This window comes from Agromyces sp. CF514 (assembly GCF_900113185.1).
In the GTDB taxonomy this organism is placed as follows: Bacteria; Actinomycetota; Actinomycetes; order Actinomycetales; family Microbacteriaceae; genus Agromyces.
The window spans coordinates 1,715,430-1,772,402 of sequence record NZ_FOZD01000001.1 but is presented as its reverse complement, the minus strand read 5'-3'; the positions used below and the strand labels follow the sequence as shown (position 1 = coordinate 1,772,402).

Below are 56,973 nucleotides of genomic sequence, written 5' to 3'. Positions count from 1 at the left end.
GGCGTTCGCGCCGATGCCGACCTGCTGCACGTAACGCGGGTCGCCTCCCGTCTCCGAGAGCGGATACGTCGTCAGCGGCGTCACGGGGTGTGTGACCCCGCTCGTCCCGGATGCGAACGGCAAGGCCCCTCCGGGCGCCGTCGCGTTCAGCGTCCACGCATCGGCCGTGGCCGGCCCGTTCACGACCTGCTTGGTCAGCGTGAGCCGGGACGGACAGGTCGCGGTGTTCGTGATCTCGTACGAATTGAGCCCAGCGACGAGGGTCGCGGTGTACGGCAACGGCAGGTCGACGGTGCCGCCGTTGACGCTCGTCACTCGGCTCGACGTGATCGTGCACAGCGACCAGGACTCGATGCTCGTCGATTCGGAGACGGCGAGCGTGTCGCCGGCCGTGAGGCCGGTGCGCTGGGTCCCCCAGTCCTGCGCAGTCCCGCCCATCGCGAGCAGGGCCTGGAGTGCGGGCGGCTGGGTGCCGTTGTCGAACACGACCCCGTCGATGATCCACCGCTTCGCGGCGATCGCCGCGGCGGGCGGCTGCTGGGCGACGTTGTACACGGTGCAGCTGATCGGCACGTCGGCGGCGACCGGGACCGAGAACGACGTCGCCCCGGTGTTCGTGACGGCGACCGCCGCACCGGTGTCCACGCGCGTGCAGACGGCGTTGTTCCCGCCGATCTGGTTCAGCGTGTACCCCGCCTGCTGGGTCTCGCCGAGCGTCACGGTCCCGCTCGTGACGCCCCCGGCGAGGGTGAGGCCGAAGTTCAGCGCGCCCGTGGCCGTGTCGGTCTGCCCGCTGCCCGGAGAGACGGAGACCCCGGTCGAGCCGGTCGCGGTGAACGTCCAGCCGCCGGTCGGCACGCCGCCGGCGGTGCTCCCCGCAGCGGTCCCCGGCGGCTGCACCTGCTTGACCACGGTGATCGTCCCGAGGCAGTTGCCGAGCGCCAGCGCCCGGAGCGCGGCCCCGGCTGCGCTGTAGTCGGCGGTCTGGAAGTAGTCGGAGTTGAGGGTCGTGCCCGAGATGGAGCGCAGGTTGAGTCCTGCCGATGCCGAGCCGATGCCGGCTCCGACGCCCATGGCGATCAGCCGGCTGCCCTCGGCCTTCACGGCGTTCGCCGAGAAGATGCCGTTCTCGACCTCGCGGAAGCGGGTCTGCACCGGCGAGGTGTTCGTTCCGTAGACGGTCGGGTTCCCGTCGGTGATGACGACGACGACGTCGTAGTGCTGCGTGGCGTCGGCGACCGCGGCGAACGCCCGATCCCAGTTGGTGTACTGCTGGGTGCCGGTCGGGATCACCCAGCCGTTGATCCAACCCTTGACCGTGCTCGCTCCGGCGGTCGTCGACACCGCGGTCAGGCCGGGTCGGTTGACGTTCGTCCCACCGGCCGCGGGCGACGTCGTCGCGAAGGTGAACAGCGAGACGGTCGACGGGGTTCCGGTGAGGGCGTCGACCAGGGTGTTCGCCGCGCCCTTCAGGTTCGGCAGCTCGCTGCCGACCGATCCGGAGAGGTCAGCGACGATGGCGACGCTGAGACCGCACTGGGCGCTCAGGGTCGGGTTGATGCGGCTGTTCTGCCACACGCCGCCCGAGACGTTGGCGGCGGTGCCCGTGCCGACCATGAAGCTGCTGCTCGAGGCGTACGTCTGCCCGGCCTGCAGCTGGGTGCCGGTCTGGAACTGGTAGGTCTGCGACGTGGTCCCGCCCTGGGCGTTCTCTGCGCCGAGCGTGAGGTTCGCGTAGTAGCCCGGAACGGGTGGGGAGATCTGGCGCACCCAGAACCGCCGGTTCAGGTTCGCCCCACCGGTCTGCGTGTCGGCGATGACGAAGGAGCAGTCGCCGTCGGCGTCCGACACGCAGGTCGTCGGGTTGCCCGTTCCGGCCGACTGGGTCGTGGCGGTCGCGCTGTCGAACAGCGCGAGGGTCGCGCCGGCCAGGTTCGTCACGCCGCTCACGCCCGTGCGATCACTGCCGACCTTGACGGTGATGACCGAGGTGCTCGCCGTGGGGCCGGGTACGACCAGCGGCACGACGGCGGCATCGAGCGGCGCTGCATCGGCCGTGGCGTCGGTCAGCGCCTTCGCCTGCGGTGCGTCGGAGTCACGGGCTGCGCCGTCGCCGTCTCCGGCGTCACCGGCAGCGGCATCGGGCTCGTCCGTCGGCTCTGCTGTCGGTTCTTCCGTCGGGTCGGTCGCGGGATCCGACGAGGCGGCGGTCACGGTCAGTGCCGTCGCACACGCGTCGTCCGGTTCGCAGGCGGCCGCACCCTCGACGGTCGCCGCCGTCGCGAGCGTGGCGCCGTCCTCCGCGTCGTCGTCGACCGTGACCGCGAACGACGTCGTCAGCGCAGCGCCCGCCGGCACCGGCGCGGTCGCCGTCCAGGTGATGGTCTTCGCGGTCGCGTCGAACACGAGCCCTGCAGCGGCCAGCTCCTCGGTCGTGCTCGAGACGGTCGCGTCGTCGAGCAGCCCCGACAGGTCGTCGACCACGATCGGAACGGTGCTCGCGTCGGTCGTGGTCGAGAGGGACAGCGTGTGGGTGAGGGGATCACCGGGCGACGCGCTCGTCGCCCCGGCCGGGTCGACGGCGGCCGTCACGGTCCACTCCGCGCCTGCGGACGCCCCGCCGGCCGCCGTCGCGTCGTCGTCGGCGGATGCGCCGGTCGCGATCAGGGTCGTCGAGAGCAGTGCGAAGATGCCGCCGACGGCAGCCCCTGCTCGCCACCCCCACCGCTCCCGCCGTCGAACGGACGCCGACCGCCGACCATGCACCCTCTGCGACATCACGGCACCTCCACCCCGACCGGGTCGCGAGGATCGGGCCGTCAGGCGTGACACGGCAGTGGATCGACGCAGACCTGAGAGAATCTCTCGAATCGCGGTCATTCTGTCGGATCGGCGCCGAAACCGGTAGGGCAAGCCCGGGGGTACCGCGCCGCATCACCACCCCACTTCGGGGCGGACGGCGTGGGCGGATGCCGCGGGCGGCCGCCCGCGGCATCCGCCCCGCTCGCTCCCGGTCGCCGACCTCAGCGGCGCAGCACCTTGCGGGCCAGCGCATTGCCGAGGAACTGGGCGACCTGCACGAAGACGACGATGAGGATGACCGCGGCCCATGTGATGGCCGGTTCGAACTGCCGGTAGCCGTACGTCAGCGCGAAGGCGCCGAGGCCGCCGCCGCCGATGGCGCCGGCGACCGCGGTCATGTCGACCAGCGCGACGAGCACGAAGGTGTAGCCGAGGATCAGCGGCCCGAGCGCCTCCGGCAGCACGACCGTGCGGAGGATCCGGTACGGACCCGCCCCCATCGCGCGTGCGGCCTCGATCACGCCGGGCGAGACCGTGAGCAGGTTCTGCTCGACGATGCGCGAGATCGCGAACGACGATGCGATCGAGAGCGCGAAGACGAACGCGTCGTTGCCGATGCCCACGCCGATCACGGACCGCGCGAACGGCTGCACGGCCGCGATGAAGATGATGAACGGGATCGGCCGGAAGAAGTTGATCACGACGTTCAGGATGTTGAACACCGGACGGTTCGAGAGCAGGCTGCCCGGCCGCGTCGAGTAGAGCACGATGCCGAGCAGCAGGCCGAAGAACCCGCCGATGAGCAGCGTGAGCGCCACCATGTAGAGCGTCTCGCCCGCGGCGACCCAGAACTCGCTGCCGAGTTCGAACAGGCGATCCATCACGCCACCTCCGTGACCTCGGCGCGAGCGCCGATCGTGGCGAGCACGCGGTCGACCGCGTCATCCGCCCCCCTGATGGCCAGCGTCAGGTGCCCGAACGCCCGCCCCTGGATGTCGTTGATGCCGCCGTAGACCAGCTCGAACTCGAGGCCGGCGTGAGCCAGGTCGAGGAACACCGAGGCCTGCGACGCGTCGCCGTCGCGGAAGGAGATCGTCACGATGCGGCCCTCGTGCCGCTCGCGGAGCACCGCGAGCTCTGCCGGAGAGGGGATGCCCTTGACGACGGTCGAGACGAACCGCGCCGACGAGGGATTCTTCGGCGCCGAGAACACGTCGAACACGTTGCCGCTCTCGATGACGCGCCCGCCGTCCATCACCGCGACCTTCGTGGCGATCGACTGGATGACGTCCATCTCGTGGGTGATGACGACGATCGTGATGCCGAACTCGCGGTTCACGCGCTTCAGGAGCGCGAGCACCTCCTGCGTCGTCTCGGGGTCGAGGGCGCTCGTCGCCTCGTCGGCGAGCAGCAGGCGCGGCGACGTGGCCAGGGCGCGCGCGATGCCGACGCGCTGCTTCTGCCCGCCCGAGAGCTGCTCGGGGTAGCTCCTCGCCTTGTCGGTGAGGCCAACGAACTCGAGCAGTTCGTCGACGCGCGCGCGGATCTCGGCCTTGCTCCAACCGGCCACCGTCAGCGGATAGGCGACGTTCTTCCACACGGTCTTCGACGAGAACAGGTTGAACTGCTGGAAGATCATGCCGATGCCGAGACGGATGCCGCGGAGCTCGCGCTCGGGCATCCGGGTGAGTTCGCGGCCGTCGAACGTGATGCTGCCCGAGGTCGTGGGCTCGAGCGCGTTGATGAGGCGCACGAGCGTGGACTTGCCGGCGCCCGAGTAGCCGATGATGCCGTAGACGTCGCCGGGTTCGATGTCGAGCGTGACGGCATCGACGGCGACGACCGGTGCGCCCCCGCGGTCGGCGGGTGGATACGACTTCGTGACGTCGGTGAGGCTCACGAGGGCCATGGGTGGTGCTCCTTCCAGCACGCACGAAACGGGCGACGGGACCGGACGAGGTCTCCGCCGCCCGCTCGCGCGGACGATCCGCTGTCGCGGACGTCGATGATCAGCCCTTCGCGGCCTTCGTGTCGGCCTCGACCTTGGCGAGCGAGTCCTGCAGGTCTGCGACCGGGGTCACGAGCGGCACCGCGGTGTTGCCCGAGGCCTCGAGCAGGCCGGCCTGCACGTCGGCGTCGGTCTGGAAGATCTCGACGAGCTTGAGGTAGGTCTCGTTGTCGGCGTCTTCGGCGCGCGTGGCGAAGATGTTCACGTAGGGCAGGGCGTTGGGGTCGCTCGGGTCGTCCTGCGCGAGGGCGTCGTCGAACGAGAGACCGGCGTCGGCGACGTAGTCGTTGTTGATGATCGCGGCGGCGACGTCGGGCAGCGAGGTCGGCGTGAGCGAAGCCTCGAGCGCGGTGACCTTGACCTTGGACTTCGCCTCGTCGATGTCGGCGAGGTCGGAGAAGATCGAGCCGCCGCTCTTCAGCTCGACGAGCCCGGCCGACTGCAGCACGAGCAGGGCACGTGCCTGGTTCGATGCGTCGTCGGGAACGGCGACGGTCTCGCCCTCCTTGATGTCGGCGACGTCGTCGTACTTCGTCGAGTAGAGCCCGAGCGGGTAGATCGCGGTCGAGCCGATGGGCGTCAGGTCTTCGCCGGCCGACACGTTGTAGTCGGCGAGGTACACGATGTGCTGGAACTGGTTGAGGTCGAGCTCGCCCTCGGTCGTGGCGGGGTTCGGCTGCGCGTAGTCGGAGAAGTCGACGAGTTCGATGTCGATGCCCGCCTTCTCGGCGACCTTCTCGAAGGCGGTCCACTGCGGGTCGGCCTTGCCCACGACGCCGATCTTGACGACGTCGGATGCCTCGTCGGCGGCGCCTGCGGAGGCGCAGGACGCGAGGCCGAGCACGAGGGGGACGGCTGCGAGGGCGGCGATGAGCTTGGTGCGGCGAAGTGCCATGAGGGTTCCTTTCACGTCGGCGCGCACGTTCTGATGCTGATGGCTGTGGAGCAGGCATGGCTCCGCCACGGTCGGTCACAGTGGGGGCTTCGATGCCGCGAACGCGGGCGCACTCCTACGCTAGGCGAAGATTCTTTGCGCGAATGCCTGCGCGGACGTATTGCGTCACAGAACCTGCGAAGCTATGCCTCGAGAATCTCAGAAACTTCGAGCCAGCGCGTTTCGAGGTCGACGACGGATGCCTCGAGCGCACGCAGTTCGTCCGTCCACGTCACGCTCGACTGCGCAAGCATCCCTAGTCAGCTCTCGCGGAGCGGAGCATCAGCGCGACGCCGACCCAAAGAGGCAGGGAGAGTCGCGAACGAACGGCTTCATCTTCGATCAGTTCGTCCACGCGTTCGACGTCGGGTTCGCCTACGGGATCGACAACCCTGACTGAGCGCTTCCGCACGGAGAAGGGCCGATCGTCCGCAGGGATTTCACGACGGGTCGCAGTGTCGGAGTCGATCCCGAGATGGACGAGAGTGAACGCCTCGGGCTTTGCCGCCTTCTGGACCCACCGACCGATTCCGAGGAATTCGTAGCCGACGATGTCCGTTTCGAGGATTCCCGCTTCTTCGCGCAGCTCCCTCATCGCGCCCGTGGCGAGAACCTCAGCGAGTCCGAGTACTCGAGAACCGCCGAAGTCTTGCGGCTCAAGCGAACCGGAACCGCTCGGAGCGAGAAGGCCCCCGCTCGACTCGTTCTTCGTCGACTGCTCGACGAGCAGGACCTTGCCATCGGTGGTCAAGGCGATCGCCGATGTGCCGACGGAATTCAACAGCCAGCTCGACTCGAAGCTCCGAAGCCTCGCCCGCCGGTCGACGAAGAGTCGACGTCCGAACTCGCTACGTCGTCGACCTGCGACCACAACGTCGTGCATCGCGAAGATGTCGCTCGAGAGATGGTCCCGGTAGGTCGCCGGTGTCAGCCGGACCACTCCCCCACCTGTCGGACCGAGATCGACATCGTTCGAGAGACCGAGCACCGCGCCATTGTAGAAATCGATGCGCGCCGCTCGGCGCTTCTCGAAGACTCTGCCGAAGTCGCTCAACTCCGGTGCGAGCTCGTACGGCTCGTCCATGAGCTCGGCAGTGACGAGACCGTGACGGACGGCGTTGCTGCCATCACGGTCGAAGACGAATGAACCGCACGGCATTCGCCAGAATTCGTAACGGGAATCGGTCGAATAGCTGGCCTGGACGTCTCGGAACTGATCGGACGGACGGCCTGGAAAGTCGATCTCCCCCCGCGCGCGGAGATAGCCGCGGAACTCGATGACGAGCATGACGACGGCGAGCAAGGCGAGGAGCAGATTCACGACGAACGGCAGAGCCACCCAGACGCTCACGACGCCGACGAGAACGACCGCGAGGCTCAGGAGGATCCATCGATGGTCGGAGAGGAAGAAGACCGATCTCGCTCCGACGGCTCTGACCCTTCTGGACCACACCGACCCGCGCCGATCGCTCATTCGAGCGTCTCAGAAACTTCGAGCCAGCGCGTTTCGAGGTCGACGACGGATGCTTCGAGCGCACGCAGTTCGTCGCCCAGCGCGCCGAGCCCGACGTAGTCGCTCTGGTCGTGGCGGGCGAGCTTCTCATGGGCGGTCGCGATCTCGGACTGGAGCTTCTCGAGCTTGCGGTCGATCGAGGAGAGCTCCTTCTCGGCCGTGCGGCGCTCGGCGCCCGCGAGGGCGGGCGTCGCGGGTGCCGGCGCGGAAGCCGCGGCCGCGGGCGCGGCTTCGGCACCGGGTGCGGCGCCCGTCGGTGCGGCATCCGCACGACGCGAGTCGGCCGCATCGCTGCGGCGCGCGGCATCCGTCGCCCTGCGCAGCTCGAGGTACTGGTCGACGCCGCGTGGCAGGTCGCGCAGGTGCCCGTCGAGGATCGCGAACTGGCGGTCGGTCACGCGCTCGATGAGGTAGCGGTCGTGCGAGACGACGAGGAGCGTGCCCGGCCAGGTGTCGAGGAGGTCCTCGATGGCCGCGAGCATGTCGGTGTCGAGGTCGTTCGTCGGCTCGTCGAGGATGAGCACGTTCGGCTCCTGCAGCAGGATCAGCAGCAGCTGCAGCCGCCGCTTCTGCCCGCCCGACAGGTTCTTCACGGGCGTCGACAGCTGCGCGTTCGTGAAGCCGAGGCGTTCGAGCAGCTGCCCGGGCGAGAGCTCCTTGCCGCCGACCTCGTAGCTCGTCTTCTGCTCGGCGACGACCGCCGAGACGCGCTGGTCGGCCCACTCCGTGAGCTCGGCGAGCTCTTGGCTGAGGGTCGCGATGCGCACGGTCGTGCCGCGCTTGACCTTGCCGGAGGTGGGCTTCACCGCACCCGTCACGAGCCCGAGCAGCGTCGACTTGCCCGCGCCGTTCACGCCCAGGATGCCGGTGCGCTCGCCGGGCGCGATGCGCCACTCGACGTCGCGCAGCACGGTCTTGACACCCGACGGTTCGCCCGCCGCATCCGTCGCCGGATACTCGACCGAGACGTCGATGAGGTCGACGACGTCCTTGCCGAGCCGCGTGACCGCGAGCCGGTTCAGCTCGATCGGGTTGCGCACGGGGGGCTCGTTCTCGATCAGCTCGTTCGCCGCGTCGATGCGGAACTTCGGCTTCGACGTGCGCGCAGGAGCGCCGCGACGCAGCCAAGCGAGCTCCTTCCGCATGAGGTTCTGGCGCTTGGCCTCGGAGGCGGCCGCCATGCGGTCGCGCTCGACGCGCTGCAGGATGTACGCCGCATAGCCGCCCTCGAACGGCTCGACGATGCCGTCGTGCACCTCCCACGTGTCGGTGCACACCTCGTCGAGGAACCACCGGTCGTGCGTCACGACCACGAGCGCGCCCTGGGTCGAGGCCCAACGCTGCTTCAGGTGCCCCGCGAGCCAGGCGATGCCCTCGACGTCGAGGTGGTTGGTGGGCTCGTCGAGGAACACGACGTCCCAGTCGCCCACGAGCAGGGCCGCGAGCCCCACGCGACGGCGCTGGCCGCCCGAGAGGCTCGAGATCTGCGCCTGCCACGGCACGTCGGCGAGCAGGCCGCCGATCACGTCGCGCACCTTCGCGTCGCCCGCCCACACGTGCTCGTCGATACCCCCGACGACGGCCTCGGCGACCGTCTGGCCCGGGTCGACGACGTCGGCCTGGTCGAGCATGCCGATGCGGATGCCGCGGCGCATCGTCACGCGTCCGCCGTCGGGTTCGAGGCGGCCCGCCAGGAGCTTCAGCAGTGTGGACTTGCCGTCGCCGTTGCGGCCGACGACGCCGATGCGGTCGCCCTCGTCGATGCCGAGGGTGACCTCGTCGAAGACGGTGCGCGTCGGGAATTCGAGGTGCAGGCGCTCGGCGCCGAGGAGATGTGCCATGTCCCGTCGAGCCTAGCCGCCGCGCCTGAACGCGCGGCACGCGCGCTCGGTCGGGAGGCGCGGGCCCCGTCAGCTCGAGAGCACGCGGGCGCCGTGCACGGCGCCGTGCACGTGGATCGCCGTGAGCCGCGCGGCCGAGAGCGCGACCTGCAGCTCGAGCGCCGTGTCGGCGTCGGCCGCGAGGAAGGCGACGGTCGGCCCGGAGCCCGAGACGAGGCCGGCGAGCGCGCCGTGGCCCTCGCCGAGGTCGAGGATGCCGCCGAGGCCGGGCGCGAGCCGCAGCGCGGCCTCTTGGAGGTCGTTGTGCATCGACTGCGCGAGCAGCACGGGGTCGCCCGCGCGGAGCGCCTGCAGCACCTCGGCGTCGACGACGGGCGAACGCGGCACGTTTCGGCCGTCCTCGTCGCGGATGCGGTCGAGCTCGGCGTAGACGCCGGGCGTCGAGAGGCCGAACTCGGCGACCGCGAGCACCCAGTGGAAGGATCCGGTGGCCAGGGCAGGGCTCAACCGGTCGCCGCGACCCGTGCCGATCGCCGTGCCGCCCGTGAGCGAGAACGGCACGTCGGCGCCGAGCTGCGCCGCGAGGGCGAGCAGTTCGTCTTTGGGCAGGGCCGTGCCCCAGAGCGCGTCGCAGGCCACGAGGGTCGCCGCGGCATCCGCGGACCCGCCGCCCATGCCGCCCGCGATGGGGACGTGCTTCTCGATCTCGAGCCGCACGCCGCCCGAGACGCCCGTCGCCCGTGCGAGCAGCTTCGCCGCGCGGATCGCGAGGTTCGACCCGTCGGTGACGAGGCCCGAGGTGTCGATGCTGCCGCCGAACGCCACGCTGAACTCGTCGTCGGGCCAGGCCCGCACGTCTTCGTAGAGCGAGACCGCCTGGTAGGCCGTCGCGACGTCGTGGTAGCCGTCGGGCTGCACGTCGCCCACGCGCATGAAGACGTTGATCTTGCCGGGCGCTCGCACGTGCACCGCTTCTTCGGTCCAGGCGATGGTCACGGGATCAGGCCCCCTCGAAGGCCCGGGCGATGCGGAGGAAGTCGCCGATCACGAGCTGCTCGCCGCGGGCCTCTGGCGCGACGCCCGCGCGTTCGAGCACCTCGCTCGCCGCGGCGGCAGACCCGCCGAGCGCGCCGGAGAGGGACTGGCGCAGCATCTTGCGGCGCTGCTGGAACGCGGCATCGATGAGCGCGAAGGTCGCACGGCGTTCGGCGATCGTGCCCGGCTGGGTGCCGCGCTCGAAGCCGACGAGCACGGAGTCCACGTTCGGCACGGGCCAGAACACCATGCGCGAGACCTGGCCGGCCGTGCGCCACTCGCCGTACCACGCAGCCTTCAGGCTCGGAGCGCCGTAGACCTTCGAGCCGGGTTCGGCGGCGAGGCGGTGCCCCACCTCGGCCTGCACCATGACGATGCCCGACTGCAACGAGTCGAAGTGCTCGAGCAGGTGCAGCAGCACCGGCACGGAGACGTTGTAGGGCAGGTTCGCGACGAGCCGCACGGGCTCGCCCGGGAGCTCGGTGACGCGCAGCGCGTCTTCGGTGACGACCGTGAGGCTCGTGCCGGGCTGCATGACGCCCGCCGTGTGCGGCAACTGCGCTGCGAGGCGCTTGTCGATCTCGACGGCGATGACGTCGGCGCCGGCCTCGAGCAGGCCGAGCGTGAGGGATCCGAGTCCGGGCCCGATCTCGAGCACGGTCTCGCCGGGCTGCACGCCGGCGACCTGCACGATGCGCCGCACGGTGTTGCCGTCGTGCACGAAGTTCTGGCCGAGCTTCTTCGTCGGCGTCACGTCGAGCAGTTCGGCGAGGTCGCGGATCTCGGCCGGCCCCAGCAGGCGCGCGATCGCCGGCGCACCCTCGGCCTCATGGCGATGCGCGTTCACGCGTCGCACCTCACGCCGGACGCCCCACGGCCGATCGGTCGTTCACTCCCCCACACGGGCTTCATCCTCCCACGAGCCGTACACGCGGCGCGTGTTCGACGCGAGATCGGAGCAGAGCTCGTCGAGGTCGGCGCCGAGCACGTCGGCCATGAAGCGCACGGTGTGCGGCACGAGGTACGGCGCGTTCGGGCGCCCGCGCAGCGGTGCGGGGGTGAGGTACGGGGCATCCGTCTCGACGAGGATGCGATCGCGGGGGGCGACCCGCAGGGCGTCGCGCAGGTTCTCGGCGTTCTTGAACGTCACGTTGCCCGCGAACGAGAGGTACCAGCCCTCGGATGCCGCGAGCCGCGCCAGCTCACCGCCGCCCGAGAAGCAGTGGAACACCGTGCGCTCGGGCGCGCCCACCCGTCGCAGGGTCGCCACGACGTCGTCGTGCGCGTCGCGGTCGTGGATCTGCATGGCGACGTCGTGCCGCTTGGCGATGTCGATGTGCGCCTCGAACGCGCGGAACTGGGCCGGCCGGCCGTCGTCGCCCGTGCGGAAGAAGTCGAGCCCCGTCTCGCCGACCGCCCGCACGCGGGGCTGCGCGGCGAGCTCGTCGATCACGGCGAGCGCGTCGTCGAGCGTGCCCGCGGCCTCGAGCTCGGGGGCCTCGTTGGGATGCAGGGCGACCGCGGCGAGCAGGCGCGGCTCGCGCGCGGCGGCCTCGGCCGACCACCGGCTCGTCGCGACATCCGTGCCCACCTGGACCGCACCGATCACGCCGACGGATGCAGCGCGCTCGAGGTGCTCGTGCACGCTCAGCGGCAGCGCGCCGTCGGCGATCTCGAGGTGCGTGTGGTTGTCGTAGACGCCGACCGCGAGGCCCTCGGGCGGCGGCGGGTACTCGACCGGCCGCCCGCCGTCGTCGCGCGTGCGCAGGTGCTCGGCGGTCACGGCGTGCACCCGGTGGTCGCCCGCACGGCCGCCGTGTCGCCCGAGCGGATCACTCGGCCGTCTCGACGCGGGGGAACAGCGCCTCGAGCGGCGCGACCCGGGTGCCGGGCGTCCACTCGTTCGCGCGGTCGATGCGCTGGCCCTGCACGGTGCCCTCGGCGCCGAGCGCGGTCCAGAGCTTCTCGGCGGCCTTGGGCAGCACGGGCGAGAGCAGCACGGCGAGCGTGCCGAGGCCGTGATAGGCCGTGGCGAGGACGGTCTCGAGGCGCTCGCGGTTCGCGGGATCCTTCGCCAGCGCCCACGGCTCTTCGGAGGTGATGTAGCCGTTCAGCGCGTCGACGAGCTCCCACGACGCGGCGATCGAGTCGTGGATCGCGATGCGGTCGATGGCCGCCCACGCCGACTCGGTCGCCCGCTGCTCGATCGCGACGATCTCGCGGTCGGCATCGGTCGTGGCCGACTCGACCGCGGTCGGCACGGCGCCGTCGAAGTACCGCGTGATCATGGCGACCACGCGCGAGGCGAGGTTGCCGAAGCCGTTCGCGAGCTCGGCCTGGTAGCGCGCCGCCAGGTCCTCCCACGAGAACGAGCCGTCCTGGCCGAACGAGATGGCGCGCAGGAAGTAGTAGCGGAACGCGTCGGAGCCGAAGACATCGGTGATCTGCGACGGCGCGATGCCGGTGAGCTTGGACTTCGACATCTTCTCGCCGCCGACGAGCAGCCAGCCGTGGCCGAACACGCCGCGCGGCACCTCGAGGCCGGCGGCCATCAGCATGGCGGGCCAGATGACGGCGTGGAAGCGGAGGATGTCCTTGCCGACGATGTGCTGCGCGGGCCAGCGGCTCGCGAACGCCTCGTCGTCCTGGCCGTAGCCGGCGGCCGTGATGTAGTTCAGCAGCGCGTCGAACCACACGTAGACGACGTGCGACTCGTCCCACGGGACCTTCACGCCCCAGTCGAAGGTCGAGCGCGAGATCGAGAGGTCGTCGAGGCCCTGCCTGACGAACGAGACGACCTCGTTGCGCGCGGATTCGGGCTGCACGAAGTCGGGCTGCTCGTCGTAGAGCGCGAGCAGGCGGTCGGCGAACGCGGACATGCGGAAGAAGTAGTTCTTCTCGTGCAGCAGCTCGACCGGCTTGGAGTGGATCTCGCACACGAGCTGGCCCTCGTACTCGCCGGTTCCCGGCACGAGCTGCGACTCGGTCTTGTACTCCTCGCAGCCGACGCAGTAGTAGCCCTCGTACTCGCCCGTGTAGATGTGCCCCTCGTCGAAGAGGTGCTGGAGGAACTTCTGGACGTTCTCCTCGTGGCGCGCGTCGGTCGTGCGGATGAAGTCGTCGTTGGCGATGTCGACGGTCTCGAGCAGCGGCTTCCAGGCCTCGGCGACAAGCTTGTCGGCCCACTCCTTCGGGGTCACGCCGTTCGCGGTCGCGGTGCGGAGGATCTTCTGGCCGTGCTCGTCGGTGCCCGTCAGCGACCAGGTGCGCTCGCCGGCCTGTCGGTGCCAGCGCGCGAGCACGTCGGCAGCGACCTCGGTGTACGCGTGCCCGATGTGGGGCACGTCGTTGACGTAGAAGATGGGCGTGGTGACATAGAACGAGGAGGCGTCGGCCATGACGTCAATCCTACGGGCGAGCGGATGCCCCGATCGCCGCGTTACTCGCCACCGGCATCGGCCGTCGCGCGGGCGTTCGCCTCGCGACGACGACGCCGTACGCTGCCGTCTCCGATCGCCGCCGGAACGGCCTCCTCGACGTCGACGTGGGCGTGCTCGGTGGGCACGCCGAGCGTGACGTCCTGCTGCTTCAGCTCGGGCTCCCTGACCTTCTGGTTGGGGTAGTCGACCACGCGCATGCCGAGCACGATCTTGCCCGGCGCCTCGCGCTTCTCGAGCGCGCGGTAGGCGTCGCCGACGCGGTCGAGCGGGAAGATGTCGGCGATCGGCAGGCGGATGCGGCGGGCGGAGACGAGCGCGGCGACCCTGCTCAGCGCGATCACGTCGCCCGCGCCGGCACGCACGGCGTCCTCGCGCTCGACGGCGTCCCAGTCGGTGAGGGTGAACACCCGCGACGGCACCACGCCGAGGGCGCGCGCCTCCGCGGCCTCGCCGCCGAGGAAGTCGAGGAACACGCTCACGGGGTGCGGGGCGAGTTCGCGCACCCGCTCGGCGAGGTCGGGTCCGTACGAGACCGGGATCACGCCGAACTGACGCAGGAAGTCGAATCGCGCGTCGGGCGCGGTGCCGATGACCGCTGCGCCGCGCAGCCGTGCCAACTGCGCCGCGAGGCATCCGACGCCGCCCGCCGCGGCCGTCACGACGACCGTGTCGTTGGGCTGGAGCCCGAGCCCCTCGATGATCGTCCATGCCGTGGTGCCCGCGGTGTAGAGCGAACCGGCGACCTCCCACGAGAGCGCGGGCGGGCGCGCGATGAGGTTGTCCTGCGGCACGACCACGTGCGTGGCCTGCGCGCCGCGGTCGACGAATCCGAGCACCTCGTCGCCGCGCGCGAACCGAGTGGCGCCCGGACCGGTCGCGATCACCTGGCCCGCGAGGTCGCGGCCCTGGCCCGACGGCGGTTCGACCCGCCATCGCTCGGGATGCTCGCCGCGGCGGATCGCGCTGTCGACGGGGTTGAGCCCGGCCGAGTACACCTCGACGAGCACCTCGCCCTCACCCGGCTCGGGAACCGGCATCTCGGCGATCTCGAGCACCTCGGGGCCGCCGAACGCTGCGAACCTGACTTCGTGGGCCATGTCGCACCTCCTTGTGCTGTACTCCCATTGTCCGCCAGAACCCCCCGAAATGGGGACGGAATCTCAGGTATTGCCAGCCGGGGCACAGGCGCCGCGCGACGTCAGCGCGATCGGGCCGCCAGGGCCGCCTCGTAGAGGTCGCGCTTGCCGAGACCGGTCTCGGCCGCCACGAGCGAGGCCGCGTCCTTCAGCCGGGTTCCGGATGCCGCGAGCTCGAGCACGCGGTCGAGGGCCGTCGTGGCATCCGCCGCCTGCGCCTCGGCTCCGGCGACGACGATGCAGATCTCGCCGCGCACGCCCGCTTCGGCCCACTCGGCCAGCTCGGCCAGCCCGCCGCGCCGCACCTCCTCGTGCAGCTTCGTGAGTTCGCGGCACACCGCCGCCTGCCGATCGGGGCCGAACGCGTCGGCGAGCGCGGTGAGACTCGCCGCCAGGCGCGACGGGCCCTCGAAGAACACCAGCGTGCGCCGGTCGCCCGCGAGCTCGGAGAGCCGCCGCGAGCGATCGCCGGCCTTGCGCGGCAGGAAGCCCTCGAACGAGAACCGGTCGGTCGGCAGGCCCGCCACGGCGAGCGCGGTGATCACCGCGCTCGGCCCGGGGATCGCCGTCACGTCGACGCCGGCGGCGACCGCGGCCTGCACGAGCGGGAACCCCGGATCCGAGACGGTCGGCATGCCCGCGTCGCTCAGCACGAGCAGGTCCGTGTCGCGCGCCAGCTCGACGAGCTCGGCCGCCTTCTGCCGCTCGTTGTGCTCGTGCAGGGCGATGAGCCGCGGCCGGTTCGCGATGCCGAGGCCCGCGAGCAGGCGCTGCGTGACGCGCGTGTCCTCGGAGGCGACGACCTGCGCCTCCTCGAGCGCCTCGCGCAGGCGCACCGACGCGTCGCCGAGGTTTCCGATGGGCGTCGCCGCGAGGATGATCATGTCCACCAGTCTCCCGCACGCGGCCGTGTGGAGTGTCGGCTCCCCGACGCGCCGCCCGGGTTACTCTGGGGCGCATGACTTCAGGAACGGATGCCGTGGGCTCCCCCGACACCCGGCCTGTCGCCGCCGAGCAGCCCGCCGCGGCATCCGTCGACCTCGCTGACGAGCGCGCCCGCGAGGCGGCCGGCGCAGACCTCGGGACCGATGCAGGCGCAGGGGCCGTGCTCGCACCCGAACCGGAGCCCGCGGCCGACGCGGAGCGCGCGGCCGAAGCGGAACCCGTGGCCGATGCGGAGCCCGAGTCCCGCGGCACGCGGCTCGACGACTGGTGGGCGCGCATGCTGGCGACCCCGCGCCGACGCGCTCTCTGGTACTGGGGCGGCCCGGCCCTCGTGGTGCTGCTCGCGGCGGTGCTGCGATTCTGGAACCTCGGGCACCCGCAGGCGATCGTCTTCGACGAGACCTACTACGTGAAGGACGCGTGGAGCCTCTGGAACAACGGCTACGAGTCGACCTGGCCGGACGGCGCCGACGAGGGGTTCGCGAACGGCGACACCGACACGTTCTCCGATGACGGCGTGTACGTCGTGCACCCGCCGCTCGGCAAGTGGATGATCGCGCTCGGCATGGGACTCGGCGGCGCCGAGAGCGCGTTCTGGTGGCGCGCGACGACCGCGCTCGCGGGCACGGCGGCGGTCTTCATCCTCATGATGGTCGCGCGCCGGTTGTGGCCGTCGACGATCCTCGCGGTCTTCGCGGGCCTGCTCTTCGCGATCGACGGCAACGCGATCGTGATGTCGCGCGTGGCGCTGCTCGACAACTGGGTCATGCTGTTCGCCCTGCTCGGCTTCTGGTTCGTGCTGCTCGACCGAGGCTGGGCGCGCGACCGCCTGCATCGGGGCCTCGACGCGGCCAGGGCCTCGGGCTACGAACCGCATTACGGTCCGGCGCTCTGGTCGCGGCCGTGGGTGATCGCCGCGGGCGCCGCGTTCGGCGCCACGACCGCGGTCAAGTGGTCAGGGCTGTGGTTCCTCGCCGCGTTCGGCCTCTACCTCGTGCTCGTCGACCTGCTCGCGCGGCGCCGCGCAGGCGTGCCGTTCTGGGCCACGGGCGCGCTGTTGAAGCAGGGCCCGGTCACGTTCCTGCTCTACGTACCGGTCGCGTTCGTCGTCTACCTCGCGTCGTGGACCGGCTGGCTCACCACCGACGGCGGCTACGACCGGCACTGGGCCGACGACCCCGCCAACCGGGCGACCGGCGTGTTCTCGTGGGTGCCGCTCGCGCTGCAGAGCCTCTGGAAGTACCACGATTCGGCCTATCAGTACCACATCGGCGTGCACGCGGAGCATCCGTGGCAGTCCAACCCGCTCACCTGGCTGTTCATGATCCGGCCCACGAACATGTACTTCGCGTCGACCGACGACGGGTCGGGCGGATGCGGCGGCGACACGTGCTGGTCGTCGATCATCGGCCTCGGCAACCCGCTCATCTGGTGGGCCGCCGCGGCAGCATGCCTCTACCTCGTCTACCGGCTGGCCCGCTACCGCGAATGGCAGGTCGGACTCATCCTGCTCGGGCTCGCGGCCGGGTACCTGCCGTGGCTCATGTACCTCGACCGCACGGTGTTCCAGTTCTACTCGATCGCGTTCGAGCCGTACCTCATCCTCGGGCTGACCGCGGTCGCCGGGCTCATCCTCGGCGATCGCGACGACGTCTGGTGGCGCCGCGAGCGCGGCATCGCCACCGTCGGCGTCTACCTCGTGCTCGCGGTGCTCGTCTCCGCGTTCTTCTACCCGCTCTGGTCGGCGATGCCGATCACGCCCGACTTCCGGCAACTGCACTTCTGGCTGCCGTCCTGGGGCTGAGCCTTCACGGGTCGGCGCGAGCCGCGGACGTCGGGCGCCGTTCTGCGAGGCATCCGCTAGATTTCGCGTAACACCTTCTGAAGTCGACGACGGAGGGGTCATGCGCTTCAGGGCGACGGCGGCCGCGGCAGCGGTCGCGCTCACGTTGAGCGGTTGCGCGACCGCCCTGCCGAGCGCGCCCCCGGATTCCTCAGAGCGCCCGGCACCGCAGAGCGGCATCAGGTCGGGCCTGGTCGCCATCGGCGACGGGCGCGAGATGTTCCTCGCCTGTCGCGGGTCCGGGTCGCCGACGGTCGTCTTCGTCTCGGGTACGGGCGGCGGCGCCGACGAATGGAGCACCCTGCCGAGCACGGGCGCAGGCTCGCCCTCCGGTTCACCGGCGTCGGAACCCGCCGTCGAGCCGGTCTTCGCCGCCGTCGCCGAATCCACCAGGGTCTGCGCGTACGATCGCCCGGGCGTGACCCTTGACGACGGCTCTCCGACGTCCAGCACGCCGGTGCCCCAGCCGACGACCGCCCGGCAGGGGGTCGAGGACCTCGACGCGCTGCTCACGGCTGCCGACGAGACCGGCCCCTACGTCTTGGTGGGCGCCTCGTGGGGAGGACTCATCGTTCAACTGTTCGCGCGCACGCATCCGGAGTCGACCGAGGGCCTCGTGCTGGTGGACTCCGCGTCGACCCACCTCGAGCAGAGCCTCACCGCCGAGCAATGGCGGGCGTGGATGGGCGCCATCGAGGGCGCCCGCTCGGGCGATGCCGAGAGCCCCGCCTACGTGCCCACGCTGACGGAGTTCGACAGCGCCGACGCACCGCCCGCCGTGCCGACCGTCGTGCTGTCGTCAGATCGGCCGTGGGATCTGCAGGTGACGCCGGGCGAATCGACCTGGCCTGCCTGGCTGGCCGCCCAGTCCGAGCTCGCCGAGTCGCTGCACGCGACGCACGTGAGCGATACCGACAGCGGTCACGGAATCCAGGTCGAGCAGCCGGCTCTCGTCACCGCGGCCGTCGAAGACGTCGTCGATGAGGTCCGGAGCGGGTGATCGACCGACGGGGTGATGGACCCGAACCGGCCGGGCGCGAATGCCGGTTGCGACCCCTGTTGCGAGCACGACCCTCAGCGCGCCTCGAGCACGAGCTTGCCTCGCACCCGGCCGGCCAGGAAGTCACGTGCGGCCGAAGCCGCTTCGGCCAGCGGAACCACTCGGTCGATCATCGACCGGATGCGTCCGTCAGCGACCAGCCCGACGAGCGCCTCGAGGTCGGCGACGTCGCGAGCAGCGGCGAGCGGCCTGAGCGCGACGGGCGTGAACGGATTGCGCACGGTCGCCGCGAGCAGTCGTGGCATCGGCCCGAGCCATCCGTCATCGCCGCCCGCCGACAGCACGACCGTGCCGCCGCGACGCACGAGCCGCGCGAGTTCGCCGAGCGCCTGCGCGCCCGCCAGGTCGAACACCGCGTCGTAGGAGCCCTCGGGTTCGGCCGACGCCCACGCCGTGCGGCGATCGAGCGCGGCCGAGGCACCGAGCGCGAGCACGTGCTCGGCCTTGTCGGCGCTGCCGACCCCCACTACCTCGCACCCGGCGAGGGCCGCCAGCTGCACGGCGAAACCGCCGACGCCACCCGAGGCGCCGATCACGAGCAGCCTCGGCCGCGCCTCGCCGCCCTCGGCGGTGTCGGCGCCCGCCCGGCGCACGGGGTCGATGCCCGCGAGGCGCAGGCCCTGCAGTGCGGTGCCCGCCGAGACGGGCAGCGTCGCGGCATCCGCGAATCCGACGTGGTCCGGCACGCGCACGGCGAACCGCTCGGGCAGCGCGACGAGCTCGGCCCAGCCGCCCTGCGACGACTCGCCGCACACCCGGTCGCCGACGGAGAACCTCGTGACCCCCGCCCCGATCGCGACCACGACGCCGGCGATGTCGCGGCCGACGGTCGGCACCCGAGGTCGGCGCAGCCCGAAGAAGGCCCGCAACAGCTTCGGCTCGCCGCGCATGACGCGCACGTCGCCCGAAGCGACGTCGGCCGCGTGCACGGCCACCAGGATCTCGTCGGCCTTCGGCACGGGCGCGGGAACCGTCTCGAGGGCGAGCACCTCGGGCCCTCCGTACCGGTGCTGCACGACCGCCCGCATCGTGGTCTCGACGTGTTGCCGGTTCATGGTCGTCATGTCTCGTTCACTCCCCTGCGGGGTACTGGAACACGTCGTCGAGCGCGACCCCGAACGCCCTCGCGATCTGGAACGCCAGCTCGAGCGACGGCGAGTAGCGCCCCTGCTCGATGGCGATGACGGTCTGGCGCGTGACGCCGATGCGGGAGGCCAGGTCGGCCTGGGTCATCTCGCCGTGGGCGAACCGCAGGGCGCGGATCGCGTTGGTCACGCGGGTGGGCTTCACCATTCCTGGAACCCCCCGGTGCGATAGGCCGCGAGTCTCGTGAGGCTCGCGAGGATGCCGCTCACCACGAAGCACAGGTAGATCGCGTTGGCGATCCAGAACCAGTCGACCTCGAACCAGGCCATGACGAGCGCGGCGAGCGCGCCGATCACGACGAACGAGTTGCCGACGCGTTCTCCGGCGCGCTCGATCTCGCGGTCGCGCTGATCGGCGCGATGGGTCTCGCTCGGCGCGACGATCTCGATCAGGATGCGCGAGACGATGCCCGCGACGATGGCGCCGCCGATGGTCCACACCATCGGCCAGACGTAGTCGACCTCGCCGATCGGAGTGCCCGCGAGTCGCGGGAGCAGCAGGACCAGGTAGACCGCGTAGCCGATGACGGCGATGGCCAGGAACGACCAGACGCCCTTCTCTTCGTACGACACTGCCGCCCCCTTCAGATATGTCAAGGATTCTTGACACGCCCAAGGTAAGCGATTCTCGACATCATGTCAAGAATTCTGTACACGATGATCATCGGACCACTCTTGACAAGTTTTACTGTCAAGAAGTACAGTGAGCGCATGGACGAGGTGCGAGTACTCGCGGACCCTGCGGCCGTCGAGGTCGCGCTCGACCCGATGCGCGCGTCGATCCTCGAGGCGCTGGCCGAGCCGGGGTCCGCCACGACCGTCGCGGCGGCGATCGGATCGACCAGGCAGAAGGTGAACTACCACCTCAAGGCGCTCGAGGCCCACGGGCTGGTCGAGCCCGCCGAGACGCGCGCGTGGGGCGGCATCAGCGAGCGCTTCGTCCGTCGCTCCGCTCGCCGGCTCGTCGTCGCGCCGGGCGTGCTGCAGCACAGCGCCGCCGACCCCGACGAGGTCGCCGACCGCCTGTCCGCCGCGTACCTGATCGCCGTCAACGCGCGGACCGTGTCCGAGATCGGCGGCATCGTCGACTCGGCCGGGTCCGGCGCGCGGATTCCGACGCTGACCGTCGACACGGTCATCGGATTCGCCTCCGCCGACGATCGCGCGGCGTTCGCCGCCGACCTGCAGGCGGCCGTCGCGGCCCTCGCCGCGAAGTACCACCACGACGAGGGGCGCCCGCACCGCCTGACCGTCTCGTCGTACCCACGACCCAAGGAGGATTCGCCATGAACGACCGCGAAGACGCAGGCCGAGCCGAACACCGCATGGAACGCACGTACGAGCTGGCGGCGACGCCCGACGAGGTGTGGCAGGTGCTCGCGACCGCCGACGGCATCTCCTCGTGGATGGCGCCGACACGGTTGGAGCCGCGCATCGGCGGCGAAGTCGTGTTCGACCTCGGCGACGCCACGTCGGTCGGCACCGTCACCGACTACGCGCCCGGTCGCCGATTCGCCTACGAGGAGCCGTGGCCGATCGCCGAACACCCGGAAGACCTCGCGCCCGAGATGGCGCAGTGGTTCGAGAGCATCGGCGTCCCGCTGTCCGAGGTGTACGACGGGCTCCCGCTCGTCACCCCGATCGCGACGGAGTTCCTCATCGAGGCGGCTTCCGGAGGCACGTGCGTGGTTCGCGTGGTGACCAGCGCCTTCGGCTCCGGCGCCGACTGGGAGCAGGAGTTCTTCGACCAGATGGTCGAGAGCTTCGGCCCGATGCTCGACGCCCTCGCCGCGCGCTTCCCGGTCGAGGCGCGACGATGACCTCCACGACCGTCATACCCGTGCACGTCGCCGACCTGCACGTCGAAGGCGAGACGATGCCCGTCGTCGTGCACCTCATCGACCACGCCGACGCGCGCGTGCTCGTCGACACCGGGTTCACGCGGCTCCATCCGGCCGTGGCCGACATGGATCCCAGCATCGTCCCGCTGCGCGACCAGGGATTCGACCCGGCGAGCGTCGACCTCATCGTGAACACCCACCTGCACTTCGACCACTGCGGCGGAAACCACCGCTTCCCCGGCACGCCGATCCACGTGCAGCGTCGGGAGCTCGAAGACGCCCGCACCCTCGACGACTACACGATCCGCGAGTGGGTCGACGAGCCCGGGGTCCGGTACGTGCCGGTCGACGGCGAGTTCGAACTGCTCCCCGGCCTGCGCCTGGTTCCCGCGCCCGGCCATACCCGGGGCTCGCAGATCGTCGTCATCGAGACGGGCGAGCACCCGGTGGTGATCGCCGGAGACAGCGCCGTCTGGTTCGGCGAGCTCGACGAGCCTCGTACCGAGGGGCAGCGGCTCATCCGCTCGCTGGAACCGGCCGAGGTCTGGCTCTCGCACGTGCTCGAGCCGTGGCGGCCGACCGTGCGGTGAACGGCCCCGTGCGGTCGGGTTGCGACGCGATCCCCGGATAGCCTTGAGCACGTGCGTGAACGGATGCCGGGACTCGCCGTCGCGGCTCTCGCAGCCGTCGCGGCGTGGCTCGTGCACCTCGCCGTGCCCGCGCTCCCGTTGCTCACCGCCGCGGTCGCGATCGGCATCGTCGTCGGCCAGGTGCCCGCGGCGCAGCGATGGCTCGACGGGCAGCTCGCACCCGGCCTCCGCACGGCCTCGCGCAGCCTGCTCCGCGCCGGAATCGTGCTGCTCGGGCTGAAGCTCAGCCTCGTCGACATCGCGGACCTCGGCTGGGTGACCATCGCCACGACCGTCGCGGTCGTGGTGCTCACCTTCGTGGGCACCATCGGGCTCGGGCGGGCGCTCGGACTGCCGGGTCATCAGCCCCTGCTCGTCGCGAGCGGCTTCGCGATCTGCGGCGCCTCCGCGATCGGGGCGATGGGCTCGACCGTGCGGGCACGCCCCGAAGACCAGGCGGTGCCGGTCGCGCTCGTCACGCTGTGCGGCACGCTCGCCATCGCCGTGCTGCCGGCGCTGTGGCATCCGCTCGGCCTCTCGAACGCGCAGTTCGGACATTGGGTGGGCGCTGGCGTGCACGACGTCGGCCAGGTCGTCGCCACCGCCCAGATCGGCGGACCCGTCGCGCTCGCGATCGCCGTGGTCGTGAAGCTCACGCGCGTGCTGATGCTCGCGCCGATGGTCGCCGTGACCGCCGCGGTCGAGCGACGACGCCACGTCGCCGCCGACGGCCCGCGACCGGCGATCGTGCCGCTGTTCATCGTCGGCTTCCTGGTCGCCGTGCTGCTCGCGACGTTCTTGCCGCTGCCGGAGGTCGTGCTGTCGAGCGCCGACACCCTGCAGACCGCCTTGCTCGCCATGGCGCTCTTCGCGCTCGGCGCGTCGATCCGGTTCGCCGACCTCGCCGCCACGGGGTGGCGCGCGCTCGTGGTCGGGCTCACGTCGTGGGCGCTCGTCGCGACGCTCGCCTACGGCGCGGTGCTGCTCGGCTGAGCGGGAGGGTCGATCTCCGGGTCGGCCTTGGGTCAGTGTCCAGCGCCGCCGTCGACGAACTTCAGGCCGACGACGCAGCCGACGAGGCCGACGAGCAGCGCGAGCTTGGCCCACGAGACATCCGTATCGCCCGTGACCATCGCCCAGACGACCGTCAGGGCCGCGCCGATGCCGACCCACACGGCATAGGCGGTGCCGGTCGAGATGTCGCGCATGGCCCACGCGAGGCCGCCCATCGAGGCGACGAGCGCGACGCCGAAGATCACCGACGGCCAGAGCTTCGTGAAGCCCTCGGACTTGCCGAGTGCGGTGGCCCAGACGGCCTCGAGGACACCGGACGCGATGAGGACGATCCAAGCCATGACTGCTCAACTCCTGAGCCAGTCTTGTCGCGTTCCGGGTACTGGGTGCCCTCGTCCGGAGGCCGCAGTGGCGGCGCTCCCGAAAGACTAGCGAAGCATCCTGTTCAAGCCCTGTGCAGACGCGATCAGGCCCGGTGCCGCCGGGATCGGGCCGGTGCCGCCGGGATCACGCCCGGTGCACCTCGGCGAAGTGCTCCACCACGGGGAACGGCTCGTAGAAGCGGTGCAGCAGCGAGCGCCACCGCTGGTACTCGGGCGACAGGCGGAAGCCGACCTCGTGCGCCTCGACGCTCTCCCAGTTCACGAGCAGCAGGTACGTGGACGGCGATTCGACACCGCGTGAGAGCGTCAGGTCGACGAATCCGGGCATCGACGCGATGATGTGCCTCGCCTCGTCGAACGCGGCCTCGAACTCGGGCTCGAGACCAGGGATGACGGGCAGCAGCGCATGTTCGAGGATCATCGGATCAGCGTAGCCACCGCCGCGCGCGCGCCCGCGACATCCGGCGTCCGGACACGATGGACGCCGCGACGGCGCAGGTCTAGCATCGGCCTCGTCCGCACCGCCGTCGACGACGACGGGCCATCGGGGAGGTCGCCATGGACACGTCATCGAGCACGCCGTCGTACACGCCGTCGAACCCGCCAACGAATCCGCCCTCGAACGAGGAGCTCGAGGCCTTCATCGAGCAGACGGCCGAGGCGAAGGCCCCGCCGACCGCCGCGTCGGCGAAGGACGCGAGGGAACGAGCCGACGCGGATCGCGAGAGCGCCTGGCTCGCCCGTTCGGTGCTCGCGAAGGGCGGCACGGACGCCGACGCGCTCGACGCCCTCGCCGAGCATCGCTCCGGCGAGCGTCGCACCCGCGCCGCCGCCGGCCACCGGGCGGCCGTCGAGGCATCCACGCGCATCGGGGCGCACCTGGCCGAGCTGACGCCAGTGCTCCCCGTCGATCCCGGATCGCAGAACGTGATCCTCGACCGGCCCACCTTCATCCGCACCTTCGCGGGTGCCGGGTCGCTCGCCGACTCGAGCATCGGGTCGCTCGACAGCTGGGCGCGCTACCGCTTCGACGCCTCCGCGGGCGCGGTCACCGAGACGGGCACCGGGCGGCTGAGCTTCTTCACGCTCTGGCAGAACCCGCGCAGCACCCCCGCCGTCGTGAACGCGGGCGCCCGCCTGGTCGTGAACGCCGACGTCTCGGCGGACGCCGACTGGAACGGCGTGGCCGCGTGGTTCATCTCGGGGTCGGAGGCGCGCGCGACGGTCAGGGCGCGCACGACGGTCTGGTCGGTGGCGAACTCGGCCGTGAACGGCATCGTGCACGACGAGATCCTCGCCGACGTCGGCGCGGCCGGGGACTTCTTCGGCGACGACGACGCCACGTCGATCGCATTCAACGAGTTCCTCGTGGCGAGCGCGTTCCCGGTCGGCGCGAACGAGTTCATCCTGATCGAGGTCGAGGTGCTGACCGAATTCGTGGCCACCAGCGGGTCGGTCTCGTTCGACGGCGCGAGCGGCGACTTCCTCGTCTCGCTGCCGCACCTGATCCTCACGCTCAGCTGATCTCCGGCGTCGTCGTCGCATGCGGCGCGCCGCCGGCATCCGAGACATCCTCGCGGTCTGATTGCTCTGCATTACGGATGCCGGCGGCGGCCCCGCGCGGCATGACTAGCGTTGCCGTATGGCAGACCGCGAATACGGCTTCAAGACCCGCGCCATCCACGCGGGCAACATCCCCGACCAGGTGACGGGCGCCCGCGCCCTGCCGATCTACCAGTCGAGTGCGTTCGTCTTCGACGACACGGCCGACGCCGCGGCGCGCTTCGCGCTGCAGAAGTACGGCAACATCTACTCGCGACTGGCCAACCCCACGGTCGCGAGCTTCGAGGAGCGCGTCGCGAGCCTCGAGGGCGGTCTCGGCGCCGTCGCCACCGCCTCCGGCCTGTCGGCGCAGTACATCACGTTCGCGAGCCTCGCGGGCTCGGGCGACCACATCGTCGCGTCGGCGAACCTCTACGGCGGTTCGATCACCCAGCTGGATGTCACGCTCCGCCGCTTCGGCATCGACACGACCTTCGTGCGCTCCTCCGACCCGGCCGACTACGCGGCCGCGATCACCGACAAGACCAAGGCGCTCTTCGTCGAGACGATCGCGAACCCGTCGGGCGAGATCGCCGACCTCGAAGGCCTCGCCGACGTCGCGCACGCGCACGGCATCCCCTTCATCGTCGACTCGACCATCGCCACGCCCTACCTCAACCGCCCGATCGAGTGGGGCGCCGACATCGTGACCCACTCGGCCACGAAGTTCCTCGGCGGGCACGGCACGACCCTCGGCGGCGTCGTCGTCGAGTCGGGCCGCTTCCACTGGCACTCCGAGAAGTTCCCGCTGTTCGGGCAGCCCGTGCCGAGCTACGGCGGACTCGAGTGGTCGGGCAACTTCGGCGAGTACGCGTTCCTCACGCGCCTGCGCGCCGAGCAGCTCCGCGACATCGGCCCGGCCCTCGCCCCGCACTCGGCGTTCCTGCTCGCGCAGGGCGTCGAGACGCTGCCGTACCGCATCCAGGCGCACATCGACAACGCCCGCGCGGTCGCCGAGTGGCTCGAGTCCGACCCGCGCATCGAGAACGTCTGGTGGGCCGGCCTGCCGAACCACCCGCACCACGACCGTGCGCAGAAGTACCTGCCCAAGGGCCCCGGCTCGGTCTTCAGCTTCGAGGTCAAGGGCGGCCGCGCCGTCGGCCAGAAGCTCATCGAGTCCGTCAACCTCGCCTCGCACCTCGCCAACATCGGCGACGCGAAGACGCTCATCATCCACCCGGCGTCGACCACGCACGCGCAGCTCACCGAGCAGCAGCTCGTCGACGCGGGCGTGCTTCCGGGCGTCGTGCGGATTAGCGTGGGCATCGAAGACGTTGAAGACATCATCGACGACCTCGACCAGGCCCTCACGGCCGCGACTGGAGCAGCACGATGAGCACTGCACTCGACACCGAGACCACGAGCACCACCGCCACGGATGCCGCGGCATCCGACACCGAGACCGTGCGCCTCGTCAACGGCCTCTCGTGCGACCTGCCCGCCGACTCGCCCCTCGCGAAGCTGCTGAAGTCGCAGCGCACCTGGGTCGGACCCGACGCCAAGGCGCGCCTGCGCATCCTGAACGCGGCGAAGTCGGTCGCGATCGTGGGCGCCTCGCCGAAGCCGCAGCGTTCGAGCTTCTTCGTCGGCACGTACCTGCAGCAGTCGAGCGACTACCGCCTCTACTTCGTGAACCCGATGGAGACCGAGATCCTCGGCCAGCCCGCCTACGCGAGCCTCAAGGACCTGCCCGAGGTGCCCGACATCGTCGTGGTGTTCCGTCGTGGCAGCGACATCCCGCAGGTCATCGACGAGGTCGTGGCCGCCGGCGCGAAGACCGTCTGGGTGCAGCTCGGCATCTGGAACCAGGATGCCGCGTACTACGGCGAGGAGCAGGGCCTCACGGTCGTCATGGACCGCTGCATCAAGGTCGAGCACGCCCGGTTCCACGGCGGCCTGCACCTGCTCGGCTTCGACACCGGACAGATCACGGCGCGCAAGACGATCCGCTAGGCGCGTCGCGACCCGCACGCACCGGATGCCCCGGAACCGCTCGGTTCCGGGGCATCCGCGTTCGCCGGGGTATCCGCGTTCGCCGCGGCATCCGCTCGCTCAGCCGATGCGCCGCATGGCGCGCTCTCGGCGCTCGGCGACGCGCGAACCCGACTCGCGGCGGGTCATGCGCCGCAGCACGATCGGGGCGAGCACGAGGCCGGCGATCGCCCAGGCGCCCAGCACCAGCGCGGTCTCGACGGGGCGCCACGTGCCGCCGAGCTCGAGCGCGGCGGCCGAGTCGGGAAGCAGCGCCGAGCGCATGCCGAGGCCGAGCCAGTAGACGGGGAAGGCCTGGGCGATCCAGGCCAGCCACGCGGGCAGCGCCGCGATCGGGGCGAAGACGCCCGAGATCGCGATGAGCCCGAGGATCGGCAGTGACGCGTACCCGGCCGCACGCGAACTCGGGACGAGCGATCCCACGACGGCCCCGACGCCCTGCGTGGCGATCAGGCCGAGCAGTACGACCCACGCGAACGTCAGCCAGGAACCCGGCCGGTCGAGGGCCAGCCCGTCGACGAAGAACAACCCGGGCACCAGCACGATCACGAGATAGGCGACGATCGTCGCCGAGATCTGCACGAGCTTGCCCAGCAGGTACGCGGGGATGCCGTTCGGCGTGACCTTCGCGCGCAGGAGCGACCCGTCCTCGCGATCGGCCGCGAGCTGCTGCACCACGAGCAGCATGCCGAGCGCCACGAACATCCCGAGCGCGCCGGGGAGGATGTACGTGTCGAGCGTGGCGCCGCCGCCGGTGCCGCTTCCGTCGCCGATCGGCACGTCGCGCAAGAGGAAGACCGCGACGAGGGTCACGAGCGGCCAGAGGCACTGCCCGACCAGCTCGGCCCCGCTGAACGCCTGCCGCAGTTCGACGCGTCCGCGGGCGAGTCCGGCAGACGCCGCGGTACTCGTGAGGCTCACGAAGCTGCTCCGACCCGGTCATGCGAGGCGGACCTGGGAGCGCCGTGGTCGTGGGTGCCGTCAGCCGGCGATTCGGCGGCCCGCACGATGCGCAGGTAGGTGTCCTCGAGCGATGCCCGGCGCACCTCGAGATCGCTGATGCCGTGCTCGTTCCGCAGCAGTAGCTGCCGCACGAAGGCGGTCGCATCGGGCACGTGGCGCGCGAACGGACGTCCGTCGAACGCCCAGCGCACCTCGTCGTCGCCGACGATCCCCCGCGCCAGTTCATCGGCGGTGCCGTCGGCGACGATGCGCCCGTCGGCGAGGATCACGATGCGATCGGCGAGCTGCTCGGCCTCCGCGAGGTCGTGCGTGGTCATGAGCACCGTCGCCTCGAAGTCCTGTGCGACCCGGCGCACGAGGTCGTGGAAGTCCCGCCTGGCCTCAGGGTCGAGGCCGGCCGTCGGCTCGTCGAAGAAGACGAGCTCGGGGCGTCCGACGAGGCCGATCGCCACGTCGAGCCGTCGGCGCTGGCCGCCCGAGAGGGCGCGGACCGGTCGCGCGGACTGCTCGCCGAGCCCCACGGCGGCGAGCAGCGCGTCGACGTCCCATGGCCGCGGGATCCGGTCGGTGGCGAACGGGGCGTAGAGCGACCCCTGGTAGGCGAGGAGCTCGCGCACGCGCCACTTGGCATGGTCGCGCCACGACTGCAGCACGATGCCCACCCGCGCGCGCCAGCGGTCGTCGGCGCGCGCGGGGTCGATGCCGAGCACCTCGACGACGCCGGCCGAGCGCCCGCGCAGGCCCTCGAGGATCTCGATCGTGCTCGACTTGCCTGCGCCGTTCGGACCGAGGAGCGCGAGCACCTCGCCATGCCGCACGTCGAACGAGACGTCGCGGAGCACCTCGTGCTCGCCGTACCGCATGCGAAGGCCCTCGACGGAGATCACGGGGAGGGCGGTCTCGGTCATCGCAGCGCCTCGAGCCGGGTCACGAGCGCGGCACGATCGATGCCGGCGTAGGCGAGGGCGCGCGGCACCGTGCCGACCTCGGCGCGGAGCACGCCCACCAGCGCGTCCGCGACCGCGAGCCGCTCGCGCACGGCGTGCGGGAGCCCGCGCCTGGCGCGGAAGCTCGCGCGGCCCAGGGCCTCGCGGATCGACGCCCCCCAGGCCGGGCGGGAGTCGCGCGTGGCGCACAGCCGGTCGTCGGCGACGGGCTCGACGCCGGCGGAGGCCAGCGCATTCGTGCGCTCGACGCGCAGCGCCGTCTCGATGCCCGCGTAGTCGAGGCCGGCCTCGGCGAGCACCGCCGCCGCGACGTCGCCGCTCGCGGCGATGGAGAGCAGCAGGTGCTCGGACTCGACCTTCGCCGCGCCGCGCCGGGTCGCCTCGTCGATCGAGCCGACGACGACGGACTTCAGGGTCGCGCCCAGCTCGTCGTGCAGGAGTTCAGGCATTCGAGCGCCTCCTCAGTTCGATGCCGGCGACCTCGAGGCGCCGGAGGTGCTTCTTGTGCACGGCCTGGCGGGTCACGCCGAGGGCCTCGGCGACCTGCGTCCAGCTCCAGCCGGCCCGCATGGCGCGTTCGACCGCGGCGTCCTCGAGCCGGTCGGCGAGCTCGCGCAGTGCGACGACCGCGGCGAGGTCGGTGGCCTCGACGCCCGTGGGGTCGGGCGACGGTCGCGTCGGTGATTGCGGCGGCGGAGGGGTCATGGAAGCAAACTTATGTTGCTTATTCGAGTTTGTCAACCCGTGTTGCTTAAGGCGAACGGATGCCGCGGCATCCGCTCGCACTACTCCCCCGAACCGCCCCAGAACGCGACCAGCGCGTCGGTGATCTCGTCGCGCACCTCATCGTCGGAGGCCGTCGCGACCCCGTCGCCCGGCTGCACGCCGTAGTCGCCGAAGCTCGCGTGGTTCGCGCCCTCGATCTCGACGAACGTCGCGTCGGCGGGCAGCAGGTGCGCGGCGCCCTCGATCTTGTCGGGGGTGCTCAGGCCGTCGTCGCTGCCCGAGATGCTGAGCACCGCGAGATCGCTGTCGCTGACGTCGTTCGAGCAGTACGACCCGAAGAAGACCAGACCCGCGACCTCCTCGTCGGCCGCCATCATGCAGGCCTTCACGCCGCCGAGCGAGTGCCCGCCGACGAACCACTCGTCGACGTCGGGCGCGTGGCGCGTGAACGTGTCGAGCGGGCGCGTGTCGAAGAACGCCAGGTTGAGCGTGGGTTTCGTGATCACGACGGTCGTGCCGGTCTCGGCGACGGCGTCGACCAGCTTCGCCAGGTAGGCGTACGGGTCGACCTTGGCCCCCGGGATGAACACGAGACCGCGGTCGGATGCCGCATCGATCGGGGTCATGACGACCGAGTCGTCGAACGACTCGATGCTCACCCGGTCATCGGTCCACGCCTCGAGCGCCGCAGGCCGTTCGCCCTGCATGACGGCCTTCGCCCAGACGAGGAAGCACACCACGACCAGCGCGAGCACGACGAGCACCGCGATCAGGATGCGGATGACGCGGCGACCGGTGGAGCGTTCGGATGCGGGCCCGCTGGGCGAGACGTTCGTCATTCCTCGAGTCTCGCAGGCCGCGCGCCGCCCCGCGTCAGCCTTTCGACGGGTCGTCGGAGTGCAATGCGACCGGACCCTCCCCGCGATCGCGCCGCAGGAGGCTCAGCGACGCTCGACGGTGTTGCCGTTGCCGCTCACCCGCACGGGCTGCGGGTCGTTGCCGGCCTCGACGTCGTTGTCGTCGCCGGCGATCTCGACCGAGCCGACGGTGTCGGCCTCGAGGCTGTTGTCGTTGCCGGCGACCGAGATCGAGGCGATCGTGCGAGCCTCCACGTCGTTGCCGTTGCCCTTCACCGTGACCGCGCCGAGGTCGGAAGCCGATTCGACGTCGTTGTCGCGTCCGTCGATCGAGAGCTCGGTCGCCGCCGCCAGGCGCACGTCGAGATCGTCGCCGCGCACGATCACCTCGGCGCAGTCGCCCACGACGTCGTAGTCCACGCGCTGCCCGTCGAGCGTGACGCGCGCGGAGTCGGCGCAGGACACCTGCTGGCGACCGCCGTGCATCGGCCCGCCCGGCTCCCCCGAGCCTGCCGAGCCTCCCATGCCCGGGAACGCGCATCCCGCGAGCGCCAGCACCCCGGCCAGCGCGAGCACGGCCTTCACCTGCGTCCTCATGTCGTCCCCCATGCACCCAGCCTAGACAGCGGTCGGATCCGAGCCCGGACGTGCCGTCGCAGATCGGCGGAACACGCAGGAGGCCCGGAAAGCGCTTCCGCGACCGCTCCCGTGGCGGGCCGCGCGGGTAGGCTCGTGCCGTGCACACCGCCCCCGCCGAGCCGCCCCGCGTGCGGGTGCTCGGCCCGATCTCGTTCGAGGGGGCCGACGGCGGCCAGGTCGAACCGCCCGGCACGCTCGCGAAGGCGCTCATCGCCGTGCTCGCGGTGCTGCCGCTGCAGGCGGGCGGCGGAGTGGGCGTCGACGCGATCGTCGACGAGCTCTGGGGCGACGCCCGGCCGCGCAATGCGAAGGCGGCACTGCAGACCCTCGTCAGCCGGCTGCGCACGGTCGCCGCCGACGGGTTGCTGCGCTCGGTGCCCGGCGGGTACGCGCTCGGCGTCGGCACCACCCAGCTCGACCTCGCGCTCGCGACCGAGTTGTCGACGGATGCCACGGCCGGCCCCGACGACCTCGACCACGCCCTGGCGCTCTGGCGCGGCGAGCCGGGCACCGACCTCGGCGACGCGCCCGTCGCCGACGCCCTCGCGGAGCGCGCGGCGGCGGCGCGATCCGCGCTGCTCGAACGACGGGCGCGCGTGCGCGCGGCGAACGGCGACCACGCGGGAGCGGCCGACGACCTCGGCGTCCTGCAGGTCATGCACCCGCTCAACGAGCAACTCGTCGCGGCCCAGCTGCGGGCCCTGGCCGCATCCGGTCGTCGCGCGGATGCGATCGCGACGTTCGCCGCCTTCCGCGCACGGCTCGCCGACGAGCTCGGCGTCTCGCCGTCGGCGGAGCTGGTGAAGCTGAATGCCGACCTGCTCCGCGACGAGCCGGCTGCCGGTGCGGCTTCAGCCGGGACGCCGTCCGCACCGCCGGCTCCGCGGCGCCGCATCGGACTGCGTGCCGCCCCGAACACGCTCATCGGCCGTGACGACGACCTCGCGGCCGTCGAGCACGCCATGACGGGCCATCGGCTGGTGACGGTCCTCGGCCCGGGCGGGCTCGGCAAGACCCGGCTCGCGCAGGAGCTCGCGCTCCGGTCCGAGGCGCCGTCGGTCGTCGTCGTCGAACTCGCGAGCGTGCGCACCGGCGATGACCTGGCGCTCGCCCTGGGTTCCGTGCTCGGCGTCCGCGAGACGAGCGCGGGCCAGCGCCTCGGCGAGGCCGCGATCACCCGGCGCGATGCGCGGACGCGCATCATCGAGCAGCTCGCCGAACGCCCGACCCTGCTCGTGCTCGACAACTGCGAGCAGATCGTCGAGGGGGTCGCCGCGTGGACCGCCGAGCTGCTCGCGGCCGTGCCGTCGCTGCGCGTGCTCGCGACGAGCCGCAGTCCGCTCGCGATCGGCGCCGAGCAGGTGTATCCGCTCGCCGCACTGGCCGCCGTCGGGCGCGACGCCGAGCCCGGCCCGGCCGCACGGCTGTTCCTCGAGCGTGCGAGATCGGCGCGCCCCGCGGCATCCCTCCCCTTCGACGTCGTCGAACGACTGTGCGACCGCCTCGACGGGCTGCCGCTCGCGATCGAGCTCGCGGCGGCGCGCGTGCGCTCGATGAGCGTCGAGCAGATCGAGGCGCGACTCGCCGACCGGTTCACCCTGCTGGCGAGCGGCGACCGATCGGCACCCGAGCGCCAGCGCACGCTCGCCGCCGTCATCGAGTGGAGCTGGGCGCTGCTCACGCCCGCCGAGCAGTCGGCGCTGCCGCGGCTCGCCTGGTTCGTCGACGGCTTCGCGACCGAGGCCGCCGATGCGGTGCTCGGCACGCCCGACGCCGTCTGGGTGCTCGACGGCCTCATCGCCCAGTCCCTGCTCTCGGTCGCCGACGACGCGCTCGGGCAGCCGCGGTTCCGCATGCTCGAAACGGTGCGCGAGTTCGGACAGCTGCGCCTCGACGCCGACGAGCGCGATGCGGTCTCGGTCGCGATGGCCGCCTGGGCGTCCGGCTTCGCGCGCCGATCGCTGGCGCACGTGCGCGGACCGGAACAGCTGCGCACGTTCGCCGCGATCGCGATCGAGCAGGACAACCTCGTCGCCGTCCTCCGCACGGCCCTCGATCGCCGCGACGCGCCCACGATCTTCTCGGTGTTCGCCGCGCTCGGCTACTTCTGGACGGTGCGGAGCGCCCACACCGAGATCCTCGGCCTGAGCGAGGCTGTGCTCGAGGCGACTCGGGGCGCCGCCACGACGGCCGAGGACGCCGAGCCGACGGCCCTCGGGCTCATCCTCATCGCCGGCACCAACTTCGCCGCGGAGACGCCGAGCGGACTGCGCGCCCTCGCACGGCTGCGTCGCGTGGCGGCGCTCGGGCATCCGGTCTCGCCGTGGATCGACGCGATCTCGCGCTTCCTGCTCGCCCTGCCCGATCTCGAGTTGGCGGGGGGCCTGATCGCCGGCATGGCCGACGCCGACGACCCCGAGACCGCCCTGCTCGCCAACATCCTGCAGTCGCAGTTCACCGAGAACGAGGGCGAACCCGACCTGGCGGCCGAGCACGCGCTGCGCACGCACGAGCTGGCCGAGCGCGTCGGCGACGCCTGGGCGACGGCGATGTCCGCCCTCATGCTCGCCGAGCTCGCCGGTCAGCGCGGCGCATCGACCGAGGCCCTCGAGTGGGCGACGGAGGCTCGCGCGGGCATGGTCCGGCTCGAGGCCACCCAGGACCTCCTGCAGATCGACTGGATGATCACGAGCCACCTCATCTCGGCCGGTCGCCTCGACGAGGCCGAGCAGCGCCTGCTCGTGCAGGCCGCCGACGACCGCGTCACGAGCGACGGCATCCCCCAGGCGATGACGGCCCAACTCGGCCTCGTCGAGATCGACCGGCTTCGCGGCGACGTCGACGCCGCACTGGCGCGCGCACCTCGCGTGCTCGAGGAGTTCACGCAGCCGCGCCAGCGCTCGTCGCCGTGGTTCCAGATCATGCTCGCCACGCTCGTCGCGGGCGGCGTGCAGTCCGGCTGGCCCGAGGCCCGCATCGCCGACTGGGCGGAGCGGATGCGGCGGCGCACGGTCGCCGCGCTCCGCGCTCGGGGCGGCGTCTTCACCGACCGGCCGGTGCTCGGCACGGCGTCGGCCGCGTGGGGCGCGTGGGCCGTGCGGCATCCGTCGCTCCGCGATCGCGCGGTCGAGACGTTCGCGCTGGCCGAGGTGCTGCACTCGCGTCAGGACCTGCCGGCGCTGCGACTCGAGAACATCGCGGCGGTCATCGCCGAGCACGCGGGGGCCGACCGTCTCGCCGCGGCGCGCGCCGCGGCATCCGTGCTCTCGAATGCCGAACGCACGGAACGGGCTCGCGCGCTGATCGCGGAGCCCGTTCCGTTCCCGCCGGTCGAGTAGGGCGCAGCCCGTCTCGAGACCCGACGGCTGCATCACGCCTTGCGCATGTACGCCTTCACCGTGAGCGGTGCGAAGACCGCGACGATGACCGCCGCACCCAGCAGCGAGAGCCAGGCGTCACCGCCGAACGTGCCCGAGTCGAACAAGTCGCGCACCGCGGTGACGAGGTGCGACACCGGGTTGATGTTGACGAACCACTGCAGCCAGTCGGGCATGGTGTCGGCCGGCACGAAGGCGTTCGAGAGGAACGTCAGCGGGAACAGCACGAGCATCGAGATGCCCTGCACGCTCGAGGCGGTGCGCGCGATCACGCCGAAGAAGGCGAAGATCCAGCTGATCGCCCACGAGCACGCGATGACGAGCACGGCGCCGCCGACGACGCCGCCCGGGCCGCCCTCGGGCCGCAGCCCCATGATGAAGCCCATCGTGATCGTGAGCGTCGTCGCGATGAGGTAGCGCACGGTGTCGGCGAGCAGTGCCCCCGACAACGGGGCGATGCGGGCGATGGGCAGCGAGCGGAACCGGTCGAACACGCCCTTGTCCATGTCCTCGCGGAGCTGCGTTCCGGTCACGACCGAGGTCGTGATGACCGTCTGCACGAGGATGCCGGGGATGATGATCGGCAGGTAGCTCTGCACGTCGCCGGCGATCGCGCCGCCGAAGATGTACGTGAACATCAGGGTGAAGATGATCGGCTGCAGCGTCACGTCGAACAGCTGCTCGGGCGTGCGCCGGATCTTGAGCAGCCCGCGGTACGCCATCGTGAACGTGTGCGAGAGGGTCTCGGGGATCGAGACGCGGTTCTTCAGCGTGCGCTGCACGCCGGGGGTGATCGGCGACGCGGTCGTCGCCTTCGGGGCTGGGGCGGTGGTGGTCATGCGCGGCTCCCTTCGAGCTCGGCGGATGCTTCGGCTCCGGCGTCGTCGGTCTCGACGCCGTGTCCGGTGAGGGTGAGGAAGACCTCGTCGAGCGTGGGCTTCTGCACGCTCATCTCGGCGAGGTGGATGCCCTCGTCGCGGAGGGTCACGAGCAGTTCGGTGACGAGGTCGGGGTTGTTCATGGGGGCGGTGATGCGGCCGGCCTCCGGCGAGACGGAGGCGGTCACGCCGAGTACCCGCTGGATCGCGACGCGCACGTCGTCGGCATCGCCGAGGTTCGCGAGCCGCAGCTCGAGGGTCGACTCGCCGACCGAGGCCTTGAGCTCGTTGGCGGTGCCCTCGGCGACGACCCGGCCGCGGTCGATGACCGCGATGCGGTCGGCCAGCTGGTCGGCCTCGTCGAGGTACTGCGTCGTGAGCAGCACGGTCGAGCCCGACGACACCAGGCGGCGGATCGTCTCCCACATCTGGATGCGGGTGCGCGGGTCGAGGCCCGTGGTCGGCTCGTCGAGGAAGATGAGCGGCGGCTGCGCGATGAGGCTCGCGGCGAGGTCGAGACGGCGGCGCATGCCGCCGGAGAAGTTCTTCAGCGGGCGCTTGGCGGCGTCGGTCAGGCCGAACTCCTCGAGGAGCTCCGACGACTTGCGTCGCGCGGCCGCACCGCCCAGGCCGTGCAGCCGTGAGAAGAGGTAGAGGTTCTCGGTGGCCGAGAGAGTCTCGTCGACCGAGGCGTACTGGCCGGTGACGCCGATGAGCTGGCGCACGACCTGGCTCTCGCGCTGCACGTCGTGCCCGAAGATGCGGGCGCTGCCGCCGTCGGGGCGCAGCAGGGTCGCGAGCATCGAGATGGTGGTGGTCTTGCCGGCGCCGTTCGGGCCGAGCACGCCGTAGACGGTGCCGGTCGCGACGCGCAGGTCCACGCCGTCGACGGCGCGGTTGGATCCGAAGGTCTTCACGAGACCATCGGCCTCGACGGCCCAGCCGCCCGAGGCGGTGGCGTCGTGTGAAGTGAATGTGGTCATGACGACCATGCTCCGCGCGAGCGCTTGCACGGCGCTTGCACGGCGCTGACACCGCCGTCGACACGGTGTGAGGGGCGGATGCCGCTGGCCGGCGTCAGGCGCCGTCGGCCGACCGCAGCACGGACGGGCCCCGCCGCGGCGGAGCCCGTCCGATCGGAATCGCTGCCTGTGCGCGCGTCAGGCCGCGAGCGCCTCCTGCCACTCGATGAGGTCGGCGATCTTGGCGACGAGCACGGCGTCCTGGATGCCGTGCGCCTTGCCCTTGGCCTGCTTCAGCACGTGGATCGCGCCATCGTGATCGCCCGCGTCGGCCGCGGCCTCGGCGGTCTCGAGGTACGCGGTGACGTCGCCCGCGAGCTTCCGGTTCTTCTTCGACTCGCCGGCGAGGTCCGTGAGGATCCCGTCGACCTCGCCGAACGTCACGCAGTCGCCGCCGCCGGTCACCTTGCCTGCGGTCCACTCGATGCCGCCCAGCACGTGGCTGAGGAAGAGCGGGTCGGTCCACGAGGCGTCGGTGTGTCCGGCGCCCTCGTACCAGGAGCGGCCGCCTTCGAAGTTCTGGCACCACGCGAGCGGGTGGTCGGCGCCCATCGCACCGTTGCCCGGGTTGTACGTCGACTCGTCGAGCGTGATGAGCACGTGGACGTCTTCGCGCGGGTTGGCCGTGAAGTTGTACCACTCGTCGAAGCGCACCCATTCGGCGGGCAGCATGGTCGTCGACGGATGCCCCGGGCTCTCGACGCGCATGGTGGCCGTCTGCTGGGCGGGGTGGTTGCGGAACCGGGCGCTGCCGCCGGTGAGCTCGCTGTACCACGGCACGGTGTGCATCGAGTCGGTCGCGGCGTGGAGTCCGACGTACCCGCCGCCGCCGCGGATGTAGCCCTGGAACGCGGCCAGCTCGGTGTCGTTCAGCAGGCGCGGGCGGTTGGGGTCGAGGTTGTTCGTGGCGTCGACGGGCGACGCGAAGATGATCGTCGCGTACTTCGACAGGTCGGCCGCGGTGGTGAACGGCGAGCTCGCGAGCGTGAGCGCCGGCTGGCCGGGCGAGCTGCCTTGGGGCGGGTCCCAGACGTCGACGCCGAAGCCGTGCTCCTGCCCGAGCTCGATGATCGCGCGGGTGGTGTCGTCGATGTGCGAGTGGCGGAATCCGAGGGTCTCCCCCACGACGAGCACGTGGTACTCGTCGTCTGCGGCGTTCGCGGGGGCCGCGGCGATGCCGAGGCCGAGCGTGACCCCGACGGCGCAGAGCCCGGTGATCGCCCGTTGGACGTGTTGCTTCATAGGTCGTTCTCCCCTTCGAGTGGACCGTGCTTCGAGCTGGACCGTTCGCCGCGTCCGGCGGATCGGTCGAATATGTTGCCGTACGCGACATATCTACGCTCCCGAGCCTATTGCGACCATCCGAGCAATGTCAACGGATGACGGACGATACCTGTGCCAAGGCCGCTCATCTTTCGCACAGATCTCAGCAGAAGTCCGACGTAACGACGAGTGTCCCTCAGACGCCCGGGTTCCGCGACGATCGGCTCGTCCACGCAAGATCCGTGCACGAACACAGCGGATGCGTGCACGGTCTGCGGCGTACCCTTGACGTGTGACAGCGTTCGTCTCAGCCCTCGATCTCTTCTCGATCGGGATCGGCCCCTCGAGTTCGCACACCGTCGGCCCCATGCGGGCGGCCAGGGCGTTCGTCGATCGGCTCGCCGACGATGGGGCGCTCGACCACGTCGCGCGCATCACCTGCACGCTCTACGGCTCGCTCGGCGCGACCGGGCTCGGGCACGGCACGCCCGACGCCGTGGTCGCGGGCCTTCGCGGGCTCCGCCCCGACGACTGCGATCCCGACGAGGTGCGCAACGCGTGGAGCCGGCTCGGCGAGGGCGCCGAGGTGAGCGTGGCGGGGCGGCATCCGATCACCATGACGACCGAAGACGTCGCGTTCGCACCGCGCACGCGTCTGCCCGGGCACCCGAACGCGATGACGCTGCAGGCGTGGCGCGCCGACGACCCGTTGCCCCTGCTCGAGGAGACGTACTACTCGGTCGGCGGCGGGTTCATCCGCCGCGACGGCGACGCACCGCAGGAGTCCGAGGTCGTGCGCTACCCGCTCCCCTACTCGAACGCGGCCGAGCTGCTCGAGCTCTGCGAGCGGCACGGGGTGTCGATGTGCGACATCGTGCGCTCGAACGAGGTCGCCCTGCACGGCGAGGCGGGCATCGATGCCGGCCTCGACGCGATCTGGGCCGCGATGGCCGTGTGCGTCGAGCACGGGCTCGCGACCGAGGGCACGCTGCCCGGCGGCCTCAAGGTGAAGCGCCGCGCGCCCGACGTGCGCCGCCGCCTCGAGGCGTACGAGCGCGACGAGACCGGGCATCCGGGCGCACGCGACACGTCGACCGAGTGGCTGCACGCGTTCGCGCTCGCTGTGAACGAAGAGAACGCGTCGGGCGGGCGGGTCGTCACGGCGCCCACGAACGGCGCGGCCGGCATCATCCCCTCGGTCGGCCACTACTACCTGCGCTTCGTGCCGGGGGCGGATGCCGCGGGTATCCGTCGCTTCCTGCTCACCGCCGCGGCGATCGCCTCGCTCGTCAAGCGCAACGCCTCGATCTCGGGCGCGGAGGGCGGATGCCAGGCCGAGGTCGGCTCGGCGTGCGCGATGGCCGCCGGCGCCCTCTGCGCGGTGCTCGGCGGCACGCCCCGACAGGTCGAGAACGCGGCCGAGATCGCGATCGAGCATCACCTCGGCCTCACGTGCGACCCCGTCGGCGGGCTCGTGCAGGTGCCGTGCATCGAGCGCAACGCGATCGCGTCGTCGACCGCCGTCTCGGCGGCGCGCCTCGCGCTGCACGGCGACGGCACGCACCTCGTCTCGCTCGACACGGTCATCGAGACCATGCGCCAGACCGGCCTCGACATGAAGTCGAAGTACAAGGAGACCAGCCTCGGCGGGCTCGCCGTCAACGTCGTCGAGTGCTGAGCGGGCGGCCCCGGCCGTCCCGAGCCGCGGGCTGCCCGCTCAGGTCTTGATGCGCCGCGTCAGCAGGCGCAGGTGATGCCCGTGTCGATCACGGTGACGGATGCCGGCGCCCCCGCTGCGGCATCCGCCCCCGTGAGTCCGGCCGGCGCGACGTTCGTGAGTCCGTCGGGCAGGCGCTGCGCGAGGCCCTCGGCGGTGTCGAACGCGAAGCCCTCGCGCACCCAGTACTCGAATCCGCCGATCATCTCCTTCACGGGGTAGCCGAGCGTCGCGAACTCGAGCGCCGACCTGGTCGCCCCGTTGCATCCGGGCCCCCAGCAGTACACGACCACGGGCGTGCCGACCGGCACGACGGATGCCGCGCGCAGGCCGATGTCCCGTCGCGGCAGGTGCACGGCCCCGGGCACGTGCCCCTGCGCCCAGGCGGCGTCGCTGCGCGTGTCGATGAGCACGAACGGCTCCCCGCCCGCGAGTGCAGCCTGCACGTCGGAGACGTCGGCCTCGAATCCGAGGCGGCCGCGGAAGTGCGCGATCGCGTCGACGGGCGAGGCGACGTGCTCGAAGAGGGATGCTGCGGTGGCCGTATGTTGCGTCATGACTCGATGCTGCCACCCCTGCCGCGCGGCGCGCTCGCGATATCCGGACGCCGACCCGCGACATCCGGCCACTCGGCTCAAGCGGGCGTGAGGAACGCCGTGGCGGCTGCCGCGAGGGCGGCGAGGTCGTCGACGTGCGAGAGCTCGCGCGCCGAGTGCATCGACAGCAACGGCGTGCCGACGTCGACGGTGCGGATGCCGAGGCGCGTCGCGCTCAGCGGCCCGATGGTCGAGCCGCACGGGATCGCGTTGTTCGACACGAACGGCTGGAACGGCACGCCCGCCTGCTCGCAGGCCCGGGCGAACAGGGCGGAGCCGTGCGCATCGGTCGCGTACTTCTGGTTGGCGTTGAGCTTGAGCAGCGGACCGTCGCCGAGGTGCGGGCGGTTCACGGGATCGTGGCGGTCGGGGTAGTTGGGGTGCACGGCGTGCCCGGCATCCGACGACAGCAGCCACGAGTCGGCGAACGCGCGGCGGCGCTCGTGCTCGTCGGCGCCGAGGCCACCCGCGATGCGCGCGAGCACGTCGACGAGGAACGGGCCGCTCGCGCCCGAACGGGACTCCGAGCCGAGCTCCTCGTGGTCGAAGGCGGCGAGCACGCTGACCTGGTCGGAAGCCACGGCGTCGCCGGCCGCGAGGAGCGCGACGAGTCCGGCGTGCACCGAGGTCAGGTTGTCCTGACGCCCCGCGGCGAAGAACACGTCGTCGAGGCCGAACCGGGCGGGCGCGGCGGTATCGGCGACGAGCACGTCATGCCCGGCGATCTCGTCGACGTGCAGGCCCGCGATGCCCGCGAGGTGCGCGAGCACGTCGCCCTCGGCGCCCGCACCCCAGATCGGCTGCACGTGGCGCTGCCGGTCGAGCGTCAGGCCCTTGTTGACCTCGCGGTCGAGGTGGATCGCGAGCTGCGGGATGCGCAGCAGCGGGCCGGTGCGCACGAGGTGCTCGCTGCCGTCGGCCGTCACGAGCCGGCCCGCGAGCTCGAGCTCGCGGTCGAGCCACGAGTTCAGCAGCGGCCCCCCGTAGATCTCGACGCCGGCCTGCAGCACGCCCTCGGAGCTCGTCGAAGCGCCGGGCTTCAGCTTGAACGACGGCGAATCGGTGTGGGCGCCGATGATGCGGTAGGCGCTCGTGGCCGTCGCGGCCTCGGGCTGCACCCACGCGATGACCGCGCCGTCGCGCACGACCACGCGTCGACCGGGGCCAGTCGGCCACTCGTCGCGCTCGTCGAGCCGCTCGAATCCGGCGGCGACGAGGCGATCGGCGACCGCGGCGGCCGCGTGGTACGACGAGGGCGATTCGCGGATGAACGCGGAGAGGTCTTCGATGTGGGCGTCGCGGTCGATCAGGGGCATGGGTCAATCCAACACCGTGCCCGCGGCCAGCGCGAACCGGCGGGGGTCTCGGCGCTCGCGTCGGGCCTAGGCGAACCGCACGCTCTGCTGCAGGCGCGTGCGCACCTCCATGACATCGGCGCCGCCGATGAACGGGGAACCGGGGATGCCCTCGCGGATCGCGCTCGCGAGCCGCGACGCCCGTGCCAGCACGACCACCGCGCCGCGGTTCGTGCCGCCGACCTGCAACGGCTCGTCGGCGAACTCGTCGGGCACCACGACGACGAGTCCGGTGGGCTTGACCTTCGCGGCGCGGCCGATCGCCTTCGCGCGCGCGGCGAGCGCCCGGATCGGACGCTCTCCGGCCAGCGCCTCGCCGATGAGCTCGCCCCGGCGGAAGCGTACCGGCCCGCCCCAGTCCTCGGACTGGATCGCGAACAGGCCCGTCGGGCCGAGCACGAGATGGTCGAGCTTGGGCGGCAGCCCCGGCCCCGCGGCATCCGTCGCCAGGTCGTGCCAGACCGTGAAGGCGATGCCGAGCGTCGAGAGCGAACGCGCCGTGGCCTCCTCGGCGAGCGCGTCGGCGAGCAGGTGCCGGATCTCGCGCGGCGCGCGGCGCACGAGCGTGGGATCGTACGGGTCGGGGATCTCGTCGCCCAGCCCGACCCACTCGCGGATGCCGTCGAGGTAGCGCTGCCTGGTGAGTCCGCCGGGGTGCCCGTAGGAACGCGCGAGCGGGCGCGAGTCGCGGGGCGGGCGCGGCGGCGCCGGAGCCCAGGTCGCCCGCGTGGGCTCGGCGGCCGCATCGGCGCGCCCGTTGCGGTCGAACGCGGCCCGGGCCGTGGGCGTGCCGACGAGCGTCCAGGCGCGTTGCACGGCGTCGAACTGCGTGGTGGAGCCGCCCGTGTCGGGATGCGCGTGCCGCAGCGCGCGGCGGTAGGCGCGTCGGAGTTCGTCGGCGTTCGCGTCGGCGCGGACGCCGAGCACCTCGTACGGTGAGGCGGAGAGCGGACTGTCGGGCATGGGCTCGCTTTCGTCGTGCGCAGACGAGAATACCGCCGCGCCGCTGGGTTGCGGCCGCGCCCGACGCAGGCGCGGCGCGTGGCGCGGCCTGCCGCCGGACAGCGAGGGGGCCGGCCTCCCCGAGTTCGGGAGACCGGCCCTCGACCGGTGGATCCGGCGATCAGCCGACGGGCACGGTGCCCGACGAACCCTTCACGATCGTCTGGTAGCCGCTCAGCGTGCCCGTGACCAGGACGGAGACCGACTTGCCCTTCTGCGCCGTCGCGAGCGTGTAGGTCGACGCGGTCGCACCCGGGATCGCGGTGCCCGCCGCGTACCACTGGTACGTGATCGTCGTACCGGCCGTCCAGGTTCCGGACTTGGCCGTGAGCGTCGAGCCGACCTTCGCCGTGCCCGAGATCGTCGGGGTCGCGACCGTCGCGACCTTCGGCGTCACGTCCGACGTCTTCGTGATCGTCGAGTACCCCGACAGGGTGCCCTTCACTGCGAGGGTGATCGTCTTGCCGGCGTGCGCAGTCGTGAGCGGGAACGTCGACGAGGTCGCACCCGAGACCGCCGCACCGTTCACGTACCACTGGTACGTGAACGTCGTGCCGGTCGTCCACGTGCCGGTGTTCGCCTTCAACGTCGACCCGACTGCGATCCACTCCGAGATCCACGGCGTCGCGGTCGTCGCGACCTTCGCCGTCGCAGCCGACGTCTTCGTGATCGTCGGGTAGCCCGACAGCGTGCCCGTCACCGCGACCGTGATCGCCTTGCCGGCCTGCGCGCTCGTGAGCTTGAGCGTGGAGGCCGTCGCCCCACTGATCGCGGTGCCCGACTCGTACCACTGGTACGTCAGGGCCGTGCCCGTCGTCCACGTGCCGGTCGACGCCGTCAGCGTGGATCCGACGGCGAGCGTGCCGGAGATCGTCGGCGTCGCGGCCGTCGCGACCGTCACGGTCGCGGCCGACGTCTTCGTGATCGTCGGGTAACCCGACAGCGCGCCCTTCACGGCGACCGTGATCGTCGTGCCCTCCTGCGCGCTCGTGAGCTTGAACGTCGACGCCGTCGCACCCGGGATCGCCGTGGCCGACGCGTACCACTGGTACGTGAACGTCGTGCCGGTCGTCCACGTGCCGGTCTTGGCCGTCAGCGTGGAGGCGACCTCGGCGGTTCCCGAGATCGTGGGCGTCGCGACCGTTGCGACCTTCGCCGTCGCCGCCGAGGTCTTCGTCACCGTGGCGTAGCCCGACAGCGTGCCCTTCACCCCGACCGTGATGGCCGTGCCGGCCTGCGCGCTGGTGAGCTTGAACGTCGACGCCGTGGCGCCGCTGATCGCGGCGCCCGAGGCGTACCACTGGTAGGTGAGCGCACTGCCGGCCGTCCATGCGCCGGGAGTCGCGGTGAGCGTCGATCCGACGGCCGCCGTTCCGGCGACGGTCGGGGTGGTCGCGGTGGCGACCTTCGCGGTCGCAGCCGACGGCTTGACGGCACGCGTGTTGCCGCCGAGCTTGCCCGTGACGGTGACCGAGATGGTCTTCCCGGCCTGCGCGCTCGTGAGCTTGAACGTCGACGCCGTGGCACCGCTGATCGCGGTGCCCGAGGCGTACCACTGGTAGGAGAGCACGGTGCCCGAGGTCCAGGTTCCGGTCACGGCCGTGAGCGTCGAGGCGACGGCCGCGGTGCCGGAGACCGTCGGCGTCGGGGCCGTGTAGCCGTCGGCCTGGCTCGGGCCGATGCCTGCGCTGCGTCCGGTCGCGGGCTCGTACCCCGCCAGGGTGCCGGTCACGACGACCGCGACGAGCCGTCCCTGCTGCGCCGAGGTGAGGACGAACGTCTTGCCGGTCGCACCGGCGATGTTCGCGCCGGAGGCGGTCCACTGGTAGGTGAACGTCGTCCCGGTCGGCCACGTGCCGGGCGCGGCGGTCAGGGTCGCGCCGGTGACCGTGGTGCCCGTGATCGACGGCGTGCCGGCCGTGATGAGCCCCTTCGAGATCGTGCCGACCTGGATGACGTCGGTCGCCGAGACGTACCCGGCCTTCTCACCGACGAACCGGACGCTGACGGAGGCGCCGACCACGGCTGCGGTCGGGGTGTACGTCGACGCGGTGGCGCCGGCGATCGCCGTGCCGTTCGCGAGCCACTGATACGAGACCGTGTCGGGCTGCGTCTCCCAGGTGCCCGTGACCTGGAGCACCGAGCCGACCTGACGCGATCCGGTCACGTTCAGGCTGGGCGTCGTGAGGCCGGCCGAGACGTCCGCATCGAACCCGGTGAGCGCGCCCCCGGCGACCTCGATGCGCGTCGCGGAGGCGAGGTCGCCCTGCAGCTTCCAGTACTGGTCGCGGTAGGTGCCGGTGTTGAACTGGAGAGTGTAGGTACCCGCCGCGAGCCCCGAGAACTCGTACGGTCCGTCCGTCGGGACGTGCTGGTACCCGGCCTGCGACCACTGGCCGGTGTCGTCGAGCTTCCAGGCGATGACGTTCGCCCCGCTCTCGGGTACAGCGGACAGCGTTCCGGAGATCGAGCCGGCCTGCGCGAGCGTCGCGTCGATGCCGGTGAGCTGCTGTCCGGCCGCGAGCGTCACGGTCTTGGCGGAGGCGAAATCGGCCGCTCCTCCGTACCATCCGGGCACCACTGACGGCTCGTTCCATGCCCTGAACTCGAGCTTGTACGTGCCGGCTCCGAGCCCCGGGACGGTGAAGTCTCCGGTCGGCGAGATCGACCCGCCCATCGAACTGTTGTCGACGGAGGCTTCGAACACGCCGACCGAGAGGCCGGCCGTTGCCGGGTCGATACCGGCGGGCAGCGTGATGTGGCCCGAGATGCTGCCGGTCCCGCTGGGGATGGCGGCCTGGGCCGGCGCAGCGGAGAGGCCGACGCTCGCGAGCACGAGCGCGATGACCGCTCCGAGGACGGCCCAGGACCGTGGTCGTCCGGACACGAGGATGTTCAAGCGATGCCTCCCAGCATGCGACGCCCCGCCCGCCCCGGCGCAGGCACGGTTGCGGATCGAGTCGCTCAGGCCGGGCTGTCGTCATCATCACACGAAGGTCGGTCGCAGCGGCATGGGGAGCACTCCCCTGTGACTCCCGGCGTCTACTCGGCGAAGCGCAGCATCCCGTCGTCGACGAGCGTGCGCACGGCCGGCAGCAGGTCGGCTGCGAGCGCCGCGGCGTCGACCTCGAGCAGGTGCGCGATCGCCGCGACGATCTGGCCGACCTCGAGCTCGCCGTCGCACGCGCCGATCAGGGCGGCGAGCCCGGTGTCGAGCGTGATCGCGCGCCCGAACCCGCCGCCCTGGCGCAGCAGCATGGCGGTCGGGTTCTCGTCGCCTGGCCAGTGGTGGCGCTCCTCGGTGACGTCGGGTGCGACGACGAGGCGGGTGCGCGCGAGCTCGGCGTCGGCGAGGCGGGCCTGCACGTCGTGCGCGGCGAGGCACTCCGACAGGTGCGAGCCGAGCGCCGCACCGTCGCCGCCGAGCGGCCCGTGCAGGCGCTCGAGCCTGGCGAGTCGCGGGGCATCGGATGCTGCGGGCTGCCGCAGGAGCACGTATCCGAAGCCCACCTCGCGCACGCCGCGCTCGGCGAAGTCGTCGAGCCAGGCGTCGTAGAGCCGGTCGAACTCGGGGCCGGGGCGGGTCCCGCCGTCGCGGATCCACGTCTCGGCGTACTCGGTGACGTGCTGCACCTCGCGCTCGACGATCCAGTGGTCGAGCCCGCTGCGCGCCACCCACTCGGCGACCCGGTCGAATGCGTCGTCGCGGCCCCGGTACTCCCAGTTGCCGAGCAACTGCGCGACGCCGCCCGGCTCGAGGTGCTCGGCGACGCCCGTGACCACGGCCTCGACGATGCCGTCGCCGACCATGCCGCCGTCGCGGTAGTCGTACTCCGGCACGCCGTCGCGTCGCGGGGTGATCACGAACGGCGGGTTCGAGACGACCCGGTCGAACCGCTCGCCGACGACCGGTTCGAAGAGGCTGCCGAGGCGGAACTCCACGCCGTCGATGCCGTTCAGCTCGATGTTCATGCGCGCGATCGCGAGCGCCCGCTCCGAGATGTCGGTCGCGACGATGCGGGAGGCGAAGCGGGAGGCGTGCATCGCCTGGACGCCGCACCCGGTGCCGAGGTCGAGCACGCTCGCCGCGGCATCCGGCAGCATGAGGCCCGACAGCGTCGACGACGCCCCGCCGACGCCGAGCACGTGCTGCTCGCCGAGCGCGTGCCCGAGCGCGAGCTCGCCGAGGTCGGAGATGATCCACCAGTGCCCTGCTCCGCGCGCGTCGGTGAAGGCGTAGGGGCGCAGATCGAGCAGGGTCCGGATGCCGGTGGCCGACGTCTCGGCTCCCCTGCCCGGCTCGTCGACCTCGCCGACGAGCCCGAGCTCGATCGCCCCGTCGACGCCGAGCGTCGGCAACGCGTGCGCGAGTTCGCCGCGCGGGATCGGCAGGCCGAGTACGAACAGCTCGGCCAGGCTCGCAAGGTCGGCGGATGCCGCGTGCTCGGCGCGTCGGGCGTCGAGCACGCGGCGTGCGGGCACGCGCTGCGCGCGGTGCAGTGCGGCGGCCGCCTCGGCGCCCCAGAGCGACTCGAGGGCGGCGACGGTGAAGTGCGCGGAGGCGAGGTCCGCCCGCAGCATTCCGAGCAGCTCGCTCCGGCGGTCGGCGCTCGCGGAGCCGATGCGGTCGGGATCGGATGCAGCGCGCGCGTTCATCCCTCCATTGAAGCGCACGCCCGCCCGGAGCCGCCCGACACGAGGCGTCATGCACGCGTCATCCGTTGGCCATCTGGGGTCACCTCACGTAACCCGCGCGACACACGGCCCCCGTACCGTTGGCTACGATCTAGACAGCGAGGGGAGGTCGCCATGACACACGCGACGACGCTGGAGAACCTGCGGCAGGATGCCCGCGACGAGCTCTCGGCGCTCATCGAGCTGCGCTGCCGACTCGGTGAGGACCCGTGGGTCTTCCTTCCCGACCTGCCGTCGGTCGACGAGCAGGTCGTCGCGACGCTCCGCGAGGAGCGCCTGCACTCCGAGCGGTGGAGCCCCGCGCGCGCCAGGGCCTACCACCCTGCGGCACGCCAGGGCGCGGCAGCGCAGTTCGAGTTCGAGTTGCTGCGCGAGATCGCCCTCGAGCATCCCGAGCTGAGCTCGGCCGTGTGGTCGGTGCTCGACCGGATCCCGTCAGCCTGGTAGTTCCGACGCGGCCGCTGCCGCAGCGGCGCGGCGCTGCACGCGCATCCACGTGATGAACCCGAGGATCGTGAACGCGCCGTAGAACAGGTACAGGAACGCCGACGCGTAGTACCCCGCGCTGATGAGCAGCGGCACGCCCACGAGGTCGACCGCGACCCAGATCAGCCAGAACTCGGTCCACCCCTTGGCCATGCCGTAGGTGGCGAGCAGCGAGCCCATGAAGATCCACGCGTCGGCCCACACGGGCTCGAACGAGCCGAGTGCCCGGAAGATCGGCGTGAGCACGAGCGTGCCGCCGACCATGCCGGCACCCAGGGCCACGCGCACCTTCCAGCTCGCCCAGCGCGGCTCGACCGCGGGCGTGTCGCCTCCGCCGGCGCGCTGGTGCTGCGACCAGCGGATCCAGCCGTAGATCGAGACGATGATGAACATGACCTGGCGAGCGGCCTGGCCGAGCAGGTTCACGGGGTTCGGCGTGTCGAAGACGGCGCCGAGGAACACCGTGAAGAGCAGCGCGTTGCCGACGATGCCGACGGGCCACGCCCAGATCTTGCGCCGCAGTCCGCCGAGAGCGCTCGCGAGGCCGAACAGGTTGCCGACGATCTCGCGCCAGAGGATGACCTGGTCGCCGATGACGAGCTGCGCGTCGAACAGCCACTCGATGGGGTTCACGGGGCGGGCGTTCCGGATGCCGACGCGGAATCGGATGCCGCGGGGCGGACGCCGCCGCGACGGCGCGCACGCACGACGAGCAGGGCGATCGCCCGCCAGCCGAGCAGCAGCACGGCGAGCGTGACGGTGGCGACGACGATGAAGGCGACGGCCGTCCCCTGGCCGGAGGCCAGGCGGAGCAGCATGCCCACGACGACCGTCGACAGCCAGATGACGACTCCCGTCGGCCACACCGCGAACGGCGCACGCCAGGCGCGCACGACGAGCCAGCCGACCGCCGCGCCGACGAGGAACGGCCAGGCCGTGCCCCAGACGCCCGCGAGGTCGAGCCCCTCGGCGTGGCTGCTGCGGCCGATGACCGCGAACACGACGACGAGCGCCGCGTCGAGCGCCGCCGCGAGGGCGACGACCTGGGGAGCGGCGCCGACCTGGCGCGATGCGTCGAGGGGTGAGGTCACGCTGACATGCTATTCCCGCTCGGTCTCGCGCCCCGGTCCGGCCGGTGCGAGACTGGCCGCGTGCCCGCAATCACCGCCGTGCTCGGCGACATCACGACCCAACAGGTCGACGCGGTCGTGAACGCCGCGAACAACGGCATGCGCGGCGGGGGCGGCGTCGACGGCGCCATCCACCGGGCCGGGGGGCCGGCGGTGCTGCGCGACTGCATCGCACGGTTCCCGAACGGGCTCGCGACGGGCGATGCCGGATGGACGACCGCCGGCGAGATGCCGGCGACCTGGGTCATACACACCGTCGGTCCGAACTTCGCGGCGGGCGAGCGCGACCGCTCGCTGCTCGTGTCCTGCTATCGCCGGGCGCTCGAGGTCGCCGATGAGCTCGGAGCGCAGAGCATCGCGTTCCCGCTCATCAGCGCGGGCGTCTACGCCTGGCCGCTCGACGACGCCGTCGCGGCCGCGGTCGACACGATCGCCTCGTCGTCGACCGGGGTCGACGACGTTCGGATCGTGGCATTCTCGCCCAGGGTGCACGACGCGGTGGAGCGCACGCTCGACCAGCGCAGCGCACGCTGAGACTCGCACTCGAACTCGCACGAGTGAACCGCCAGTTCCGCGTCAACGATCCGAATCTCGGCACTCCGGCACTCCGGCACTCCGGCACTCCGGCACCGGATTCCCGACCTTCAGTCCGCGAGGGCGGCGAGGGCGTCGGCGGACCGCACGGGCAGCGCGCACACGAACGACTCGCAGCGGTATGCGGCAGCCTCGCCGGCGATCGACGTTCGACCCTCGAACAGCTCGAAGCCCGCGGCAGCGAAGGCGCGGGCCTGCGCATCGGTGACGATCGCGGTGACGGATGCCGCGTGCCGACGGGTCTCGGCCACGAGCTCGTCACCGGACGCGGGCGTCACGGCCGCGGCATCCGGAGCCGGGTCGGGAACCACCGTCACGAGCTGCACGAGCGGTGCGGCGAGGCGGGCCATGAGCGCGAGGGAGCCGCCGAACGCGATCGGGCGCTGCACGGCGATGCCCGCGACCTGCTCCATCGCGCGCTCGGCCGCATCGCGGTACGCGTCGCCCGCGCCGAGCGCGAACAGGCGCCAGGCGGCATCGGCGCAGGCGGTCAGGCCCGACGGGGTCGCGCCTTCCGAAGGATCGTCGGGCAGCGCGAGGCCTCGGGCGGCGAGCACCGGGTCGGCCCCACCGGGCGGCGAGAACCCGCCGTCCGCCGCGATCGCGCTGTCGAGGAGTGCGCGGGCCGTCACGGCGGGCGACGCCTCACCGGTCGCGAGCGCCAGGTCGAGCAGTCCGCCGGCGAGCATGCCGAGGTCCTCGAGCGTCGCCACCGCTTCGGACACCTCGCCGCCGAGCGAGGCGCGCACGAGCGTGCCGTCGGCTCGCAGGTGCAGACCGAGCACGTGGTCGGCCGCCCGGCGGGCCGCGACTACGGCGACGTCGCCGTCGGCTCCCCCGACGACCGCGCCGTAGCGGGCGAGCGCGCCGATCGCGAGCCCGTTCCAGCCCGCGAGCACCTTGTCGTCGAGCGCGGGCGGCGGCTGCGACCTCCGCTCGTCGCGGGACAACGCGTAGTAGCCGCCCTCGCTGCGCACGCCGTCGACCGGGCTCTCGGAGTCCTGCGCGCTCGCGAACCCGCCCGACGGCAACTGCATCACCTCGCGGAGGAACCCGGCGATCCCGGCCGCGAGGTCGGCGAGCGTCGGGGGTTGCGGCACTGCCGCCGGCGCAGTCGCGGGCGGCCGGCCTGCGACATCCGCCTCCGTCAGCAGCTCGGCGAGCACCCGCAGCAGCTGCGCGTTGTCGGTGAGCATGCGCTCGTAGTGCGGCTCGCTCCAGTCGGCGCGGGTCGCGTAGCGGAAGAACCCGCCCTCGACCGGATCCCGCAGCGGCGAGCGACCCATCGCAAGCATCGTGCGTTCGGCGAGCGCGCGCCCGGCGGCGCCTGAGGCGGCAGCAGTTGCCGAACCCGCGAGGCCGGGTTCGCACAGGAAAGCGAGCACGGGCGCGACCGGGAACTTCGGCGCCCCGCCGAATCCACCGTGCACCGGGTCCTCATCGGCCTCGAGCAGCGCGACGGCCGCGGCGAGTTCGACCGCACCGGGCAGGTCGCCCCGCGTCTGGGCGACGGATGCCGCGGCGAGCGCCTCGGACACGGCTCCCGCGGTCTCGTCGAGCTCGGCGCGCCGCTCGCGCCAGGCATCCGTCACCGCGACGAGCACGTCCATGAACGCAGGGACGCCCTGCACGGTGCGCGGCGGGAAGTAGGTGCCGGCGTAGAACGTGCGGCCCTCGGGCGTGGCCAGTGCCGTGAGCGGCCACCCGAGCTGCTTCATGAAGGCCGATGCCGCGGCGAGGTAGCTCGCGTCGACGTCGGGGTGCTCCTCGCGGTCGACCTTGATCGCCACGAAGTGCTCGTTCAGGTACGCGGCGACGGCCGGGTCGCTGAAGCTCTCGCGGGCCATGACATGGCACCAGTGGCAGGTCGCGTAGCCGATCGAGACGAGCACGGGCACGTCGCGTTCGCGCGCCGCGGCGAACGCCTCCTCGCCCCACGGGTACCAGTCGACGGGATTGTCGGCGTGCGAGCGCAGGTACGGACTGAGCGCCGCGGCGAGCCGGTTCATCCGCTCAGTTGACCTCGTCGGGGTGCGAGCTCACGCGGCCCTCGCGTTCGAGGCCCGTGATCGCCACCATCTCGTCGCTCGTGAGCTCGAAGCCGAACACGTCGAAGTTCTCGGCCATGCGCTCGCGACGGTTCGACTTCGGGAAGAGGATGTGGCCGCGCTGCAGGTGCCAGCGGATGACGACCTGCGCCGGCGTCACCCCGTGCGCGACGGCCGCGGCGGTCACCTCGGGCAGTTCGAGCAGGGGGTACTTGCCCTGCCCGAGCGGGCCCCAGGCCTCGATCGCGATGCCGTTCGCCTCGGCGTAGTCGGTGGTCGCCCGCTGCTGGTGGTACGGGTGCAGCTCGATCTGGTCGACGGCGGGCACGATGCCGGTCTCGGAGATGAGGCGCTCGAGGTGGTGCGCGAGGAAGTTCGAGACACCGATCGACCGCGTGCGGTCGGTGTCGCGCAGCTGCTCGAACGCCCGCCAGGTCTCGACGTAGCGGTCGCGTGCGGGCGTCGGCCAGTGGATGAGGTAGAGGTCGACGTAGTCGAGGCCGAGCCGGTCGAGGCTGGCGTCGAAGGCGGCGTGCACCGTCGCCGCATCGCCCTGGTCGTCGTTCCAGAGCTTGGTCGTGATGTACAGCTGTTCGCGCGGGATGCCGGAGGCCGCGATCGCGCGCCCCACTCCCGCTTCGTTGCCGTAGATGCGGGCCGTGTCGAGGTGCCGGTAGCCGACCTCGAGCGCCTCGCTCACGATGCGCTCGGTCTCGCCCGGATCGACCTTGAACACGCCGAACCCGAGCTGCGGGATCGAGAAGCCGTCGTTGAGCTGGATGCGGGTCACGAGCTGATCGGTCATGCCTCCATCCCACCACGCGACGCGGGCGCGCGACAGTGGCGCTCGCATACGATGGAGGGCTGATGTCCTCGCCTGCTCAGATCCCCGTGATCGCCTACCCCGCCGAACTGCCCGTCTCTGGGCAGCGCGAAGAGATCGCGCGCGCCATCCGCGAGCACCAGGTCGTCATCGTCGCGGGTGCGACCGGGTCGGGCAAGACCACGCAGCTGCCGAAGATCTGCCTCGAGCTCGGGCGCGAGTCGATCGCGCACACGCAGCCCAGGCGGCTCGCGGCGCGCACGATCGCCGAGCGCATCAGCGAAGAGCTGCAGGTCGACCTCGGCGACCTCGTCGGCTACCAGGTGCGCTTCACCGACAAGGTGAGCGCGGCGACGCGCATCAAGGTCATGACCGACGGCATCCTGCTGAACGAGATCCACCGCGACCGCGAGCTGCGCAAGTACGACACGATCATCATCGACGAGGCGCACGAGCGCAGCCTCAACATCGACTTCCTGCTGGGCTACCTCGCGCGGCTGCTCCCCCGGCGACCCGACCTCAAGGTCATCATCACGAGCGCCACGATCGATCCCGAGAGCTTCGCGCGGCACTTCGCGACGACGACGGATGCCGCGGGCGCCCCGCTGCCCGAACCGGTGCCCGCCCCCGTCATCGAGGTGTCGGGCCGCACGTATCCCGTCGAGGTGCGCTACCGTCCGCTCGTCGCCGAGACGGGTTCGGCCGGCGGCGACGATAGCGACGACGAGGGCGCCGCGGCCGACGACAAGGACGTGCAGCGCGGCATCCTCGACGCCCTCGACGAGCTCGACCGCGAGTCGTCGGGCGACGTGCTCGTGTTCCTCTCGGGCGAGGGCGAGATCCGCGACGCCGAGGCCGCAGTGCGTGCGCACTACGGCACCGCCCGAGGCGGGCGCGGCGGCGAGACCGAGGTGCTCCCGCTGTACGGGCGACTCTCGTCGGCCGACCAGCACCGGGTGTTCGAGCCGTCGAAGGTGGCGGGCCTCCGCCGACGCGTGGTGCTCGCCACGAACGTCGCGGAGACCAGCCTGACCGTGCCGGGCATCCGGTACGTCGTCGACGCCGGCACGGCGCGCATCAGCCGCTACTCCGTGCGCTCCAAGGTGCAGCGACTGCCGATCGAGCCGATCTCGCAGGCCTCGGCGAACCAGCGGTCCGGGCGGTCGGGCCGCACGAGCGACGGTATCGCGATCCGCCTGTACTCCGAGGAGGACTTCGAGCGCCGCCCCGAGTACACCGACCCCGAGATCCTGCGCACGAACCTCGCGGCGGTCATCCTGCAGATGGCCTCGCTCGGGCTCGGCCCGATCGAGGAGTTCCCGTTCCTCACGCCGCCCGACGGGCGCGGCATCCGCGACGGACTCGACCTGCTGCGCGAGCTCGGCGCCCTCGAGGACGACCGCGGCGACCGGGCCGGGCGCGGTGATCGCGACGCACCCGATCGCGACGGGCGAGCGGATGCCGCGGCCGCGCGCGGCCCGCAGCTCACCCGCATCGGCCGCCAGCTGTCGCGCCTGCCGATCGAGCCGCGGTTCGCCCGCATGGTGCTCGAGTCCAAGACGCAGGGCGTCTCGCGCGAGGTGCTCGCGATCGTCGCGGGCCTCACGGTGCAGGATCCCCGCGAGCGTCCGCTGGAGCGGCGAGAGGTCGCCGACGAGTTCCACCGACGCTTCGTCGACCCCACCAGCGACTTCCTCTCGCTGCTGAACCTCTGGAACCACCTCGAGGCCAAGCAGCGCGAGCTCTCGGGCAGCGCGTTCCGGCGCATGTGCAAGTCGGAGTACCTCAACTACCTGCGCGTGCGCGAGTGGCAGGACCTCGTGCGGCAGCTGCGCAGCCTCGCGAAGCCGCTCGGCCTGCACGTGGCGAACGAGGCGGGCGAGCCGAACGGCGACGGCATCCACCGCGCGCTCCTGGCCGGCCTGCTCTCGCAGATCGGCCTGCGCGACGACTCGAAGACGTCGACCGGCCGGGGCGGCGCCGGATCGGCCCGAGAGGCCGAGCGCAAGGGCCGCCGCCAGCAGGCCGAGTTCATCGGCGCGCGCAACGCCCGGTTCGTCGTGTTCCCGGGGTCGGCGCTCGCGAAGAAGCCGCCGGCCGCGATCATGAGCGCCGAACTCGTCGAGACGAGCCGCCTGTTCGCCCGAACGAACGCGGCCATCGATCCGGCGTGGGCCGAGCATCTCGCCGGCCCGCTCGCCAAGCGCTCGTTCAGCGAGCCCAGGTGGGAGCGCCGCCAGGGGTCCGCGGTCGCCGACGAGAAGGTCACGCTCGTCGGCGTACCGATCGTCGCGAAGCGCCGCATCCAGCTGGCGCGCGTCGACGCGGAGCTCGCGCACGAGCTGTTCGTGCGGCACGCGCTCGTCGAGGAGGACTGGGACTCCGGCAGGCTCGACCGCCGCGTGTTCGGGTTCGTGCGTGCGAACCGCGAGCTGCTGCGCCGGCTCGGCGAGGTCGAGGAGCGCACGCGTCGCCGCGACCTCCTCGTCGGCGACGAGACGGTCATGCGCTTCTACGAGACGCGCGTGCCCGCCGACGTCGCCGACGTGCGCTCGTTCGAGCGCTGGTGGCGCGCCGAGCACCGCCGCACGCCCGACCTGCTCACGATGACCCGTGCCGACCTGCTCGGCGAAGACGCGGCGGCCGATTCGGGCGACGGGTTCCCCGACCGGTGGAAGCAGGGCGACCAGACGTACTCGCTCGCCTACCGCTTCGAGCCCGGCACCGACGACGACGGCGTGACCGTGGTCGTGCCGATCGTGCTGCTGCCGCGCATCAGCGCTGCCGGGTTCGACTGGCAGGTGCCCGGCCTGCGCGACGAGCTCATCACGGCGATGCTGCGCACGCTGCCCAAGGTGATCCGGCGCCAGGTCGTGCCGGCGGCCGAGTGGGCCGCGAAGATCGCCGCCGAGCTGCCCGCGGGCCCAGAGCGCGGCGAGGAGCGCGAGCCGTTCACGGCGGTGCTCTCGCGCATCATCCGAGCCCTGACCTATGCGCCGGTCGACCCGGGCGACTTCGACCTCGAGCGCGTACCGCCGCACCTGCGCGTCACCTACCGCGCGGTCGACGAGCGCGGCCGCACGCTCGGCACCTCGAAGGACCTGCCGACGCTCCAGGCGAAGCTCGCCGAGCGCACGCGCGAGGCCGTCGCCAAGGCGGTCACGGCGACTCCGGATGCCGGTGGCCGGCGCCGCCCCGCCCGCGACGCGTCGCCAGGCCAGGCGCCCGACGCCCGCCGCAGCGGCCCTTCGGCCCCGCAAGCGCCGGTCGACCCATCGCTCGCCGAACGCTCGGGCATCACGGCGTGGGAGTGGGACGAACTGCCCGCGCACCTCGACACCCGACAGGCCGGCAACGTGATCCGCGCCTACCCGGCCCTCGTCGACGAGAAGACGGGGGTGGCGCTGCGGCTCGTCGCCACGGCCGACGAGCGCGACCGGGCGTCGCGCCGCGGCATCCGTCGCCTGCTCGTGCTCGCGACGCCGACGCCCGTCGCCTACGTGCAGGAGCACCTGTCGAACGACGAGAAGCTCGCGCTCGCGACGAGTGCGTACACGGGCACGCGGGTCCTGCTCGACGACTGCGTCGCGGCCTGCGTCGACGCGGAGCTCCGCGCCCGCCACCCCGACGGACTGCTGAGCACGCGCGCCGAGTTCGAGGCGGTGCGCGACGCGGTGGCCGCCTCGATCGTCGACCGCATGTTCGAGACCGTGGCGCTCGTCGCCCGCATCCTCCGCACCGCACGCGACGTCGACCGCGCGATCTCGAAGGCGTCGAGCATCCAGCTCATGTCGGCGCTCGGCGACGCGCGGTCGCAGCTCGAGGCGCTCGTGCCCGCGGGGTTCGTCTCGGCGACCGGGATCGAGCGGCTGCGGCACCTGCCGCGCTACCTCGACGCGATCGCCGCCCGCATCGCGAAGCTCGTCGAGAACCCGGGCCGCGACCGGCAGGCGATGAACCAGTTCACGCCGTCGTTCGAGGCGTTCGAGGCCGCGGGCGGTCGCGCGCCCATCGACCCCGAGGCTCCCGAACGGCTCGTGCGCGTGCGGTGGATGCTCGAGGAGCTCCGCGTGAGCCTGTTCGCGCAGGAGCTTCGCACCGCCGAGACGGTCTCGCCGCAGCGCATCGCGAAGGCGCTCGCGGGCTGACACCGGGCCTCGAGCCGAGCCCGCCACGGCGTCCACCCGCCGGCGGGGAACGCGCCCCTGCGTACCCTCGCCCGCGACATCCGCCTCGATAGAGTGGTGCCACCGTGGCTAGCTACACCGACCTGCTGAAGACCCCGGGCGTCGCTCGCATCATCGCCGCCCAGCTGACCGCGCGCTTCCCGTCCGGCATGCTCTCGCTCGCGTTCCTGCTGCACATCGAGCAGGTCACGGGCTCGTACGGATCCGCGGGGCTCGTGCTGGCCGCGACCTCGATCGGCCAGGCCATCGCCGGCCCGCTCACGAGCCGCCTCATGGGACGCCTCGGCATGCGGCCTGTGCTCATCGCCACGACGATCCTCTGCGTCTCGGGCGTCATCGCGATCGGCGTGCTCCCGCTGACCGTACCGCTCTACATGACGGTCGGCTTCATCACCGGGCTCGCGACGCCGCCCGTGCAGCCCGCCGTGCGCACGATCTACCCGAAGATGGTGAACTCCCGCCAGCTGACGCCGCTGTTCTCGCTCGACGCGTCGGCGCAGGAGAT

The 56,973-nt window shown here is 71.8% G+C and carries 50 protein-coding genes and 1 riboswitch (2 of these 51 running past the window's edge); of the genes, 15 read left to right on the top strand and 35 right to left on the bottom strand.

Annotated elements, in window-relative coordinates; all coding sequences use genetic code 11:
* From BM342_RS07830 to rsmI, 12 genes are all read right to left on the bottom strand, one after another.
* A protein-coding gene (locus BM342_RS07830) for a DUF7927 domain-containing protein (RefSeq protein WP_143109789.1) crosses the window boundary here: on the bottom strand, positions 1–2,778 show its 5' portion. The gene continues 3,915 nt to the left of window position 1, outside the view; 2,778 of the gene's 6,693 nt are visible here — the first part of the coding sequence; its start codon is at positions 2,776–2,778; the stop codon falls past the left edge of the window.
* Positions 2,779–3,023: 245 nt separating this feature from the next.
* Complete coding sequence (locus tag BM342_RS07825; RefSeq protein WP_092964842.1) at positions 3,024–3,683, bottom strand: methionine ABC transporter permease; 660 nt, start codon at positions 3,681–3,683, stop codon at positions 3,024–3,026.
* A complete protein-coding gene (locus tag BM342_RS07820; RefSeq protein ID WP_092964841.1) occupies positions 3,683–4,711 on the bottom strand; it encodes a methionine ABC transporter ATP-binding protein in 1,029 nt (342 codons plus the stop codon). The genes BM342_RS07825 and BM342_RS07820 overlap by 1 nt, the downstream gene beginning before the upstream one ends.
* Before the next feature lie 100 nt (positions 4,712–4,811).
* Positions 4,812–5,705, bottom strand: coding sequence for a MetQ/NlpA family ABC transporter substrate-binding protein (locus tag BM342_RS07815; RefSeq protein WP_092964840.1), 894 nt, complete (start codon positions 5,703–5,705; stop codon positions 4,812–4,814).
* 295 nt (positions 5,706–6,000) lie between these two features.
* Entirely contained in the window at positions 6,001–7,218 is a 1,218-nt protein-coding gene (locus tag BM342_RS07810) for an NUDIX domain-containing protein (RefSeq protein WP_092964839.1), read from the bottom strand.
* Positions 7,215–9,098, bottom strand: a complete 1,884-nt coding sequence (locus tag BM342_RS07805) for an ABC-F family ATP-binding cassette domain-containing protein (protein WP_092964838.1) — start codon at positions 9,096–9,098, stop codon at positions 7,215–7,217. The genes BM342_RS07810 and BM342_RS07805 overlap by 4 nt, the downstream gene beginning before the upstream one ends.
* A 69-nt stretch (positions 9,099–9,167) precedes the next feature.
* Positions 9,168–10,094, bottom strand: coding sequence for a 4-(cytidine 5'-diphospho)-2-C-methyl-D-erythritol kinase (locus BM342_RS07800; protein ID WP_092964837.1), 927 nt, complete (start codon positions 10,092–10,094; stop codon positions 9,168–9,170).
* Positions 10,095–10,098: 4 nt separating this feature from the next.
* A complete protein-coding gene (gene rsmA, locus BM342_RS07795) occupies positions 10,099–10,941 on the bottom strand; it encodes a 16S rRNA (adenine(1518)-N(6)/adenine(1519)-N(6))-dimethyltransferase RsmA (RefSeq protein WP_092966678.1) in 843 nt (280 codons plus the stop codon).
* Between the two features lie 81 nt (positions 10,942–11,022).
* Positions 11,023–11,916: a TatD family hydrolase gene (locus BM342_RS07790; RefSeq protein ID WP_092966676.1), complete on the bottom strand. Its 894-nt coding sequence runs from the start codon at positions 11,914–11,916 to the stop codon at positions 11,023–11,025.
* Between the two features lie 49 nt (positions 11,917–11,965).
* Positions 11,966–13,531, bottom strand: a complete 1,566-nt coding sequence (gene metG / locus BM342_RS07785; protein WP_092964836.1) for a methionine--tRNA ligase — start codon at positions 13,529–13,531, stop codon at positions 11,966–11,968.
* Positions 13,532–13,572: 41 nt separating this feature from the next.
* The gene (locus BM342_RS07780) at positions 13,573–14,670 is read right to left on the bottom strand and encodes an NADP-dependent oxidoreductase (RefSeq protein WP_092964835.1); all 1,098 of its coding nucleotides are present in this window, start codon (positions 14,668–14,670) and stop codon (positions 13,573–13,575) included.
* A gap of 101 nt (positions 14,671–14,771) precedes the next feature.
* Complete coding sequence (gene rsmI, locus BM342_RS07775; protein WP_092966674.1) at positions 14,772–15,593, bottom strand: 16S rRNA (cytidine(1402)-2'-O)-methyltransferase; 822 nt, start codon at positions 15,591–15,593, stop codon at positions 14,772–14,774.
* 74 nt (positions 15,594–15,667) lie between these two features.
* Between rsmI and BM342_RS07770 the strand changes: the two genes are divergently transcribed.
* A complete protein-coding gene (locus BM342_RS07770; RefSeq protein WP_255368604.1) occupies positions 15,668–17,458 on the top strand; it encodes a dolichyl-phosphate-mannose--protein mannosyltransferase in 1,791 nt (596 codons plus the stop codon).
* 100 nt (positions 17,459–17,558) lie between these two features.
* Positions 17,559–18,497 (top strand): alpha/beta fold hydrolase, encoded by a 939-nt coding sequence (locus BM342_RS07765; RefSeq protein WP_092964834.1) that lies wholly within the window; start codon positions 17,559–17,561, stop codon positions 18,495–18,497.
* Positions 18,498–18,571: 74 nt separating this feature from the next.
* Here the strand turns inward: BM342_RS07765 and BM342_RS07760 are convergent, their stop codons facing one another.
* Genes BM342_RS07760 through BM342_RS07750 form a run of 3 tightly spaced genes read right to left on the bottom strand, consistent with a single transcriptional unit; the run spans position 18,572 to position 20,275 of the window.
* Positions 18,572–19,612, bottom strand: a complete 1,041-nt coding sequence (locus BM342_RS07760; protein WP_177232103.1) for a quinone oxidoreductase family protein — start codon at positions 19,610–19,612, stop codon at positions 18,572–18,574.
* A 16-nt stretch (positions 19,613–19,628) separates the two neighbouring features.
* Positions 19,629–19,850: a helix-turn-helix transcriptional regulator gene (locus BM342_RS07755; RefSeq protein ID WP_092964832.1), complete on the bottom strand. Its 222-nt coding sequence runs from the start codon at positions 19,848–19,850 to the stop codon at positions 19,629–19,631.
* Positions 19,844–20,275, bottom strand: a complete 432-nt coding sequence (locus BM342_RS07750; protein WP_092964831.1) for a hypothetical protein — start codon at positions 20,273–20,275, stop codon at positions 19,844–19,846. The genes BM342_RS07755 and BM342_RS07750 overlap by 7 nt, the downstream gene beginning before the upstream one ends.
* Before the next feature lie 84 nt (positions 20,276–20,359).
* On the opposite strand from BM342_RS07750, the gene BM342_RS07745 reads away from it, so the two are divergent.
* The 4 genes from BM342_RS07745 (at position 20,360) to BM342_RS07730 (ending at position 23,165) form a co-directional block, all read left to right on the top strand.
* On the top strand, positions 20,360–20,992 hold the full coding sequence (locus tag BM342_RS07745) for an ArsR/SmtB family transcription factor (protein ID WP_255368603.1): 633 nt from the start codon (positions 20,360–20,362) through the stop codon (positions 20,990–20,992).
* Positions 20,989–21,522, top strand: coding sequence for an SRPBCC family protein (locus BM342_RS07740; protein ID WP_092964829.1), 534 nt, complete (start codon positions 20,989–20,991; stop codon positions 21,520–21,522). Before BM342_RS07745 ends, BM342_RS07740 begins: the two co-directional genes overlap by 4 nt.
* Positions 21,519–22,133, top strand: coding sequence for an N-acyl homoserine lactonase family protein (locus BM342_RS07735; RefSeq protein ID WP_092964828.1), 615 nt, complete (start codon positions 21,519–21,521; stop codon positions 22,131–22,133). Before BM342_RS07740 ends, BM342_RS07735 begins: the two co-directional genes overlap by 4 nt.
* A gap of 63 nt (positions 22,134–22,196) precedes the next feature.
* A complete protein-coding gene (locus BM342_RS07730; RefSeq protein ID WP_092964827.1) occupies positions 22,197–23,165 on the top strand; it encodes a YeiH family protein in 969 nt (322 codons plus the stop codon).
* 32 nt (positions 23,166–23,197) lie between these two features.
* On the opposite strand, the gene BM342_RS07725 is transcribed toward BM342_RS07730, so the two are convergent.
* Together BM342_RS07725 and BM342_RS07720 are read right to left on the bottom strand one after the other, a co-directional pair.
* The gene (locus tag BM342_RS07725; RefSeq protein ID WP_092964826.1) at positions 23,198–23,527 is read right to left on the bottom strand and encodes a DMT family transporter; all 330 of its coding nucleotides are present in this window, start codon (positions 23,525–23,527) and stop codon (positions 23,198–23,200) included.
* Positions 23,528–23,541: 14 nt separating this feature from the next.
* Positions 23,542–23,607, bottom strand: a riboswitch (guanidine-III (ykkC-III) riboswitch).
* 86 nt (positions 23,608–23,693) lie between these two features.
* Positions 23,694–23,990: an antibiotic biosynthesis monooxygenase family protein gene (locus BM342_RS07720; RefSeq protein ID WP_092964825.1), complete on the bottom strand. Its 297-nt coding sequence runs from the start codon at positions 23,988–23,990 to the stop codon at positions 23,694–23,696.
* Between the two features lie 137 nt (positions 23,991–24,127).
* Here BM342_RS07720 and BM342_RS07715 point away from each other — a divergent pair, with 137 nt between their 5' ends.
* From BM342_RS07715 to BM342_RS07705, 3 genes are all read left to right on the top strand, one after another.
* Positions 24,128–25,093, top strand: coding sequence for a hypothetical protein (locus BM342_RS07715; RefSeq protein ID WP_092964824.1), 966 nt, complete (start codon positions 24,128–24,130; stop codon positions 25,091–25,093).
* A gap of 118 nt (positions 25,094–25,211) precedes the next feature.
* A complete protein-coding gene (locus BM342_RS07710) occupies positions 25,212–26,507 on the top strand; it encodes an O-acetylhomoserine aminocarboxypropyltransferase/cysteine synthase family protein (protein ID WP_092964823.1) in 1,296 nt (431 codons plus the stop codon).
* Positions 26,508–26,632: 125 nt separating this feature from the next.
* Positions 26,633–27,124, top strand: a complete 492-nt coding sequence (locus BM342_RS07705; protein ID WP_369823151.1) for a CoA-binding protein — start codon at positions 26,633–26,635, stop codon at positions 27,122–27,124.
* A gap of 99 nt (positions 27,125–27,223) precedes the next feature.
* Here the strand turns inward: BM342_RS07705 and BM342_RS07700 are convergent, their stop codons facing one another.
* The 6 genes from BM342_RS07700 to BM342_RS07675 form a co-directional block, all read right to left on the bottom strand.
* Positions 27,224–28,084 (bottom strand): ABC transporter permease, encoded by an 861-nt coding sequence (locus BM342_RS07700; RefSeq protein ID WP_092964821.1) that lies wholly within the window; start codon positions 28,082–28,084, stop codon positions 27,224–27,226.
* Complete coding sequence (locus tag BM342_RS07695) at positions 28,081–29,034, bottom strand: ABC transporter ATP-binding protein (protein WP_092964820.1); 954 nt, start codon at positions 29,032–29,034, stop codon at positions 28,081–28,083. The genes BM342_RS07700 and BM342_RS07695 overlap by 4 nt, the downstream gene beginning before the upstream one ends.
* Positions 29,031–29,522 (bottom strand): Clp protease N-terminal domain-containing protein, encoded by a 492-nt coding sequence (locus tag BM342_RS07690; RefSeq protein WP_092964819.1) that lies wholly within the window; start codon positions 29,520–29,522, stop codon positions 29,031–29,033. Before BM342_RS07690 ends, BM342_RS07695 begins: the two co-directional genes overlap by 4 nt.
* Positions 29,515–29,778 carry a hypothetical protein gene (locus BM342_RS07685; RefSeq protein ID WP_092964818.1) on the bottom strand — a complete coding sequence of 88 codons (264 nt, stop codon included), beginning with the start codon at positions 29,776–29,778 and terminating at the stop codon, positions 29,515–29,517. The genes BM342_RS07690 and BM342_RS07685 overlap by 8 nt, the downstream gene beginning before the upstream one ends.
* A gap of 80 nt (positions 29,779–29,858) precedes the next feature.
* Entirely contained in the window at positions 29,859–30,638 is a 780-nt protein-coding gene (locus tag BM342_RS07680) for an alpha/beta hydrolase (RefSeq protein WP_092964817.1), read from the bottom strand.
* Between the two features lie 102 nt (positions 30,639–30,740).
* On the bottom strand, positions 30,741–31,265 hold the full coding sequence (locus BM342_RS07675) for a DUF3060 domain-containing protein (protein ID WP_092964816.1): 525 nt from the start codon (positions 31,263–31,265) through the stop codon (positions 30,741–30,743).
* Positions 31,266–31,393: 128 nt separating this feature from the next.
* On the opposite strand from BM342_RS07675, the gene BM342_RS07670 reads away from it, so the two are divergent.
* The gene (locus tag BM342_RS07670; RefSeq protein WP_092964815.1) at positions 31,394–34,633 is read left to right on the top strand and encodes an ATP-binding protein; all 3,240 of its coding nucleotides are present in this window, start codon (positions 31,394–31,396) and stop codon (positions 34,631–34,633) included.
* A gap of 32 nt (positions 34,634–34,665) precedes the next feature.
* Here the strand turns inward: BM342_RS07670 and BM342_RS07665 are convergent, their stop codons facing one another.
* From BM342_RS07665 to BM342_RS07655, 3 genes are all read right to left on the bottom strand, one after another.
* Positions 34,666–35,511 (bottom strand): ABC transporter permease, encoded by an 846-nt coding sequence (locus BM342_RS07665; protein WP_092964814.1) that lies wholly within the window; start codon positions 35,509–35,511, stop codon positions 34,666–34,668.
* Positions 35,508–36,533 carry an ATP-binding cassette domain-containing protein gene (locus BM342_RS07660; RefSeq protein WP_092966670.1) on the bottom strand — a complete coding sequence of 342 codons (1,026 nt, stop codon included), beginning with the start codon at positions 36,531–36,533 and terminating at the stop codon, positions 35,508–35,510. Before BM342_RS07660 ends, BM342_RS07665 begins: the two co-directional genes overlap by 4 nt.
* Positions 36,534–36,710: 177 nt before the next feature.
* Positions 36,711–37,814: a ThuA domain-containing protein gene (locus tag BM342_RS07655; RefSeq protein WP_092964813.1), complete on the bottom strand. Its 1,104-nt coding sequence runs from the start codon at positions 37,812–37,814 to the stop codon at positions 36,711–36,713.
* 313 nt (positions 37,815–38,127) lie between these two features.
* Between BM342_RS07655 and BM342_RS07650 the strand changes: the two genes are divergently transcribed.
* Positions 38,128–39,513, top strand: a complete 1,386-nt coding sequence (locus BM342_RS07650; RefSeq protein WP_092964812.1) for an L-serine ammonia-lyase — start codon at positions 38,128–38,130, stop codon at positions 39,511–39,513.
* 59 nt (positions 39,514–39,572) lie between these two features.
* Here the strand turns inward: BM342_RS07650 and BM342_RS07645 are convergent, their stop codons facing one another.
* The 5 genes from BM342_RS07645 to BM342_RS07625 all read right to left on the bottom strand — a co-directional run bounded on the left by BM342_RS07645 (position 39,573) and on the right by BM342_RS07625 (position 47,086).
* Positions 39,573–40,109, bottom strand: coding sequence for a rhodanese-like domain-containing protein (locus BM342_RS07645; RefSeq protein WP_092964811.1), 537 nt, complete (start codon positions 40,107–40,109; stop codon positions 39,573–39,575).
* Between the two features lie 77 nt (positions 40,110–40,186).
* Positions 40,187–41,464, bottom strand: a complete 1,278-nt coding sequence (locus BM342_RS07640; RefSeq protein ID WP_092964810.1) for a M18 family aminopeptidase — start codon at positions 41,462–41,464, stop codon at positions 40,187–40,189.
* A 66-nt stretch (positions 41,465–41,530) separates the two neighbouring features.
* Positions 41,531–42,466, bottom strand: coding sequence for a DnaJ domain-containing protein (locus BM342_RS07635; RefSeq protein ID WP_092964809.1), 936 nt, complete (start codon positions 42,464–42,466; stop codon positions 41,531–41,533).
* 160 nt (positions 42,467–42,626) lie between these two features.
* The gene (locus BM342_RS19850) at positions 42,627–45,392 is read right to left on the bottom strand and encodes a beta strand repeat-containing protein (RefSeq protein WP_177232102.1); all 2,766 of its coding nucleotides are present in this window, start codon (positions 45,390–45,392) and stop codon (positions 42,627–42,629) included.
* Positions 45,393–45,547: 155 nt separating this feature from the next.
* Positions 45,548–47,086: a DUF7059 domain-containing protein gene (locus BM342_RS07625; RefSeq protein ID WP_255368760.1), complete on the bottom strand. Its 1,539-nt coding sequence runs from the start codon at positions 47,084–47,086 to the stop codon at positions 45,548–45,550.
* Positions 47,087–47,314: 228 nt separating this feature from the next.
* Here BM342_RS07625 and BM342_RS07620 point away from each other — a divergent pair, with 228 nt between their 5' ends.
* Positions 47,315–47,647 carry a hypothetical protein gene (locus BM342_RS07620; protein ID WP_092964806.1) on the top strand — a complete coding sequence of 111 codons (333 nt, stop codon included), beginning with the start codon at positions 47,315–47,317 and terminating at the stop codon, positions 47,645–47,647.
* On the opposite strand, the gene pnuC is transcribed toward BM342_RS07620, so the two are convergent.
* Both pnuC and BM342_RS07610 read right to left on the bottom strand, forming a co-directional pair.
* Positions 47,636–48,319 carry a nicotinamide riboside transporter PnuC gene (gene pnuC, locus BM342_RS07615; protein WP_092964805.1) on the bottom strand — a complete coding sequence of 228 codons (684 nt, stop codon included), beginning with the start codon at positions 48,317–48,319 and terminating at the stop codon, positions 47,636–47,638. The two genes, BM342_RS07620 and pnuC, sit on opposite strands and share 12 nt — an antisense overlap.
* Complete coding sequence (locus BM342_RS07610) at positions 48,316–48,777, bottom strand: DUF3054 domain-containing protein (protein ID WP_092964804.1); 462 nt, start codon at positions 48,775–48,777, stop codon at positions 48,316–48,318. The genes pnuC and BM342_RS07610 overlap by 4 nt, the downstream gene beginning before the upstream one ends.
* 60 nt (positions 48,778–48,837) lie before the next feature.
* Here BM342_RS07610 and BM342_RS07605 point away from each other — a divergent pair, with 60 nt between their 5' ends.
* Complete coding sequence (locus BM342_RS07605; RefSeq protein WP_092964803.1) at positions 48,838–49,350, top strand: O-acetyl-ADP-ribose deacetylase; 513 nt, start codon at positions 48,838–48,840, stop codon at positions 49,348–49,350.
* A 110-nt stretch (positions 49,351–49,460) separates the two neighbouring features.
* Here the strand turns inward: BM342_RS07605 and BM342_RS07600 are convergent, their stop codons facing one another.
* A complete protein-coding gene (locus BM342_RS07600) occupies positions 49,461–51,419 on the bottom strand; it encodes a thioredoxin domain-containing protein (protein ID WP_092964802.1) in 1,959 nt (652 codons plus the stop codon).
* Positions 51,420–51,423: 4 nt separating this feature from the next.
* A complete protein-coding gene (locus BM342_RS07595; RefSeq protein ID WP_092964801.1) occupies positions 51,424–52,263 on the bottom strand; it encodes an aldo/keto reductase in 840 nt (279 codons plus the stop codon).
* A 62-nt stretch (positions 52,264–52,325) separates the two neighbouring features.
* On the opposite strand from BM342_RS07595, the gene hrpA reads away from it, so the two are divergent.
* Both hrpA and BM342_RS07585 read left to right on the top strand, forming a co-directional pair.
* The gene (gene hrpA / locus BM342_RS07590; protein ID WP_092964800.1) at positions 52,326–56,429 is read left to right on the top strand and encodes an ATP-dependent RNA helicase HrpA; all 4,104 of its coding nucleotides are present in this window, start codon (positions 52,326–52,328) and stop codon (positions 56,427–56,429) included.
* Positions 56,430–56,533: 104 nt separating this feature from the next.
* Positions 56,534–56,973: the beginning of an MFS transporter gene (locus BM342_RS07585; RefSeq protein ID WP_092964799.1), read on the top strand. The gene runs 769 nt beyond the window's last position; the window shows 440 of its 1,209 coding nt (coding positions 1–440); its start codon is at positions 56,534–56,536; its stop codon lies off the right edge, out of view.

Excerpts from the sequence above, each read along its gene's own strand:
- BM342_RS07755 (WP_092964832.1), bottom strand. The coding sequence starts at position 19,850 with ATGGTGAAGCCCACCCGCGTGACCAACGCGATCCGCGCCCTGCGGTTC.
- BM342_RS07660 (WP_092966670.1), bottom strand. The coding sequence starts at position 36,533 with ATGACCACATTCACTTCACACGACGCCACCGCCTCGGGCGGCTGGGCC.
- BM342_RS07810 (WP_092964839.1), bottom strand. The coding sequence starts at position 7,218 with ATGAGCGATCGGCGCGGGTCGGTGTGGTCCAGAAGGGTCAGAGCCGTC.
- BM342_RS07635 (WP_092964809.1), bottom strand. The coding sequence starts at position 42,466 with ATGCCCGACAGTCCGCTCTCCGCCTCACCGTACGAGGTGCTCGGCGTC.
- BM342_RS07735 (WP_092964828.1), top strand. The coding sequence starts at position 21,519 with ATGACCTCCACGACCGTCATACCCGTGCACGTCGCCGACCTGCACGTC.
- BM342_RS07655 (WP_092964813.1), bottom strand. The coding sequence starts at position 37,814 with ATGAAGCAACACGTCCAACGGGCGATCACCGGGCTCTGCGCCGTCGGG.
- BM342_RS07675 (WP_092964816.1), bottom strand. The coding sequence starts at position 31,265 with ATGGGGGACGACATGAGGACGCAGGTGAAGGCCGTGCTCGCGCTGGCC.
- BM342_RS07725 (WP_092964826.1), bottom strand. The coding sequence starts at position 23,527 with ATGGCTTGGATCGTCCTCATCGCGTCCGGTGTCCTCGAGGCCGTCTGG.
- BM342_RS07690 (WP_092964819.1), bottom strand. The coding sequence starts at position 29,522 with ATGCCTGAACTCCTGCACGACGAGCTGGGCGCGACCCTGAAGTCCGTC.
- BM342_RS07640 (WP_092964810.1), bottom strand. The coding sequence starts at position 41,464 with ATGCCCCTGATCGACCGCGACGCCCACATCGAAGACCTCTCCGCGTTC.
- BM342_RS07665 (WP_092964814.1), bottom strand. The coding sequence starts at position 35,511 with ATGACCACCACCGCCCCAGCCCCGAAGGCGACGACCGCGTCGCCGATC.
- BM342_RS07645 (WP_092964811.1), bottom strand. The coding sequence starts at position 40,109 with ATGACGCAACATACGGCCACCGCAGCATCCCTCTTCGAGCACGTCGCC.
- BM342_RS07805 (WP_092964838.1), bottom strand. The coding sequence starts at position 9,098 with ATGGCACATCTCCTCGGCGCCGAGCGCCTGCACCTCGAATTCCCGACG.
- BM342_RS07720 (WP_092964825.1), bottom strand. The coding sequence starts at position 23,990 with ATGATCCTCGAACATGCGCTGCTGCCCGTCATCCCTGGTCTCGAGCCC.
- BM342_RS07770 (WP_255368604.1), top strand. The coding sequence starts at position 15,668 with ATGACTTCAGGAACGGATGCCGTGGGCTCCCCCGACACCCGGCCTGTC.
- BM342_RS07595 (WP_092964801.1), bottom strand. The coding sequence starts at position 52,263 with ATGACCGATCAGCTCGTGACCCGCATCCAGCTCAACGACGGCTTCTCG.
- BM342_RS07600 (WP_092964802.1), bottom strand. The coding sequence starts at position 51,419 with ATGAACCGGCTCGCCGCGGCGCTCAGTCCGTACCTGCGCTCGCACGCC.
- BM342_RS07620 (WP_092964806.1), top strand. The coding sequence starts at position 47,315 with ATGACACACGCGACGACGCTGGAGAACCTGCGGCAGGATGCCCGCGAC.
- BM342_RS07825 (WP_092964842.1), bottom strand. The coding sequence starts at position 3,683 with ATGGATCGCCTGTTCGAACTCGGCAGCGAGTTCTGGGTCGCCGCGGGC.
- BM342_RS07745 (WP_255368603.1), top strand. The coding sequence starts at position 20,360 with ATGATCATCGGACCACTCTTGACAAGTTTTACTGTCAAGAAGTACAGT.
- metG (WP_092964836.1), bottom strand. The coding sequence starts at position 13,531 with ATGGCCGACGCCTCCTCGTTCTATGTCACCACGCCCATCTTCTACGTC.
- BM342_RS07780 (WP_092964835.1), bottom strand. The coding sequence starts at position 14,670 with ATGGCCCACGAAGTCAGGTTCGCAGCGTTCGGCGGCCCCGAGGTGCTC.
- BM342_RS07815 (WP_092964840.1), bottom strand. The coding sequence starts at position 5,705 with ATGGCACTTCGCCGCACCAAGCTCATCGCCGCCCTCGCAGCCGTCCCC.
- BM342_RS07695 (WP_092964820.1), bottom strand. The coding sequence starts at position 29,034 with ATGACCGAGACCGCCCTCCCCGTGATCTCCGTCGAGGGCCTTCGCATG.
- hrpA (WP_092964800.1), top strand. The coding sequence starts at position 52,326 with ATGTCCTCGCCTGCTCAGATCCCCGTGATCGCCTACCCCGCCGAACTG.
- BM342_RS07680 (WP_092964817.1), bottom strand. The coding sequence starts at position 30,638 with ATGACGAACGTCTCGCCCAGCGGGCCCGCATCCGAACGCTCCACCGGT.
- BM342_RS07740 (WP_092964829.1), top strand. The coding sequence starts at position 20,989 with ATGAACGACCGCGAAGACGCAGGCCGAGCCGAACACCGCATGGAACGC.
- BM342_RS07765 (WP_092964834.1), top strand. The coding sequence starts at position 17,559 with ATGCGCTTCAGGGCGACGGCGGCCGCGGCAGCGGTCGCGCTCACGTTG.
- BM342_RS07685 (WP_092964818.1), bottom strand. The coding sequence starts at position 29,778 with ATGACCCCTCCGCCGCCGCAATCACCGACGCGACCGTCGCCCGACCCC.
- BM342_RS07760 (WP_177232103.1), bottom strand. The coding sequence starts at position 19,612 with ATGAACCGGCAACACGTCGAGACCACGATGCGGGCGGTCGTGCAGCAC.
- BM342_RS07730 (WP_092964827.1), top strand. The coding sequence starts at position 22,197 with ATGCCGGGACTCGCCGTCGCGGCTCTCGCAGCCGTCGCGGCGTGGCTC.
- rsmI (WP_092966674.1), bottom strand. The coding sequence starts at position 15,593 with ATGATCATCCTCGCGGCGACGCCCATCGGAAACCTCGGCGACGCGTCG.
- BM342_RS07715 (WP_092964824.1), top strand. The coding sequence starts at position 24,128 with ATGGACACGTCATCGAGCACGCCGTCGTACACGCCGTCGAACCCGCCA.
- BM342_RS07820 (WP_092964841.1), bottom strand. The coding sequence starts at position 4,711 with ATGGCCCTCGTGAGCCTCACCGACGTCACGAAGTCGTATCCACCCGCC.
- BM342_RS07710 (WP_092964823.1), top strand. The coding sequence starts at position 25,212 with ATGGCAGACCGCGAATACGGCTTCAAGACCCGCGCCATCCACGCGGGC.
- BM342_RS07625 (WP_255368760.1), bottom strand. The coding sequence starts at position 47,086 with ATGCTGCGGGCGGACCTCGCCTCCGCGCACTTCACCGTCGCCGCCCTC.